This is a genomic window from Streptomyces sp. NPDC024555, assembly GCF_055559335.1.
On sequence record NZ_JBVHKV010000005.1, the window covers coordinates 1 to 57671 of the forward strand.

The following is a 57671-nucleotide window of genomic DNA, read 5'->3' on the forward strand; positions in this document are numbered from 1 at the left end:
CCCCCCCCCCCCCCCCCCTGACGCGCGGGATGGTGTCCGGGGTCGACCAGGAGGAACTGGCCGGTCTCTACCGGGATCTCCACCGGCACCCCGAACTGTCCATGGAGGAGCACTGGACCGCCGCGCTGCTGGCGGGGCGGCTCCGGGCGGCCGGGTTCGACGTGACCGAAGGAGTCGGGCGGACCGGCGTCGTCGGGGTGCTGCGCAACGGGGAGGGGCCCGTGGTCTGGCTGCGCGGGGACATGGACGCGCTGCCGGTGCGGGAGGAGACGGGGCTTCCGTACGCCTCCGGGGCGGAGGGCGTCATGCATGCCTGCGGGCACGACATGCACGTGACCTGGCTCGTCGGCGCCGCCGAGGCGCTGGCCTCGGCGCGGGACGCGTGGGCCGGGACCCTCGTGGTGATCGGGCAGCCCGCCGAGGAGGGCGGGTCGGGGGAGTCCGGGGCCGCGGCCATGGTCGCGGACGGGCTGCGGGAGAGGTTCCCCGTGCCGGACGCGCTGCTCGGGCAGCACGTCGCCCCGGGGCCCCCGGGGCTGGTGCTGCACACACCGGGTCTGACGATGGCGGCCATGGACGACATCGACATACGGATCCACGGGTGCGGTGGCCACGGATCGCGGCCCGAGGCCACGGTGGACCCCATCGTGACGGCCGCACACGTGGTGACGCGCCTGCAGGCGGTCGTCTCCCGGGAACTCGCCGCCACGGACGTCGCCGTGCTCACCGTGGGCCGGATCCACGCGGGCGCGAAGCGCAACATCATCCCGTCCGAGGCCGAACTCGCCCTCAACCTCCGGACGCGCACGCCCGAGGTCCGTGAGCGGGCGCTTGCGGCGATACGCCGCATCGTCGAGGGCGAGTGCGCGGCGGCCGGGTGCCCCCGGCCGCCCGAGATCGACGTCGTGTACAGCCTGCCGGCGATGGTCAACGACGCAGGCCTGGACGCCCGGGTGGCGGCCGCGCACCGCGAGGTCGTCGGGGACGGTGCCGTCCTGGACTTCGGCCCCGTGACCGGAAGCGAGGACATCTCCCTCCTTCCGCCCGCCGGAACGCCGTACGACTACTGGTACGTCACCTCCACGCCGCAGAGCGTGTGGGAGGCGGCCGAGGGGGAGTCGCTCGCCGAGAAGGCGGCCCGTGTCCCGTCGAACCACAGCGCGCTGTTCGCCCCCGACCCGTCGGTGATTCCGGTGGGGGTGAGCACCCTCGTGTCCGCCGCGCTGACCGTGTTCTCCGCCTGAGGGGAAACGCCGCTCCCGTACGGGCGCGGCGGGGCGTGCCGGCCGGTCGTGACCCTTTGGGTCACGGCCGGCTCCCGGCTGCCCCGGCGCGCCCGTACGGAGCGACCCGGGGTCCGATTCCCCTGGCCGGAATCCATTGACTACAAAAACCGAACACATTACGGTTTTCGTCATTCGAGGGTGCCCGTCCTGTCGGCGCCCTCCGTCCGACGTGCCGTCGGACTCCACCTGCTGCCGGTGACGCACGCCCCGGCCCTGCCGACGGAGATAAATAGACATGAGGATTTCCGCTCGTTCCACCGGCCTCACGGCCTCGGCGGTCGCCGCGTCGCTGGTCCTCGCGGGCTGTGCGGGAGGCGGCGGGGCGAAGGCCGGCGCGGCCACGCTCGACATCGCGACACTGACCGCCGCGCAGAGCCTGGACCCCAAGGACGCGCTCGGCGGTGCGCTGCCGTACTTCCAGGCCGTCTACGACACGCTGATCCTCAGAGCGCCGGACGGTTCGTACCGGCCGATGCTCGCCACCGCGTGGACCTACGACACGACCGGCACCCGGCTCTCGCTCACGCTGCGCAAGGGCGTGAAGTTCAGCGACGGGACCGTCTTCGACGCGAACGCGGTGAAGGCCAATCTGGAGCACTTCCAGAAGGGCGGCGGCGGTGCGGCGAAGACGCTCGCCTCCCTCAAGCAGGTCACCGTCGAGGACGCCTCCCACATCACGCTCACCTTGGCGGCCCCGGACCCCGCGATGCTGTTCCACCTCAGCGACGCGGCCGGTCTGATGGCCGCCCCGGCCAAGCTGGCCGGCGGCAGCCTCAAGACGACTCCGGTCGGCACCGGGCCGTACACCCTGGACAAGGCGAAGACGACCATCGGAAACAAGTACACGTTCCGGCGCAAGGCGGACTACTGGGGTGAGAAGCTTCCGTACGAGGGGCTGACCATCAGCGTCTTCGACAACGAGACCGCCATCGTCAACGGACTCAAGACCGAGCAGATCGACAGTGCCGTCCTCCAGGACGCGAACCAGCAGGTCGCGCTCGCCGGGGACACCCGGCTGAAGAAGACGGACCTCACCTTCGACTTCCAGGGCCTGCTGCTCTTCGACCGCGCGGGCGTGCGGACTCCGGCGCTGGCCGAGCCCCGGGTCCGCCAGGCGCTGAACCTCGCCATCGACCGCAAGACCATGCTGGACAAGCTCCGCCAGGGACGCGGCGAGACCACCGGTCAGGTGTACGGCAAGGAGGCCAAGGCGTACGACAAGGCCCTGGACACCTATTACGCGCACGACCCGGCCAAGGCGAAGCGACTGCTGGCCGAGGCGGGGTACGCGAACGGATTCACCCTCAAACTGCCGCGGATCTCGGCCATCGTCAACGACGCGCTGGCCTCCTCGATCTCCGCGGACCTCAAGGCCGTCGGCATCACGGTGGCCTGGGACCAGCTCGACGGGGCGACGGCCGTCCAGAAGGTGTACCGCGAGCGGGCCTACTCCGCCATGGTCATGAACATGGGACAGTCCCCGATCGACTGGGTGGCGACGCAGGAACTGGTCGCCCCCGGCACGTTCAACATGTTCGGCACCAGCGACGCCACCGTGAGCAAGCTGATGGGGACGGTCCGGACGGGGTCCGAGCGGGAGGCGGGGGCGGCGGCGCGTGCGCTGAACACGCACCTGGTCGAGCAGGGCTGGTTCGTTCCCTTCTACCGGATGACCTACCAGATCGTCTCCGCGGCCGATGTGAAGGTGACGCCCCAGTCGGGCATGGCGGTGCCCTCGATCTACGACTACGCGCCCGCCTCTTCCTGAGCGCGCGGCACCCCCGTGGGGCCCCGGAACCAGCAGGTTCCGGGGCCCCACGGCCGTTCTCACGACCAGGGAACGTCGGTGGCGGGGAAGTGGACCAGGTCCCGTGCCCGCCACAGGGCCGCGTGGCGGGCGAGGTCGTGACGGTGCGTCTCCCAGTCGTCGGGGCGGCCGCTCCAGGCGGTGCCCGCCAGCGAGGCGAGCCGGGGGAGCAGCAGTGTGGTGAGGTCGTCGAAGCTGCGCAGGGTCTCGCCGAAGAGGGTGGCCTCCACTCCGGCCACCTGCTCGTCGGGGATGCCGTGCGCGGCCGGGTCCCAGGCCGCGGTGTACCGGACGTCGCGCGGCCGGTACGCGGGGAAGCCGAGGCGGGCGGCGTCCGCGATGCGGGCGGCCGGGACGGTCTCGGGGGCGTACCGGCGGTCGAGGTAGAGGTGCGACTGCGGGGAGAGGATCAGGCGGCCGCCACCCTCCAGGACCCGCTCGACGTCGTGGGCGGAGGGGGCGAAGAACCGGCGGAGCGCGTCGAGGAGCGCGCCGTCGAACCCGGCGTCGAGCAGATCGGGGCGCAGGGCGAGTTCCTCCTCCGAGCCGGGCAGGTCCATCATCGGCGGATCCACCCAGAACTGGGCGATGTCCGAGGCCGTCACCCCCGCCCGTGCCGACTCCTGCCAGGCCACCGGACGCTTCCCGGACGCGCGCACCATGGCCCGCAGCGCGTCCACGGCGTCGGCGAAACTCTCGTCGGTGATGCCGACGGCCTCGTCGCCGCCGATGTGCACGAAAGGACCGGTCGTCAGGGCGCAGACGTCCGCGAGCACGGCACGGACGGTCTCGCGGGTCCGGGTGTCGGCGAGGTCGAGCGGCGGGACGTACGGGAAGCGGCCTTCGACACCGGGCGGGGCCGGGGCGGCGGGCAGCCCGGGGACGGCCGCCCTGAGCGCGGCGCAGTGGCCGGGCAGGTCGATCTCGGGAACCAGGGTGATGTGCCGGCGGGCCGCGTACTCCTGGAGCGCGGTGTACTCCTCGGCGCTGTAGAACGACCTCGCTCCCGGTTCCCCAGGTGCGGTGAGTGCGGGGACCGAGGGGGTCTCGATGCGCCAGCCCTCGTTGTCCGTGAGGTGCAGGTGCAGCACGTTGAGCTTGTACAGCGCGGCGAGGTCGATGAGGCGGCGCAGCCGGGCGGGCGGGACGAAGCTGCGGGCGGGGTCGAGCAGGAGGCCGCGCCAGGCGTAGCGGGGAGCGTCCGCGATCTCCTGCGCCTCCGGTGTGCCGCCGTCCGCCAGGGCGATGAGCTGGAGGGCGGTGGTGGCGGCGCGGAAGGCGCCCACGCGGGTCCGGGCGCGGCAGGTGATGCCGTCGGCGTCGACGACCACGCCGTACGCCTCGTCTACGGGGGCCGGTGCCCCGTCGGGGGCGATGCCGAGGGTGGTGCGGCCGGCCGGGGGCGGGTCACCGAGGGTGAGCCGCAGGACCGGGCCCGTGCCGTCCCCGTCGCCCGGCAGGAGCCGGTCGCCCAGGTGCGGGGCGAGAAGCTCGCGGATGGTCCGTTCCTCCTGGGCGAGCGCGGGGTCGGCGCGCAGGCGCCAGGGGCCGCGGGCCGCCGGGCCGGTGCCGCCGACAGAGGTGGCCGAGGTGGCGGGGGTGGGGACGACAGCGCGCATGGGTGCCTCCGCCGGCGGTGCCGGGGCCCAGGAGCCCGGGGTGCCGGTGTCAGGTTCGGCCTACGGGCTCCTGGGCGGCGTCTCCGGCCGGGTGCGGGGTGACTCCCCCACGGTGCCCCTTCTTCGCGAGCCGGAAGCACCTGTACGCTAACACGAAAACCGATCACTGAACGCTTTTCGTGGCGGCGGTCCCGAGGGCGCCCCACGAGCGAAAGGACACTCCATGGCCGACGCGTCCGAGCCCCGCCTGCCGCTGCCGGACGGCTTCCTGATGGGAGCCTCGACCTCCGCCCACCAGGTGGAGGGGAACAACGCCTCCAGCGACTGGTGGGCGCTGGAGAACCGGCCGGGGACCTTTCTGTCCGAGCCGAGCGGCGACGCGGCCGACAGCTACCACCGCTGGCCCGAGGACATGGACCTGCTCGCCGGCCTCGGCTTCGACGCCTACCGCTTCGGCATCGAGTGGGCCCGTATCGAGCCCGAGGAGGGTCGGGTCTCCCGGGCCGCGGTCGCGCACTACCGCGCGATGGTCCTCGGGGCCCGCGAGCGCGGTCTCACGCCGGTGGTGACGCTTCACCACTTCACCTCGCCCCGCTGGTTCAGCGCCCGGGGCGGCTGGCTCGCGGCCGACGCGACGGAACGGTTCACGGCGTACGTCCGCACCGCGATCGAGATCCTGGGCGACGAGGTGCGGTACGTCGCGACGATCAACGAGCCGAACATGGTCGCCCTGATGCACGCGCTGCGCCGGCTCGCGGAGGAGCACGGCCGGTTCCCCTCGCCGGACTCCCCGGACTCCCCGGACGGCGGGGAGACCGGCGGCGTCGCCTTCGACCCGTCGGCCGTCGAGCCCGACGCCGATGTCACCGCAGCGCTCGTCCGTGCCCATCACGCCGCTCGCGCGGTGCTGGAGGAGGCGGACCGGGGCTACCGGGTCGGCTGGACCGTGGCCAATCAGGTGTACCAGGCCGAGCCGGGGGCCGAGGAGACGGCCGCCGCGTACGCGCTGCCCCGCGAGGACGTGTTCCTCCGGGCCGCACGCGGCGACGACTGGATCGGCGTCCAGGCCTACACGCGCCACCGGATCGGGGCCTCCGGCCCGCTGCCCGTACCGGACGGGGCGGAAACCACCCTGACGGGCTGGGAGTTCTACCCGCGGGCGCTCGGTGAGGCCGTACGGCACACACGGGAGGTCGTGGGCGACGGCGTCCCGATCCTCGTCACCGAGAACGGCATCGCGACCGCCGACGACGCGCGCCGCATCGCCTACACCGAGGCCGCCCTCGCGAGTCTGGCCGCCGAGATGAGGAACGGCGCCGACGTCCGCGGATACTTCCACTGGAGCGCCCTCGACAACTACGAATGGGGCAGCTACCGGCCCACGTTCGGTCTGATCGCGGTCGACCGGCGGACCTTCGCCCGCACCCCCAAGCCGTCCGCGCGCTGGCTGGGCGCACTCGCCCTCGCACGTGGGCTGCCGTCCGGTGCGGACCGCGCCTCGTCGCCCGCACGCTAGTGTGATCGTCATGGCGAAAAGGGGCCCTTACGAGAAGGGCGAGGCGAAGCGCAGGGAGATCCTGGAGGCTGCTCTGAGGATCTTCGCCGAGGAGGGGTACCGCGGCACATCGCTGCGCAAGGTCGCGGCCCAGTGCAACCTCAGCCTGCCCGGTCTCATGCACTACTTCGACTCCAAGGAGGATCTGCTGACCCAGGTCCTGCGGGTGAGGGACGAGACCGCCCGGACGCGGCACTCGGGGCTGACGGGGCTGGACACCTACCGCGCGGTGGCCAAGGAGGGCGCGAGCACGCCCGGCCTCGTCGAGCTGTTCGTCTCGATGTCGGCCGCCGCCGGGGACCCCGAGCATCCCGCGCACGCCCACTTCGCCCAGCGCTACCCGGACATCCGCAGCGGGATCGTGGCGTATCTCCGCGCGCGCATGGAGGAGGGTTCCCTCCGGGCGGACATTCCGGCCGAGCGGCTCGCGGTTCTCCTCGTCGCCGTGGCCGACGGCGTTCAGCTGCAGTGGCTGACGGACCGGTCGCTGGACATGGGGCAGCCGATCGAGGACGTGATGACGCTCCTGTCCCTCGAACCGGGGCAGGACTGACGGATCGGAGAAGGGGCCCTCCCTCGGGAAGGCCCCTTCTCCGATCCGCGGGGAAGCCGGTCAGCTCCGGCCCGTCCCCGCCTCACGGGCCATGGCCGCGGCCCGCTCGCACAGTTCCGGGAGCCGGGACAGCGGGACCGAACTCTGCGGGAACTCGGCGATGACCTCCAGCGGCATGCCGGCCAGGAAACGCCGCAGCACCGGGTCGGCCGGCGCACCGCCCCGCGTCTCCCCGCCCGCTTCCGCGTTCCCCCCGTCCCGTTCCGCGCGGCCCCGTGCGAAGGCGTCCAGGAGCAGCGGGCCGCCGATCGGATGGGCCAGCCACTCGCCCAGCGTGTGGCGCGGGGAGAGCGGAATCCGCGACACATCGCCGTCGACCGCGAGCGGCGCCGCACAGCGGATGTCGCGCGAGGAGGCCCCCACCTCGACGCTTCGGGTCCCGCCCTCCACGAACCAGCCGCCCTCCCGCTCGCTGTAGTGCGCGAGATCGGCGCGGTCGAACGTCACACGGACCTCCCGGGACTCGCCGGGCGCCAGATCGACGGACGCGAACCCGCGGAGCTCCCGGACGGGGCGGTCGACCCGGGACCCCTCCGGACCCCCGGCATACACCTGGACGACCTCGCGTCCGGCCCGCGCACCGGTGTTGGTCACGGTGACACGCACCTCGAAGCGCCGGTCCTCCGCCACGGGCCGGACCGTCAGCCCGTCGTACGCGAACGCCGTGTACGACAGTCCGTGACCGAACGGGAAGGCGACCGCGTCACCGCGCCGGTCGTGCCCGCGATAGCCCACGAACACACCCTCCCCGTAGCGGACATGCCCGTCCGCGCCCGGGAAGGAGAGGTACGAGGGGCTGTCCTGGAGCCGCAGCGGGATGGTCTCGGCGAGCCGGCCGGACGGCGCGGCGTGCCCGTACAGGATCCGGGCCAGCGCGCTGCCGCCGCCCTGGCCGAGCAGCCAGCCCTCCAGGACCGCCGGTACCCGCTCGTGCCAGGGCGAGGTCCGCACCACACCGCCGTTGGACAGCACCACGACCACGCGCTCGTGGACCGCGACGATCCGGTCGAGCAGCGCGAGCTGGTCCTCGGGCAGGTCGATGTGGTCACGGTCGAACCCCTCGGACTCGTCCCGGGCGGGCAGGCCGAGGAAGAGCAGCACGGTGTCGGCGTCGGTCGCCAGCCGCTCGGCCTGCGCGGCGAGTTCCTCGCGCTCGGCGGCGTCCGCCTCGCCGGAGATCCCGTAGCCCTCCGCGAAGTCGACCCGCGCGCCGGACGCCGCCTCCCGCAGGCACGCCAGCGGCGTGTCCAGCCGGGTCGGGGTGACCTGGGAGCTGCCCGCGCCCTGGTAGCGGGGGATACGGGCGAGTGCGCCGATGACGGCGACGGTGCCGCCCGACGGGTCGAGCGGAAGGATGTCACCGTCGTTCTTCAGCAGGACGACGCATCGCTCGGCGGCCTCGCGGGCCAGCAGGTGGTGTTCGTCGTACGGCACCGGGGCGGGGGAGCCGGGTGCCGGGGCGGTGGCCCTGCGGGCGAGGAGCGCGAGACGGGCCACGGCCGAGTCCAGCTCCTCCTCGGGCAGTTCGCCGTTCTCGACGGCGGCCACGACCTCACGGTCGGTGCGCCCCGCGGTGCCCGGCATCTGGAGGTCGAGGCCGGCGCGCAGGGCGGCGACGCGGTCGCGCACGGCGCCCCAGTCGGACATGACGACACCGTCGAAACCCCATTCCGTCCGCAGGACGTCCGTGAGCAGGCGGCGGTTCTCGCTGAGCGGTACGCCGTTGAGCGCGTTGTAGGCGGCCATCACCGACCAGGGGCGGTCCCGGCGCACGATGCGTTCGAAGGCGCGCAGGTAGATCTCGCGGAGCGGCCGCTCGTCGATGTCCGCGCTGACCCGCATGCGGTCGGTCTCCTGGTTGTTGGCCGCGAAGTGCTTGAGGGCGGCGCCGACGCCGGAGTCCTGGAGGCCGCGGACCATCGCGCCGCCGAGTTCGGCGGTGAGCAGCGGGTCCTCGGAGAAGTACTCGAAGTTCCGTCCGCACAGCGGTGAACGCTTGATGTTGATCCCGGGGCCGAGGACCACATGCACCCCGTGGGCGCGCGCCTCGGCGGCGAGGGCGGCGGCGATCCGCTCGGCCAGAGCGGGGTCCCAGCTGCTGCCGAGGGCGACGGCCGGCGGGAAGCAGGTCGCGGGAGCCGCGCTGTGCAGGTCGAGCTGCCCGCCGTCGCCCGTCTCCTTGGGCAGCCGCAGCCCGTGGGGGCCGTCGGACAGCGACAGCGCCGGGATGTCGCCCACCGCTTCCGTGACGAAGTCACCGGCGCCACTGGTCAGCGAGGCCTTGAGGGCCGTCGTCACCACGGCCGGGGCGTCCGGCGCGGCAGGCTGGTGGGGAGTGTGCTGGGTCATGGGATCCGCCCGGGTCGTTCGGCATGACGGCACCCTGCCGTCACCTCAAAACCATATAGTGATCGGTTTTGGAAGTCGAGAGGCGCTTCACCCGGCGGCCCCGGTAGGCCGGCGTGCGCCCGGCCCCCGTTGTGCGCGATCCATTGACGGACAGAAACCGATCGTTCTACGGTTTTCGCGCCCGGTCGGCCTCCCTGGGCGGGAGCCGCGCCTTTCGGGTCATCCACTCACGAGAAGAGGTACAGCGATGACGCTGCGCCCCGGACACGGCAGCCCCGCGACTGCCGGGTCCTCACGCCTGAGCCGCACGGTACTGACCGCCCTGTGCGCCGGAACCCTGCTCGGCGCCGCCGCGCTCCCCGCGAGCGCGCACTCCTCGCACGGCCGCGGACCCTCGGCCCGCCCCTCGGCCGCCGTCGCCCCGGTCGGTCACTACGCGGCCCTCGGCGACTCCTTCAGCTCCGGCCTCGGCATCCCCGCGCAGACGGACGCCGTGTGCGGCCGGTCCGACCGGAACTACCCGACGCTGGTGGCCTCGGCCGTCGGCGCCGCTGCGTCGAGCGACGTCACGTGCGCGGGCGCCGAGACCCGGCATGTGACGGAGCCGCAGAACGGGGTGGCGCCGCAGATCGACGCGGTCCGGCCGGACACCTCGCTGGTCACGGTGGGAATCGGCGGCAACGACCTCGACCTGGCAGGCATCATCAAGCGCTGCGCGCTCCTCGCGTACCTCAATCCACTCGGTTCGCCCTGCAGGACCAGCTTCACACTGTTCGGCACCGACGAGATCGGCTCGCGCATCAACGCCACCGCCCCGAAGATCGCCGGCGTCCTGAGGGCGGTGCGGACCGAGGCCCCGAAGGCGCGGGTGTTCCTCGTCGGCTACCCGGCCATCGCGCCCGACGACGGCTCGGCCTGCCGCTCCGTACTCCCGCTCGCCGCCGGAGACTTCGCCTGGCTGCGGGACAAGACCAAGCAGCTCAACGCCATGCTGGCCCAGCAGGCGGCCGCGGGCGGGGCCGCCTTCGTCGACACCTACACCCCGTCGATCGGCCACGACGCCTGCCGGCCCGCCGGGGTGCGCTGGATCGAACCCGCCGATACGCCGGAAGGGGCCGGTTTCCACCCCAACGCCTCGGGCCACGCGAGCACCGCCGCCACGCTCACCCGGCTAATCGGCGGCTGAGCCGGATCCCTCCGAGGGGTCCGCGGCGGGCGAGAGCCCGTAGGCCCCCAGGAACTCCCACACCCGCTCCTCCATCGGCACCGCCTCCGGCTCCAGCAGCCACTGGGTCTGCAGGCCGTCCATCATCGCGAGCAGTTGCTGCGCGACGGCGGACGGTCGCACCGGCGACGGGGGCGGCGCTGCGTCGAACAACTCGGCGAGCAGGGCTCCGAGTTCACGGCGCAGCAGTTGGTACCGCCTGACGAAGTAGGCGCGCGCGGGGTGGTCCGGCTCGGACGCCTCCGCGGACAGCTTCGCGTACAGGGCCACCAGGCCCGGCGTCCGGCTGTTGCGCCCCACCACGCCGACGATGCGGGTCAGCCGCTCGGCGGGGGTGGGGGCGGAGCCGGTACGGGGGGCGTCGGAGCCGGCGAGGAGCCCCGGGAAGAGGGCGGCGGCGTCCTCCTGGTCGCGCCGGCCCAGTACGTCGAGGAGGAGTTGCTCCTTGCCGGGGAAGTGGTGCAGGAGGCCGGCATGGGTCATGCCGGCGTGGGCGGCGATCTCCCGAAGGGAGACCGGGTTGTACCCCGACCGGGCGAAGAGCTCGGTGGCCGCGTCGAGGATGCGGACGCGGGTGCGCTCGCCCTTCGTGCGGGGTGGCCTGTTCAAGGGGCGGTCTCCTCGGGTCGCCGCGCAGCGCACGGATCAAGGAAATCTACCAGGCGGTAGAAATAGGGAGAGGAAATCTACCAAGTGGTTAATTTTATGGGTATGGTGAGCCGCGTTCCCGCCCGCGACCACGCCCGGGACGTTCCTCCGCACCCGCACGGGGGCCCCTGTGAGGCCCCTCGTCGCACACGGATGCGGCTCACACCGGCCGATGCGGCCGCCGGTCACGGATACCGAGACTCATGCTGACGTTCATCGCACGCAGGATCGGGGCCGGAGCAGTGCTCCTCCTCGTCATCTCCCTGCTCTCCTATCTCCTGCTGTCGATCCCCGACACCGATGTCGGGCGGCAGCTCCTCGGGCCCACCGCGGCCCTGGCCGACATCGACGCCAAGAACGCCGAACTCGGCGTCGACCGCCCGGTCCTCGTCCAGTACGCCGACTGGCTCGCCCACGCGGTCCGGGGCGACTTCGGCACCTCCTGGTTCTCCGGCGAGGACGTGACCCTTGCGGTCGCCAACCGGATGCCCGTCACCCTGAGCCTCATGCTCGGCGCGACCCTGGTGACGGCGCTCCTGGCCTTCCTCCTGGGGGTGTGGGCGGGCGTCCGCCGGGGCGCCGCCGACCGCCTCGTCCAGATCCTTGGCGTCGCGGGATACGCGCTGCCCGGATTCCTCGTCACCCTCGTCCTCGTCCTGGTCTTCGCGGTCCGCCTGGACTGGTTCCCCGCCATCGGCTACACCCCCTTCACCGAATCCCCGTCCGGCTGGCTCGCCACCGTCACCCTCCCCATCGCCTCCCTCTCCGTCGCCTCCGTCGCGGGCGTCTCCCAGCAGGTCCGCGGCGCCGTCATCGACGTGATGCGCCAGGACTACGTCCGTACCCTGCGCTCCCGCGGCCTGTCCGAACGGCGGATCGTCCTCAAGCACGTCCTGCGCAACGCCTCCGCACCCGGGCTCTCCGTCCTCGGCATGCAGTTCGTCGGGCTCCTCGGCGGCGCCGTCCTGGTCGAGCAGATCTTCGGCCTTCCCGGTCTCGGAAGCATGACCGTCACCTACACCACCCGCGGCGACATCCCCGTGATCATGGCCCTGGTCATGCTGACCGTGATCGTCGTCGTCGTGATCAACCTCCTGGTCGACATCATGATCGGCTGGCTCAACCCGAAGGCGCGGATCGCATGAGCGACACCACCCCGGACCGGACCGGACCCGCGAAGCCCCGCCCGTCACACGGCACTTGGGGGCGGCTCCTGCGCAATCCGCTCGCCGCGGCCTCGCTCGCCGTGCTGGCCGTCCTCATCGCCGCAGCGCTCCTCGCCCCGCTCCTCGCGCCGCAGGGCCCGGCCGAATCCGTCCTCGCCGACGCCTTCGCGGGACCCGGCGCGCACTACCCCCTCGGCGCGGACTCCGCCGGACGCGACATCCTCTCCCGGCTCCTGTACGGCGGCCGCAACACACTCGGCGGAGCGGTCATCGCCCTCACGCTGGCCCTCGCCCTCGGCGTCCCGGCGGGCCTCTACGCCGGCTACCGAGGCGGCTGGTTCGACGCCGCCGCCAACTGGACCGTCAACCTCGTCATGGCCCTGCCCGCCATGGTCGTCCTGCTGGCATCCCGCGCGATCCTCGGCCCCAACGTCTGGGTGCTCATGATCGTCCTCGGAGTCCTCGCCGCCCCCGGCTTCTTCCGGCTCGTCCGTGGCATCGTCGCCGACGTGCGCGGCGAACTGTACGTGGACGCGGCCCGGGTCTCCGGCCTGTCCGACGCCCGCATCGTGGCCCGCCACATCCTCATCGTCGTACGGGGCCCGATCATCATCCAGACCGCCCTGGTGGCCGGCGTCGCCATCGCGCTCCAGGCCGGCCTGGAGTTCCTCGGAGTCGGCAGCGACTCCACCGCCACCTGGGGCGCCATGCTCAACGAGGCGTTCCAGAACATCCAGCGCGCCCCCGCCCTCCTGCTGTGGCCCGGTCTCGCGCTCGGCCTGACCAACGCCGCCCTCGTCCTCCTCGCCGCCGGGCTCAGGGACACCCTGGAGGACCGCGCCGACCACCGCGCCGCCCCGGCCCGGAGCGGCCGGACCCCGGTGCCGTCCGCCGGGGCCCCGGCAGCGGAAGAACGGGACGCCCTGCTCTCCGTACGAGGTCTCAAGGTCGCCTACGCGCAGTCCGACGCCACCGACAAGGAGGTCGTCCACGGCATCGACCTCGACGTCCGCCGCGGCGAGATCGTCGGCCTGGTCGGCGAGTCCGGCTCCGGCAAGACGCAGACCGCCTTCTCGGTCCTCGGCCTGCTCCCCGACGGGGGACGGATCACCGAAGGCAGCATCCTCCTCGACGGGCAGGAGGCCGTCGGCCTGCCGGGCCGACGCCACCGCGCCCTGCGCGGCACCACCGCCGCGTACATCCCGCAGGAGCCCATGAGCAATCTCGACCCGGCCTTCACCATCGGCAGCCAGCTCACCGAGCCCATGCGCCGGATCCTCCGGCTCTCCCGCGCCGAAGCCGAAGCCCGCGCCACGGAACTGCTCCGCACCGTCGAGATCCCCGCACCCGACCAGGTCATGCGCCGCTATCCGCACCAGATCTCGGGCGGCATGGCCCAACGGGTCCTCATCGCCGGCGCGATCTCCTGCGACCCCGACCTGCTCATCGCCGACGAACCCACCACCGCGCTGGACGTCCGCGTCCAGGCCGAGATCCTCGACCTGCTGCGCCGCCTCAGGGACGAACACGGCCTCGGCGTCCTGCTCGTCACCCACAACCTCGGGGTCGTCGCCGACCTCTGCGACAGGGTCGCCGTCATGAACCAGGGCCGCATCGTCGAAACCGGCACCACCACCCAGGTCCTCCACGACCCCCAGGACCCCTACACCCGCCGACTCCTCGGCGCCGTACTCGACGACACCGCCGCACGCACCCCCTGGCAGCCCCGCCCCACAAGGAGCGTCCCCGCATGATCCACCGGACCGAACCCCTGCTCTCCGTACGGGAACTGCGCGTCTCCTTCCCCGGCAAGGGCCTGCGGGCCCCTCGCACCGACGTTCTCAAGGGCGTCGACCTCGACATCCGCCCGGCCGAGACCCTGGGTCTCGTCGGCGAGTCAGGCTCCGGCAAGACCACCATCGGCCGCGCCGTCCTCGGGCTCGTCCCCGTCGCCTCCGGCCGCATCGTCTTCGACGGACGACGCGTCGACACCGCCGGACGGGCCGAACGCCGAGCCCTCAGCCGCGACATCCAGGTCGTCTTCCAGGATCCCTACACCTCCCTGAATCCCTCCCGCACCATCGGCGACACCCTCTCCGAACCCCTGCACGCCCAGGGCACCCCCGCCACCGACGCCCGCGACCGGGTCGCCGCTCTCCTGGAACAGGTCCGCCTTCCCGCCGACGCCGCGGCCCGCCTGCCGCGCGAGTTCTCCGGCGGCCAGCGCCAAAGGGTCGCCATCGCCCGCGCCCTCGCCCTGCGTCCCCGGCTCGTCATCTGCGACGAACCCGTCTCCGCCCTCGACCTCACCACCCAGGCCACCGTCCTCGACCTGCTCCTCGACATCCAGGAAGAGACCGGGGTCGCCTACCTCTTCGTCTCCCACGACCTCTCGGTCGTCCGCCGCATGAGCCACCGCGTCGCCGTCATCCACCACGGCGAACTCGTCGAAACCGGCGACGCCTACACCGTCACCCGCACCCCCCGGCACCCCTACACCCGCTCCCTCCTCCTCTCGGCCCCCGTCGCCGACGTCGAAGAACAGAAGCGGCGCAGAATCCAACGAACCCGCCTCACCGCGGACGCCACTGCCATCGGGTAACCAACCGCCGTACGACACCCTCATCACGGGACGACACGACCGGTCCAAACACCGGCGATACGGGGGCTCCTGGCTATCAGGCCCCCGAGCAGGGCTTGCCGGCCGGCCCGCCGCGCCCACCCTGCCGCAAGAACGAGCAAGGCTCATGACCTGTGGATCGGCCTCGGGTTGGACGCGAACGGCGTGCCTTCCCGACCGATCGACTTCTGGTCACGGAGCAGGCCGACCTCGCACCGCCGGTTGGGAAATCACGCCCGTGCCGGGCGTAGCCGGCGCAGCCGGGGAAACAGCGGCGGCTCCGCAAGCAAGTCCTCCGCGGACAGCGGCGTGCCGTACGGCTTCCGGACGCCGCCGCCCGGTGGCGGAGGCGACCACGGGGCAGGTTCGAGCTGGTCGGCCGGCAGCATTCCGCCCGCCGGCTTGCTGGACGGGATACCGGCCCAAGAACTCCGACTCGACCTCGAAACGAGTGACGAAGCCCGCGCCGTCGTGCTTCACGTTCCAGTCCCGGGCGATCCTGATCGCGTAGTCCTCGTTCAGGACCGGGTAGAAGATCGGCTGCTCGGGCAGCCGAGGCGGCCACGCACGCCAGTCCAGCTCCCGAACCAGATCCAGCTCTTTGGGGCCGGTGGGGCGCCACAGGGTCGTCGTTGCTTGCCGGCTGGTCATGTGCATCGCTCTCTGAGCATTGGCCGCTGGTACGGCGGGTCGGCTTTCGGTGAGGGCGCCCGCGTCAGGGGCGGTGATCGTGTCTGCCCTCGAAGGGGAGGCGAGCCACTGCGAGCGTTCCTGATGGCACATCAGGACGGTCGGCAAGTGGTCGGCGTCAGTCCTGAAAAACCTGACTGCAGCTACCCGGACCTGCGCTTCGTTGTAAACTGCGGGAACAGCACTTGGGGGCTGACTTCGACGGTTGGATCACTGAGCGATCGGCAGCAGAGCTGACCGAACCGTTCACCTTCGTAGTCGGCACGGACGGTGTGCTTCGGCTGGCACTGCGGCGAAGCGAGCACGTGGCCTGCGCTGGTGGGGACAGTACCCCCGAACCTCACCAACACACGGAGCCGCGCCCCACTCCGGTCAGGCTGGCGTAACCCCGGCGGGCCCGCCCTCAGGGGTGTGCGGGCGGCACCGCGGCGGCGGAGCCGTGCCGAGCGGCCACGCCGCGATGTCGCGGTAGTGGAGCTGTCCCGGGCGGCTCCCCGCGTTGGTGCCCACCAGGTGCAGGCGCTCGGCGGGCCACGTGCGCCCAGGAACTCCGTGAGCAGCGCGGCGATCTCCCCGGCCGACGTGTGGTCGCCTCGGCGCACCCGGGCGAGGGTCGGATGGGGGCGCAGCGGCCGGTCCTCCAGGGCGATCCCGTGGTCCCGGACCACAGCCCGTACGCCGTCGGCGAGCCGGTGCAGTGCGTCGAGGTCGCCGTCGACCCCGCTCCACGCCACCCGCCCGTCGAACGTGCCGCTGCCGTGCAGAGCCAGGCGCGGAGCGGGCTGGGACGTGGCGAGAGCGGCGAGCGGCGGACACGGCAGCGGAACGCTGTTCACCTGGAGTGCGCCCAGGAACGCCAGGGTGATGTGCCAGTCCTCCATCCGGTTCCACCGCACCTGGGGATGCGTCGCGTAGGCGGGCCGCAGTTCCTGGGCCAGTTCGTCCTTCGCCGGGGCGGGCGGAGCGAGGGCGATGAACACGCGCACGGTCGCGGGCGGGGTCTCTTCGGTCACCCGGCAGTCGTATTGCATGCGGGGCCGGCCGCCCCCGGCGGGTGGCCGTCGGCGCCGAACCCCGGAGAATTACACGGAGTGAGGGGAATGGCCATTGATTTCGAATGGGGCGCGCACCCGGCGCACGGGAGCGCGGCGTGTTCGGCGCGTGCCCGCGCAGGAGGGGGTGTACGCCGGCGGTTATCCGAATATGCGCGGGTCGTATTTAGTGAAATGTACATAATCGGGACATCGGGTGACTGAAAGTTTCCGGAGGAGTGGGCTTGGCATATGTCTCCGGCCGGCCTTCCCGCACGCCACCGTCGTACGGGCTGATAAGTAATGAACCGAATTCGTCTCTGGTGCTGTCGGTGGTCCTCTATGGTGACTGGCGTGAACGGGCGAAGCCGGACGACCGGCCGGCCATCGGCGTCACACCGGCATCCCGAGGCGTAACGTATCTCCGCCCATGCGGCCGTACTTGCGCGACAGGGGGCGGGCGGTCCGGTGGCGGGGGAGCGGGGAATCCGCGCGGCGGGCCCGGGTATATCTGAAGAACATGCGGTGGCATGTGGGAAAACAAGTGGGGGGACGGTCGTGACCAATCCTTTCGATGACGAGTCGGGTCGGTTCGTGACGCTGGTGAACGGCGAGGGCCAGTATTCGCTGTGGCCGGCGCACATCGAGGTTCCGGGGGGCTGGAGCGTCGGCGGTCCCGAGGGTTCGCGACAGGAGTGTCTCGACGCGATCGAGGCCGCGTGGACGGACATGCGGCCCGCGGGCCTGGTGCGGGCGATGGAGGCCGACGCCGGGTAGGGCGGCGCGCGGGCCTGTGGGCCGCCCTGGTTCGCAGGCCCGCGCGTCTCATTCGATCAATGTCGTTCCCGTACGGGCACATTCGATCAGCCCGGGATGACGATCGATCACGTTTCGGCGAGAAATATTCATTCCGCTGTCACGCGGCTTTATTTCCTCATCGATGTACTGCATTGATGGGCTGTGTGCCGCGTTGAAGGACCGGGCGTCGACCTGTCCTCGATAAGCCAGCTCGCGCCCGGTTTCCGCAACGGGAAGCCGGTCCCGTGGTGCCCGATGCCGGGGGCCGGTGACGTACTCCTCGTATTTACCCGACCGTTGTCGGTCATGAGTGCCGCACCGGCACGGCCGGCTTCGTCCTGCCCTCTTCGTCCCCCGCAAGCTTTCCCGGAAGGTGTGTCCCGGCATGCGCGAAAACGGCTATGTATCCCCGGAATCCACTCCCGAAGAGTTCTTCGGGACGACCGCAGCACAGCAGGGCGTCTGGTACGGGCAACTCGTCGACCCCGACAGCCCGAAATACAACATCGGTGAATGCTTCGAGATCCGGGGCGACTTGGACGAGGTGCTATTCGCCGCCGCCGTCGACCGGGCCTGCGAGCTGTGCGACAGCATAAACCTGGAGTTCGTCACGGAGGGCGACACCCTCCTGCAGCGCGTCGTCCGCGAGCCGGGCGCCCGCCGGCTCCGGATCGTGGACGTGTCCGGGGCCGCCGACCCCGCCGCCGAGGTCGAGCGCTACCTGGCGACGGACATGGCCACGCCGGACACCCCGCACCGCCCCCGCCACCACCTGGCCCTGCTCCGCGCCGGTGCCGGGCTGTCCTACTGGTACGTCCGCTTCCACCACATAGCCGTCGACGGCCTCGGTGGCGCCGTCTTCACCCGCGTCGTGGCCGACCTCTACGGACGCGCGGTGCGGGGCGAGGACCTCGCCGGGATCACGCTGCCCGCAGCGCCCCTGCGCGAACTCGTCGCCGACGAGACGGCCTACCGCGAATCCGGCCGCCACGAGGCCGACCGCGCCTACTGGACCGCCAGGTTCGCGGAGCAGGCCCCCGACACCACCGGGGACGACGGCACGCACAGCGGCCGGACCCTCATCCGCCGCCGCACCGACCTCCCCGCACCGGCGGACCAGGCACCGGCCACCTCCGGCATACGGCTCCACACCGGCGAGTCCCTGTCCGCCGAGGTCTTCGAGGGCCTGCGCCGGCTCGCCGCCGCCCACCGCACCACGTGGAGCGCCGTCCTGGTCGCCGCGGTCGCCGCGTACACCGCCCGGGTCACCGGCACCCGCGAGGTCACCGTGGGCCTCGCCTCCAACGGCCGGCACGGCGGGCTGCGGCACATCGTCGGCATGACCGCCAACATCCTGCCGCTGCGCCTGACGCCCACCGACGCCATGTCCGTCGGCGACCTCGTCCGCGAGGCCGCGGCCGAGATGCGCGGGGCCCTGCGCCATCGGCGCTTCTCCCGCGAACAACTCGCCCGCGAACTGAACCCGGGCGACGACGCTGCCCGCCTCACCGGCATCGTCGTCAACATCATGGGCTACGACTACGACCGGGACTTCGCCGGAATCCCCGCGCCCTCCCGGGTGCTGTCGGTCGGCCCGGTGGACGACGTGTCGCTCTTCGTCTCCGAACGGGCCGAAGGCAAGGGGCCGTTGATCGGGTTCGACGCCCGCCCCGACCTCTACCACCCCGAGGACGTGCGGCTGCACGAGCAGGCCGTCGTGTCCTTCGTCTCCGCCCTGGCGGCCGCCGACCCCGGCCTGCCCCTGGGCGACCTGCCGCTCGTGGACGAAGCCACCGGCACCGCCCTGCGCGCCCAGGGACTCGGCACCGCCCTGCCCGAGCCGGCCGTCGCGCGAACCCTGCCGGAGGCGTTCCGGGACCAGGTGCGCCGGACCCCGGACGCCCCCGCCGTCGAGGACGGGGCGCACACCCTCTCCTACCGGCAACTCGACCGGGTGACCGCTGACCTGGCGGGCGCGCTGACCGGCTGGGGCATCGGTGCCGAGGACGGCGTCGGGGTGCTCCTGGGGCGCTCGGCCGCGGTCCCGGCCGCCACCCTCGCGACCGTCGCCGCAGGCGCCGCCTACGTCCCGATGGACGCGGCCTGGCCCGCCGAACGGCTCGGCCGGGTCGCCGGGTCGGCCCGCGTGCGCGCCCTGATCGCCGACGAGTGGACCGCCCGCGAACCCTGGGTCCGGGAGGCCGCTGCCCGTCTGCCGCTCCTCGTCGTGGACCGCTGCGGCCGGGTGCTCGACGGAGCGCCGGAACGGCCCGGAGCGCTGCCCCGGATCAGCAGACCCGACCGGCTCGCGTACGTCATGTTCACCTCCGGCTCCACCGGACTGCCCAAAGGCGTCGGCGTCACCCACGCCGACGTGCTGGCCCTCGCCGCCGACAGCGCCTGGACCGACGGGGTGTCCGGCGCGGTCCTCATGCACTCCGCGTACGTCTTCGACGCCTCCACCTTCGAGCTCTGGGTGCCGCTCCTGAACGGCGGCCGGGTGGTCGTCGCCCCCGGCGGCGTCCTGGAGGGGCGCACCGTCCGGGAGGCGGTCGAACGGCACGGCGTCACCGCGCTGTTCCTCACGACCGCCCTGTTCAACGTGATGGCCGAGGCGGACCCCGCGGTCTTCGCGGGACTGCGCCTGGTCGCCGCCGGGGGCGAGGCCGCGACCCCCGGCCTCATGCAGCGCGTGGCCGCCGCCTCACCGCGCACGAGCGTCCTGCACGTGTACGGCCCCACCGAGGCCACCTCCTTCGCCACCCGGCACCCCGTCACCGCCGGAACGCCCGGTGCGCCGCCCATCGGCCGCCCGCTGGACGGGATGGGCCTGTACGTCCTCGACGGCGCCCTGAACCTGGTGCCGCCCGGCGTGGTGGGGGAGCTCTACGTGAGCGGGCACGGCGTCGCCCGCGGCTACCAGGGCCGCGCCGCGCTCACCGCCACCCGCTTCGTCGCCGACCCGTACGGCCCGCCCGGCAGCCGGATGTACCGCACCGGCGACCTCGCGCGCTGGACCGGCGCGGGCGACATCGAGTACGTCGGGCGCGCCGACGGCCAGGTCAAGCTGCGCGGCTTCCGCATCGAACCGGCCGAGACCGAGCACGCCCTGCTCACCGACCCGGACGTGCGTGGCGCCTGCGTCGTCGTCCGCGAGGACACGCCCGGCGACCCCAGGCTCGTCGCCTACGTGGTGCCCGCGCCCGGAGCCCGAGCGGACACCGCCGCGCTGGCCCGCCGGGTCGGGCGCACGCTGCCCGCGTACATGGTGCCGTCCGCCTTCGTCGTCCTCGACGCCCTGCCCCTCAACCCCAACGGCAAGGTCGACCGCCGCGCCCTGCCCGCGCCCCGGACCGCCACCGGCACCGGACGGGCGCCGCGCACCGCGTACGAGGAGGTACTCGCCGGGCTGTTCGCGGACGTGCTGGGCGTCCGCGCGGTCGGGGTGGACGACAGCTTCTTCGCCCTGGGCGGCCACTCGCTGCTCGCCACCCGCCTCACCGGCCGGGTCAGGGCCGCCCTCGGCGTCGAACTCGCCCTCGCCACCCTCTTCGACCACCCCACGGTCGCCTCCCTGGCCGCCGCCCTGGACACCGCGGGCGCCGCCCGGCCCGTCCTCGTACCGCAGCCCCGGCCCGAGGTGCTGCCGCTGTCCTTCGCGCAGCAGCGCCTCTGGTTCCTCAACCGGTCCGAGGCGCCCGGCGACACCTACAACGTCCCGCTCGTCCTGGAGCTCGACGGCCCCCTGGACGCCGAGGCGCTGCGCCGCGCCCTGGCCGATGTCGCCGTCCGGCACGAGAGCCTGCGCACCGTGTTCGCCGAGCACGACGGCGTCGCCCGCCAGCGGATCACCGACGCGGAGGCCGCCGCTTCGCTCGTCCCCCTCCACGTCGCACACCCCCCGGCGGACGGGGACGCCGACGCCTGGGAGGCGGAAACGGTACGCCGCCTGAGCACCGCCCCGTTCGACCTGAGCAGGGACCCCGCCGTCCGTGCCCACCTGCTCCGGCGCGGGCCCGCCCGGCACGTCCTGGTCCTCGTGCTGCACCACATCGTCGCCGACGGCTGGTCCCTCGCCCCGCTCTGCCGCGACCTCTCCGCCGCCTACCTGGCCAGGTCCCGGGGCGCGGGCGCCCCCGACTGGGCGCCGCTGCGCGTGCAGTACGCCGACTACACCCTCTGGCAGCGCCGACTGCTCGGCGACGACGGCGATCCGGACAGCCTCGCCGCCCGGCAGACCGCCTTCTGGCAGGAGGCGCTGCGCGGCGCCCCCGGCCTGCTCGACCTGCCCCTCGACCGGCCCCGCCCCGCCGTGCCCAGCCACCGGGGCGCGTCCGTCCCCTTCGACCTGCCCGCCCCGGCGCACACCGCGCTCGTCCGGCTCGCCCGTACCGCCGGGTGCACGCCGTTCATGGTGCTCCAGGCGGCCCTCGCCGTGACGCTCGGCGCCCACGGTGCGGGCAGCGACATCCCGCTGGGCACCGCGGTGGCCGGGCGCACCGACGAGGTGCTGGACGAACTGGTCGGCTTCTTCGTCAACACCGTCGTCCTGCGCACCGACCTCTCCGGCGAGCCGACGTTCCGTGAACTCCTCGACCGGGTCAAGCAGTCCGACATAGCAGCCTTCGGCCACAGCGACCTGCCCTTCGAACGGGTCGTGGAGGCCGTCAACCCGGAGCGGTCCGGCGACCACCACCCCCTCTTCCAGACGATGCTGGTCCTCCAGAACCAGGACCGGGCCGAGCCGAAGCTGCCCGGCATCACCGTCCGCGACCGGTCCCGGCACCACGGCGGCAGCAAGTTCGACCTCACCTTCTCGCTGACCGAGACCACCGGCGAGCCGGAGGCCGGGGAGGCCGCCGGGGGCATCGGCGGCTACCTGGAGTACGCCACCGACCTCTTCGACGCCGCCACCGCCCGCGCCCTCTGCGCCCGCTTCGCCCACGTCCTCACCCAGGCCGTCACCGAACCGGGCCGCCCCATCGGCGAACTGGACCCCCTGACCCCGGCCGAGCGGAACGACCTCCTCGCGCGGGGTCTCGGCGCACCCCGCCCCCTGCCGGTGCTCACCGCCCCCGCAGCGGTCCGGGAACAGGCCCTGCGTACGCCGGAAGCCGTCGCCGTGCGCGACGAGCGCACCCACCTCACCTACGCCGAGCTCGACGCCCGGGCCGACGCCCTCGCCCACGTGCTGCACGAGCGCGGTGCGGGCCGGGAGACCACGGTCGCCATCGCCGCGCCGCCCTCCGCGCACACCGTCGTAGCGATGCTGGCCGTGCTGCGGTCGGGCGCCGCGTACCTGCCGGTCGACCCCGCCTACCCGCACGCCCGCATCCGCCACATGCTGGACGACGCGCGCCCCGCCCTGGTCCTTACCGAGGGCGACGACGTGCCCACCGGCGACATCCCGCGACTCGCCCTCGACGCACCGCTCCAGCCGCCCGCGCACCCCGCCACGCAGCTCCCGTACACACCCCGCCCGGCGGATCCCGCGTACGTCATCTACACCTCCGGGTCCACCGGCCGCCCCAAGGGAGTGGTCGTCACCCACGGTGCCCTGGCGAACCACATGGCCTGGCTGGCGGGACACCTGACGGTCACGCCGCGGGACCGGGTGCTCGCGAGGACGTCCACCAGTTTCGACGCCTCCGTGTGGGAGGTCTGGATGCCCCTCATGCACGGCGCCGAGGTGTGCGTGCTGCCGTCCGGAGCCAACACGGAGCCGGACACGCTGGTCTCCTGGATGAGCCGGTTCGGTGTCACCGTCGCCCAGTTCGTGCCCTCGCATCTCGCCCTCGTCCTCTCCGAGGCGGCCGACGCCGCGCCCCTGCCGGGCCTGCGCGCCGTCCTGTGCGGCGGAGAGCCCCTGCCGCGCGCCCTCGCCGAGGAGACGGCCGCGCTGTGGCGTACGGAGGTGCACAACCTCTACGGGCCCACCGAGGCCACCATCGACGCGACCGTCCACCGCGTCCCCGACACCCCGGACACGCCGTACGAGACAGTGCCGATCGGCAGGCCCGTCGACACCATGCGCGCCTACGTCCTGGACCACCGGCTGCGGCCCGTGCCGCCCGGCGTCACCGGTGAGCTCTACCTGTCGGGCCCCAACCTCGCCCGCGGCTACCTGAACCGGCCCGGGCCGACCGCCACCCGCTTCGTCGCCGACCCCTTCGACCCGGACGGCGCCCGCATGTACCGCACCGGCGACCTGGTCCGGTGGAACGCGGCCGGGCTCCTCGACTACGTGTCCCGCGCCGACGACCAGGTCAAGCTGCGCGGCTTCCGCATCGAACCCGGCGAGATCGAGGCCGCTCTGCTCACCCACCCCGGTGTCACCGCCGCATGCGCGGTGATCCGGGAGGACGTGCCGGGGGAGCGCAGGCTCGTCGCCTACGCCGTCACCACGGACCGGGGGCCGCGCCCGGCCGTCCTGCGCGACGCCCTCGCGCAGGCGCTGCCGCACTACATGGTGCCCGCCGCGGTCGTCGTCCTGGACGACCTGCCGCTCCTGCCCAACGGCAAGACGGACCGGCGCGCCCTGCCCCGGCCCGAGGAGGAGGCCGCGCCCACCGCCGAGGGCTCCGGCGCGCCGAACCCCCGCGAGGACCTGCTCGCCGGGATCTTCGCCGATGTGCTGGGCCGCCCCGGTGTCGGCCCGCACGACAGCTTCTTCGACCTCGGCGGGCACTCGCTCCTCGCGATGCGCGTCGTCAGCCGGGTCCGCACGGTCCTCGGCGCCGACCTCGCCGTGCGCACCCTGTTCGAGCACCCGACCGCCGCCGGACTCGCCCGGGCCCTGGACACCCGGGGGCGGTCCCGCCCGCCGGTCCGCCCCGTGGCAGAGCGGCCGGACCCGCTGCCCCTGTCGTACGCGCAGCAGCGGCTCTGGTTCCTGAACCGGCTCGACGGGCTCAACTCCTCGTACCACATCCCGCTGGTGCTCGACATCGACGGACCGCTGGAGACCGACGCCCTGCGCGGCGCCCTGCTGGACCTCGTGGAGCGGCACGAGGCGCTGCGCACCGTCTTCCCCGAACGCGACGGCGTGCCGCACCAGTTGGTGATGCCCGCCGAGGTCGTCGCGCCCCGGCTGCCCGTCGAGAGCACGGCACCGGCCTGGCTGGAGGCGGCCGTCACCGACGCCGTGGGCGCGCCGTTCGACGTGGCCGCCGAGCCGCCGCTGCGGGCCAGGCTGCTGCGCACCGCGCCCGGCCACCACGTCCTCGTGCTGGTCCTGCACCACATCGCGGGCGACGGCTGGTCGCTCGCCCCGCTCGCCCGCCACCTGGGCGACGCCTACCGGGCCCGCCTCGCCGGGCGGCGACCCGAGGCCGGCGACGGGATCCAGTACGCCGACTACACCCTGTGGCAGCAGGCCGTCCTGGGCGACCCGGACGCCCCGGGAAGCGTGCTGCGCCAGCAGCTGGACCACTGGCACACCGCGCTCGCCGGACTGCCCGGGCTCATCGACCTGCCGCTCGACCGCCCGCGCCCGGTCATCACCGACCCCTCGGGCGACGTCCACACCTTCGACGTACCACCCGGGCTGCACGCCGGACTCCTGCGCGTGGCCAGGGAGTCCGGCACCACGCTGTTCATGGTGCTCCAGGCGGCCGTCGCCACGCTGCTGCACCGGCACGGCGCGGGCGACGACATCCCGCTCGGCACGCCCGTCGCGGGCCGCACGGACGAGGCCCTGGAGGACCTGGTCGGGTTCTTCGTCAACACCCTCGTCCTGCGCACCGATCTGTCCGGCGCCCCCACCTTCGGTGAACTCCTGCGGAGGGTGAGGGAGTTCGACCTGGCCGCATACGCCCACCAGGACGTGCCGTTCGAGCGGCTGGTCGAGAGCCTCAACCCGGTCCGGGCCCGCAACCACCACCCCCTGTTCCAGACCATGCTGGTCCTGCAGAACCAGGACGCCGTACGTCCCGAGCTGCCGGGGCTCGATGTCGAGGGCCGGCTCGTCCACAACGGCCTGAGCAAATTCGACCTCACCTTCGCCTTCGGTGAGGAGCGGGGCGGGGGCGGACTCACCGCCGGGATCGAGTACGCGACCGCCCTCTTCGACCACGTCACCGTCGAGGCCCTGGCGGCGCGCCTGCTCCGGCTGCTGGAACAGGTGGTGGCCGACCCCGCCCGGCCCCTCGCGGACTACGACCTGCTGACACCGGACGAGCGCGCCCGCACCACCGGATGGGGCACCGGCCGCGAACTGCCCGCCCCCGCACCGGACACCACTCTGCCCGCGCTCTTCGCCGCACAGGCGGGCCGCACCCCGGACGCCGTGGCCGTGACCGGCGACGGCACCACGCTCACGTACACCGCACTCGACACCGTCTCCGCCGAACTGGCCCGTGCCCTCGCCGCTCTCGGAGCGGGCCCCGAGACCGGCGTCGGCGTGCTGCTGTCCCGGTCACCGGCCGTCGTCTCCGCGTCCCTCGGCGCGGTGCGGGCCGCCGCCGCGTACGTGCCGATGGACGCGCGCTGGCCCAGGGAACGGCTCGACCAGGTCGCCGAGGTGGCGGGCGTGCGGGTCCTCGTCGTGGACGAGCCCGCCGCCGCGTCCGCCTGGGTGATCGAGACCGCCCGCCGCATCCCGGTCCTCGTCGTGGACCGGAACGGCCGCGTCCTGCGCGGCGCGCCCCCGGCACCCGGCAGGACCGTCCCCGTACCGGGCCCGGACTCGCTCGCGTACGTCATGTTCACCTCCGGCTCGACCGGGCTGCCCAAGGGCGTCGCGGTCAGCCACGCCGACGTGGCGGCGCTCGCCGACGACTCCGCCTGGCACGACGGCGCGACCGACGCGGTCCTCATGCACTCGGCGTACGTCTTCGACGCGTCCACCTTCGAGATGTGGGCGCCACTCCTGCGCGGCGGCACGGTCGTCGTCGCACCGGAAGGCGTCCTGGAGGCCGGGACACTGCGCCGAGCCGTCCGCGAACAGGGCGTGACCGCTGTCTTCCTGACGACCGCCCTGCTCAACGTCCTCGCGGACACCGACCCCGGCGCCTTCGCCGGACTCCGCCTCGTCTGCGCGGGCGGCGAACTCGCCTCGCCCGACGCCATGCAGCGCGTCGCGGGCGCCGCGCCCGATGTCCGCGTCCTGCACGTGTACGGCCCCACCGAGACCACCACCTTCGCCACCCGCTACGACGTGGCCGCCGACCTGCCGGCGGGCCCGCCGCCCATCGGCCGGCCCCTGGACGGCATGCGGCTGTACGTGCTCGACGGCTCATTGGGCCCGGTCCCGGCGGGAGTCACGGGCGAGCTGTACCTCGCCGGGCGTGGCGTCGCCCGGGGCTACACCGGCCTGCCCGCCCTGACCGCCACCCGGTTCGTCGCCGACCCCTTCGACCCGGACGGCGGGCGCATGTACCGCACGGGCGACCTCGTGAAGTGGACCCCGGACGGGCAGATCGCCTACGTCTCCCGCGCCGACAGCCAGGTCAAGCTGCGCGGCTACCGCATCGAACCCGGCGAGATCGAGTCCGTGCTCGCCTGCTGCGACGGGGTCGCCGACGCCTTCACCTTCGTACGCGAGGACGTCCCGGGCGACCGGAGGCTCGTCGCGTACGTGGTGCCCGCCGGGGCTCTCCGGCCCGATCCGGCCGACCTCACCGAAGCCGTCGGCCGGTCCCTGCCCGCCTACATGGTGCCCTCCGCGTTCGTCCTGGTGAATGCGCTGCCGCTGACCGTCAACGGCAAGGTGGACCGGCGCGCCCTGCCCGCGCCCGAACAGCACGCCGCGGCCCGCGGGCGCGCCGCCCGCACCGCGCGCGAGGAGATCGTCTGCGGTCTCGTCGCCGATGTCCTCGGCCTCCCGGCCGTGGGCGCCGACGACGACTTCTTCGCGCTGGGCGGCCACTCCCTGCTCGCCACCCGGCTCGTCGCCCGCATCCGGGCCGCGCTCGCCGTCGAGGTCCAGGTCAAGGCGGTCTTCGAGCACCCCACACCCGCCGCGCTCGCCGCCGCCCTCGACGAAGCCGGAGCCGCCGCCCCGCCGCTGGTGCGCAGGCCGCACCGGCCGGACCCGCTGCCGCTGTCCTTCGCGCAGCAGCGCCTGTGGTTCCTCAACCGGTTCGAGGGCCCCAGCCCCACCTACAACGTGCCGCTGGTGCTGCGTCTGGAAGGACCGCTCGACGCCCCGGCCCTGGAACGCGCCCTCATGGACGTCGTGGAGCGGCACGAGAGCCTGCGCACCGTCTTCCCCGAGACCGGCGGGGTCCCGCGCCAGCTCGTCCTCGCCGCCGACCACGCCGACCTGGACCTGGCCCCCCGGGAGATCCGCCCGGACGGCCTGGACGAGGCGCTGGCCGCCGAGGTGGCGCACGCCTTCGACGTCACCGCCGACCTCCCCGTACGGGCCCGGCTGCTCAGCCTCGGCGCCGAGACCCATGTGCTCGTCCTCCTCGTCCACCACAGCGCGGGCGACGGCTGGTCGCTGGCCCCACTCGCCCGTGACCTCGGCGACGCCTACCGCCGCCGCAGCCGGGGCGAGGAGCCCGGCCGCCGCGAACTCCCCGTCCAGTACGCCGACTACACCCTCTGGCAGCGCTCCCTCCTCGGCGACGAGAACGACGCGGACAGCAGGGCCGCCCGCCAGCTGGACTTCTGGCGCACCGCGCTGGACGGCAGCCCCGGACTGCTCGCCCTGCCCCTGGACCGGCCGCGCCCCGCCGTCCTCACCTACCGGGGCGACGCCTTCACGTTCCCCGTGGACGCGGACACGCACCGGGCGCTCGTCGAGCTGGCCCGCGCCCAGGGATGCAGCCTGTTCATGGTGCTGCAGGCGGCCCTGTCCGTCCTGCTCTCGCGGCACGGCGCCGGGGAGGACATCCCCCTCGGCACCGCCGTCGCCGGACGCACCGACGAAGCCCTGGACGATCTGGTGGGCTTCTTCGTCAACACCCTCGTCCTGCGCACCGACCTGACCGGCGACCCCACCTTCACCGAAGTCCTGGAGCGGGTCCGGGCGTTCGACCTGGCCGCCTACGCCCACCAGGACCTGCCGTTCGAACGGCTGGTGGACGTCCTCGCCCCGGCCCGGGCGCAGGACCATCACCCGCTCTTCCAGACCATGATCGTCCTCCAGAACCAGGCGGACACCGCGCTCGTCCTGGACGGCCTCGCCGTGACCGAGCAGCCCGTGCGGACCGGGATCAGCAAGTTCGACCTCACCTTCACCTTCACGGAGACCCGCGACCCCGCGGGCCGGCCCACCGGGCTCGACGGCAACCTGGAGTTCTCCACCGACCTCTTCGACCCCGCCACCGCGCGCGCCCTTGCCGCGCGACTGACCCGGCTGCTCGCCTCGCTCGCCGCCGACCCCGGCGGGCGTGTCCGCACCGCCGCGTTCCTGGACGCGGCCGAACGCGCCGAGCTGGACCGGGCCGCCCCGGGTCCGGTCCGCCCGGTCCGCGCCCGTACCGCCCCCGAGGCGTTCCGTGCCCAGGCCGCCCGGACCCCCGGGCGGATCGCGGTCCGGGCCGGTGCCCAGCAGCTCACCTTCGCCGAGCTGGACGCCCGCTCCGACGACCTGGCCCACCACCTCCACGACCGGGGCGTCGGCCGCGGTGACCTCGTCGCCCTCGCTGCCGAAGGCACCGCCGACCGGGTCGTCGCGATGCTCGCCGTCGCCAAGGCCGGAGCAGCCTGCCTGCCCGTCGACCTGGACTACCCCGAGGCCCGCGTCACGCACATGCTCGACGACGCCCGACCGGCCCTGTTCCTGGTCCACGACCCGGCGCGGGCCGCCCGGTACGCCTCCGTGCCCCGCCTCGCGCTCGGCGACCGGCCCGCCCGGCCGGGCGGACGCGGGGCGCCGCCCGCTGCCGCCGCGCCGGGCGCCGACGACGCCGCGTACGTCATCTACACCTCCGGCTCCACCGGCCGGCCCAAGGGCGTCGTCGTCACCCATGGCGCGCTCACCAACCACATGGCCTGGATGGCAGGCCACTTCGGCCTCACCGACGACGACCGCGTCCTCGCCCGCACCTCGCCCAGCTTCGACGCCTCGGTGTGGGAGACCTGGCTGCCCCTGCTGCACGGCGGCGCCACCTGCCCCGTACCGGCCGCGCTCAACCACGATCCGGCCGGGCTGCTGGCCCGGATGCATGACGAGGGCGTCACCCTCGCCCAGTTCGTCCCCTCCCACCTCGCACTCCTGCTCACCGAGACCGGGACCGAGGCGGCGCCCCCGGCGCTGCGGGCCGTCGCCTGCGGCGGCGAGCCCCTGACCCGCGCCCTGGCGGCCCGGGCAGCCAGGGCCTGGGGCACCGAGGTGCACAACCTCTACGGCCCGACCGAGACCACCATCGACGCCACCGCCCACCACGTCACCGCCCACGGAGAAGAAGGGGGCGTTCCGCTCGGCCGCCCGATCGACAACACCCGCGCCCACGTCCTGGACACCGCGCTCCAGCCCGTACCGACGGGTGTCACCGGCGAGCTGTACCTCGCCGGTGACGGCCTCGCCCGCGGCTACCTCGGCCGCCCCGGGCTCACCGCCGGCCGCTTCGTCGCCGACCCCTCCGGCCCGGCCGGCAGCCGCATGTACCGCACGGGCGACCTGGTCCGGCGCGACGCCGACGGACTCCTCCACTACGTCTCCCGCGCCGACGACCAGGTCAAGCTCAACGGCTTCCGCGTCGAACTCGGCGAGATCGAGGCCGCCCTCACCGCCGTTGACGGGATCACCGCCGCCTGCGCCCTCGTCCGCGAGGACCGGCCCGGCGAACGGCGCCTGGTCGCGTACACCGTGGGCGCCCGCCTCACCGACGGAGCACTGCGCACCCGGCTCACCGAGGCGCTGCCGCCGTACATGGTGCCCGCGGCCTTCGTGGCCCTGGACGCCCTGCCGCTCCTGCCGAACGGCAAGACAGACCGGGCCGCGCTTCCGGCGCCGGAGCGCCCGGACGGCTCCCGGCCGGGCCGGGAGCCGCGCACCTCGTCCGAACGCGTCCTGTGCGAGGCGTTCGCCTCCGTCCTGCGCGCACCCGAAGTCCGCACCGACGACGACTTCTTCGCGCTCGGCGGCGACAGCATCCTGTCCATCCAGCTCGTCAGCCGCGTCCGGGAAGCCGGGCTCGCCGTCACCCCCCGCGACGTCTTCGTCCACCGCACCCCCGAGGCCATCGCGGCCGTTGCCGCACCGCTGGACGGCGCCACGGGCGAACCGGACGGCCACGGCACCGGCACCATGGAACCGACCCCCATCGCCGCCTGGTTCCTGGAACGCCCCGGCACCACCGACGGCTACAACCAGTCCGGCGTGCTGAGCACCCCCGCCGGTGCCCGCGAGGACACCCTCGTCGCCGCGCTCCAGCTCCTCGCCGACCACCACGACATGCTCCGCCTGCGCGTCACCCGCACCGCCGGGGGCGACCCCGTACTCGAAGCGCTGCCGCCCGGCGCCGTCACCGCCCGGCGCCGCTTCACCCGTATCGACATCGCCGGGCTAGACGCCGAGGCGGCCCGGGCCGCGCTCACCGAAGCGGGCGAACGGGCCCGCGGACGCCTGCGGCCCTCCGCCGGTGCCGTCTTCGAGGCCGTCTGGGGCGACGCCGGACCCGGGGCGCGCGGCCGGCTGCTCCTCGTCGTGCACCACCTGTCCGTCGACGCCGTCTCCTGGCGCATCCTGGCCGACGACCTCGCCCACGCCTGGCAGGTGGCCACCGGCACCGCATCCGCGCTGCCCGCCCCCACCACCTCGTACCGGCGCTGGTCCCAGCTCCTCGCCGAACAGGCCCGCACACCCGACCGCACCGGCGAACTGCCCCTGTGGGAGGAAGCGCTGAGGACCGCGGACCCCCAGCTCGGCCACCGGCCGCTCGACCCCTTCCTGGACACCGCCGACGGCACCCGCACCCTCACCACCGACCTGCCCGCCACCTGGGCGAAGCCCCTCCTCACCAGCGTCCCCGGCGCCTTCCACGCCGGAGTCGACGACATCCTGCTCACCGCGCTCGCCCTCGCCGTCAACACCTGGCGGTCCCGCCAGGACACCGCGGTCCTGCTCGACCTGGAGAGCCACGGCCGGGAACAGATCGCCGACCACATCGACCTGTCCCGCACGCTCGGCTGGTTCACCAGCCTCTACCCCGTCCGGGTCGACCCCGGCCCCCTGGACGCCCGCGACCCGGCACGCTTCGGGCCCTCGCTCCTTGAGCGTGCAGTGAAGCGCGTCAAGGAACAGCTGCGCGCCGTCCCCGACCACGGCGTCGGCCACGGCATGCTGCGCCACCTCAACCCGGCCACCGGCCCCCGCCTGGCCGCGCCCGCACCCCAGATCGGCTTCAACTATCTGGGACGGTACGCGGCCCCGGGCCAGGCGGCGGACGGCGACTGGGAGGTCCTGCTCGACGCCGGAGGACCCCGCAGCCAGGACCCCGGCATGCCCGTGCACCACGTCCTCGACATCAACGCGCACACCGAGGACCTCCCCGAAGGACCCCGTCTGGTGGCCCGCTGGACCTGGCCCAGTGACCTGCTGAAGGAGGAGGACGTGGGCGCACTCGCCGAGGCGTTCAACCGCGCCCTGCGCGCCGTCGCGGAACACGCCGAACAGCCCGGAGCAGGCGGCTACACGCCGTCCGACCTTCCCCTGGTCTCGCTCAACCAGGCCCAGATCGACCGACTGCAGAACAAGTGGGGTGGACGCAAATGAACGGGTTCCAACTGGAGGACGTACTCCCCCTGACGCCGCTGCAGGCCGGGATGTACTTCCACGCCCTGTACGACTCGCACGCCGTGGACGTCTACACCGCGCAGTTCGTCTTCGACCTCGAAGGGCCCGTCGACGTCCCCACCCTGCGCGCCGCCGTCGCCGGCCTGCTCCGCCGCCACGCCAACCTGCGCGTCGGCTTCCTCCACGAGGACCTGGACGAACCCGTGCAGGCGGTCGCGGCCGAGGTCCCCGTACCCCTGGAGGAACTGGACCTGACCGGTGCCGACGAGGTGCCGGACCGGCTCACCGCCTTCCTCGCCGCCGACCGCACCCGCCGCTTCGACCTGGCCACCCCGCCGCTGCTGCGGTTCACTCTGGTGCGGACCGCGCCGGAGCGCCACCGTCTCGTCATGACCAGCCATCACATCCTGTTCGACGGCTGGTCGCTGCCCCTGCTCGTACGGGAGCTCTTCGAGCTGTACGCGGCCGGCGGCGACGACAGCGCCCTGCCGCGGGTCACCCCGTACCGCGCCTACCTCGTCTGGCTCTCCCAGCAGGATCGTGCCGCCGCCCTCGACACCTGGTCCGCCGCGCTCGCCGGCATCGAGGCGCCGACCCTTCTCGCGGAGAGGGAAGGCCCCGACGGCGCGGCCGAACTGCCCGAGACGCTCGTCCTCGACCTGGACGCCGCCGTGACGACCCGGCTGCGCGAGACGGCCCGCGCCCACCGCCTCACCCTCAACACCCTGGTCCAGGGCGCCTGGGGCCTGCTGCTCGGCCACCTCACCGGGCGGTCCGACGTGGTGTTCGGCACCACCGTGTCCGGGCGCCCGCCGGAGCTGCCCGGCGTCGAGTCCATGGTCGGCCTGTTCATCAACACCGTGCCCGTGCGCACCGAGCCCGCGCCCGGGGAGATCCTGGCGGAGTACCTGACCCGGCTCCAGGGCGAGCAGGGCCGGCTTCTCGGCAGCCAGCACGTGGGCCTCAGCGACATCCGGGGCGTCACCGGCCTGGACGAACTCTTCGACACCCTCGTCGTGTTCGAGAACTACCCGATGGACGCCGAGGCCCTGCGCACCGCCCAGCGCGGACTGCCCGGCCTCGCCGTCACCGGTTTCAGCGGCACCGACGCCGCCCACTACCCGCTCACCCTCACCGTCGCTCCCGGCGACACCCTGAGGATCACCTTCGGCTACCGGGCCGCCGTGCTCGACCGCCAGGAGGTGGCCGAGACCGTCTCGCGCATGCGGCAACTGCTGACCGCCATGGCCCAGGACCTCGGCCGCCGCGCCGACACCGCGCCCTTCCTCCTCGACGGCGAACGCGAGGAGCTGATCGCCCGGGGGACCGGAGCCGCCCTGCCCGACGGCACCACGGCCCTGAGCGTCCCGGAGGCCGTCGCCGAGCGGGCGGCCCGCCACCCGGACGCGGTGGCCGTCTCCGGCGCAGGCGAACAGCTGACGTACGCACAGCTCACCGGGGCCGCGGACCGGCTCGCCGCCGCCCTGACCGGGCTCGGGACCGGAGCCGAGGACGGCGTCGGCATCCTCCTCGCCCGCTCGGCCGCCACCGTCACCGCCTCCCTGGCCACCCTGCGCGCGGGCGGGGCCTATGTGCCGCTCGACCCCCGCTGGCCGACCGAACGGCTCAACCGGGTCACCGACGTCGTCCCCCTGCGCGTCCTCGTCGTGGACGAGACGACCGCCACGCTGCCCTGGGTCCGCCGGCTCGGCCCGGACACCGCCCTGCTGACCGTCGACGGCGCCGGCCGCGTCCTCACCGGCGGCCCCGCCACGCCCGGCCCCCTCCCCGCCGCACCGGGCGGCGACCGGCTCGCGTACGTCATGTTCACCTCCGGGTCCACCGGACTGCCCAAGGGCGTCGGCGTCAGCCATGGCGACATCGCCGCGCTGGCCGCCCACCACGGCTGGGACGACGCCGCCGACGCCGTCCTGCTGCACTCCGCGTACGTCTTCGACGCCTCGACCTTCGAGCTCTGGGTCCCGCTCCTGCGCGGCGGACGCGTCGTCGTCGCCCCGGACGGCCCGCTCCAGCCCGACATCCTGCGGGACCTGGTGACCCGGCACGGCGTCACGGCCGCCTTCCTGACGACGGCCCTCTTCAACGTGCTGGCCGAGACCGACCCCGGCTCCCTCGGACGACTGCGCCTGGTCGCCGCCGGCGGCGAGGCCGCCGCGCCCGGGGCCATGCAGCGCGTCGCCGCCGCCCACCCCGGCACGACCGTCCTGCACGTGTACGGACCCACCGAGACCACCACCTTCGCCACCGCCCACCACGTCGGCCCCGACCACACCCCCGGCGGCGCCCCGCCCATCGGCCACCCGCTCGACGGCATGCGCGCCTACGTCCTGGACGCCGCCCTGAGCCCCGTGCCGCCCGGCGCCGAGGGCGAGCTGTACCTCGCGGGACCCGGCGTCGCGCGCGGCTACCTCGGCCGGGCCGCCCTCACCGCGACCCGCTTCGTCGCAGACCCCTTCGCGGGAGACGGGGCCCGCATGTACCGCACCGGCGACCTGGTGCGCCAGGACGCCGACGGCACCGTGCGCTATGTGGCCCGGGCCGACCGGCAGATCAAGCTGCGCGGCCACCGCATCGAACCCGCCGAGATCGAAACGGTCCTGCGCGACCACCCCGCGGTACGCGCCGCCTGCGTCCTGGTACGGGAGGACCTGCCCGGCGACCGCACCCTCACCGGTTACGTCGTCCTCGCCCCCGGCGAGACACCCGACTCCGGACTGCTCGCCGCCCACGTCGGCCGGCTGCTGCCCGCGTACATGGTCCCGGCCGTCATCCAGCCGCTGGACGCCCTGCCCCTGACCCCCAACGGCAAGATCGACCGGGCCGCCCTGCCCGCGCCCACCGTGCCGCGCACGGCGGCGGGGCGGGCGCCGCGCAGCGCCATGGAGGAGATCCTGGCCGGGCTGTTCGCCGATGTGCTCGGCGTGGACCGGGTCGGCACCGACGACAGCTTCTTCGCGCTGGGCGGCCACTCCCTGCTCGCCACCCGTCTCGTCGGCCGCATCCGCACCGCCCTGCACACCGAGACCGACATCCGCACGCTGTTCGAGCACCCCACCGTCGCCGCGCTCGCCACCGCTGTGGAAGGCGCGGAGGGCGGCACCCGCCCCGCGCTGGTCCCGCAGCCGCGCCCGGCCGAACTCCCGCTCTCGTACGCCCAGCAGCGGCTTTGGTTCCTGCACCGGCTCGACGGACCCTCCGCCACGTACAACATCCCGCTCGCCGTACGCATCGACGGTCCGCTCGACCCCGACGCGCTGTGCACCGCCGTCGCCGACGTCATCGCACGGCACGCCGCCCTGCGCACCGTCTTCCCCGAGGGCGAGGACGGGCCCTGCCAGCACATCACCCCACCCGGCGACGTCGTCATCCCGTTCGCCATGGAGAGCGTCGACGAGGCGAAGCTGCGCCATCGCGTCGCGGCCGCCACCGCGGAGGTCATCGACATCGAACGCAGCCTGCCCCTGCGCGCGACCCTCCTCCGCCTGGCGCCCGACGCCCACGTCCTGGTGCTCGTCGTCCACCACATAGCCGCCGACGGCACCTCCCTGCCGCCCCTCGCCCACGACCTGGGCCTCGCCTACCGCGCCCGCGCACGGGGCGAGGCGCCCAACTGGGCCCCGCTGCCCGTCGACTACGCGGACCACACCCTCTGGCAGCGCGACCTGCTCGGCGACGAGAAGGACCCCGACAGCCTCGTCCGCCGCCAGCTCTCCCACTGGCGGCACGCGCTGGAGGGGCTGCCCGAGGCGATCGAGCTGCCCTGGGACCGGCCGCGCCCCGCCACGTCCCGGCACACCGGCGCCACGCTCGGCTTCTCGGTGGACCGGGCCACCACCCGCCACATCACGGAGCTCGCCCGCAGCTGCGGTTCCAGCGCCTTCATGGTGCTCCAGGCCGCCCTGGCGACCGTCCTGTCCCGGCACGGCGGCGGCGAGGACATCCCCCTGGGCACGGCCGTCGCGGGTCGCACCGACGAGGCGGCGAACGGCCTCGTCGGCTTCTTCGTCAACACGCTCGTCCTGCGCACCGACCTCTCGGGCGACCCCACGTTCCGCGAACTCCTCGCCCGCGTACGCGCATTCGACCTCGCCGCCTACGCCCACCAGGACGTGCCCTTCGAGCGGCTGGTCGAACTCCTCAACCCCGCACGCGCCCAGAGCCACCACCCGCTCTTCCAGACCATGCTGGTCCTCCAGAACCAGGCGGCCGCCGCCATCGACCTGCCCGGCCTCACCGTCACCGCAGTGCCCGCCGAGGCGGAAGTGAGCAAGTTCGACCTGTCGTTCGCGCTCACCGAGACCTACGACGACACCGGCGCCCTGGACGGGATGCGGGGCACCGTCGACTACGCCACCGAACTCTTCGACGCGCCCACCGTCCAGGGCCTCACCGACCGGCTCGTCCGGCTCCTCGGCGCCGTCACCGCGGACCCGGACCGCCCCCTGCACGCGTACGACCTGCTCACCCCCGCCGAGCACAGCCGCCTCACCGCTCTCGGCACCGGGCCGGCCGACGACCTGCCCGCCACGACGGTTCCCGCGCTCTTCGACGCGTGGGTCCGGCGCGATCCCGCCGCCCCGGCCGTCCGCGACGCGCACACCACCCTCACCTACGGCGAACTCGACTCCCGGGCAAACGCGTTGGCCCGGCACCTCACCGAGCGCGGCGTGGGCCCCGAGGACCGGGTGGCTGTCGCGCTGCCCCGGACGTCCGAGCTCGTCGTGGCCCTGCTCGCCGTCCTCAAGGCAGGCGCCACCTACGTGCCGCTGGACCCGGACTACCCGGCCCGGCGCCTGGCGTACATGCTCGACGACGCACGCCCCCGCCTGCTCCTCACCACCCCGGAACTCCACCGCCGCCTTCCCGAGCACCCGGTGCCGCACCTCTTCACCGACGACCTCGGCGAGAGCGGCGCGACCCCCGGGCCCGTCCGCATCGACCCGGCCAACCCGGCGTACGTCATCTACACCTCCGGCTCCACCGGCCGCCCCAAGGGCGTCGTCGTCACGCACCGGGGGGTGCGCGCCATGGCCAGGACCCAGAGCGAGCGGCTGCGCGTCGGCCCCGGCAGCCGGGTGCTGCACATGGCGTCCGTCAGCTTCGACGCCGCGTTCTGGGAGCTGTGCATGGGGCTGCTCAACGGCGCCTGCCTGGAGATCGACACCCGCGATGCCCTGCTGCCGGGCCCGGCCCTCGCCGGCCTGGTCCGCGACCGGGGCGTCACCCACCTCACCATCCCGCCCGCCGCCCTCGCCGTGATGCCCCCGGACTCCTTGCCCACCGGCCTCACCATGGTCCTCGCCGGAGAGGCGTGCCCGCCCGCTCTCGTGCACGCCTGGGCCCGCGACCGCTTCCTCGTCAACGCCTACGGTCCGACGGAGACCACCGTCTGCGCCACCATGAGCGCCTTCCAGCACGCGGAGGGGCCCCTCGCCCCCGACCGCACCGTTCCCATCGGCGCCCCCGTCGACGGCACCCGCGTCCATGTCCTGGACGACCGGCTGACCCCCGTGCCGCCCGGAGTCACCGGCGAACTGTACGTCGCGGGCGAGGGCGTCGCACGCGGCTACCACGGCCGCGCCGCCCTCACCGCCACCCGCTTCGTCGCCGACCCCTTCGACAGCGCCGGCGGCCGGATGTACCGCACCGGGGACCTGGTCCGATGGACGCCCGACGGCCGCCTCCTCTACGTCTCCCGCGTGGACGACCAGGTCAAGCTGCGCGGCTTCCGCATCGAACTCGGCGAGATCGAGGCGGCGCTCGCCTCGCACCCCGGGATCGCCGCGGCCTGTGTCACCGTCCGCGAGGACCGCCCCGGCGACCGGCGCCTCGTCGCCTACACCGTGCCCGCCGCCACCGGCGAGCCCGGCACCGGCTGGGCCGAACTGCGCGCCCACCTCGCCGCCACCCTGCCCGAACACATGGTGCCCGCCGCCCACGTCCGGCTCGACGCCTTCCCCGTGACGCCCAACGGCAAGACCGACCGGCGCGCGCTGCCCGCCCCGGAGAGCGCGGCCCCGGCCGGCGGGCGGGCTCCGCGCACCGCCCGTGAACGCGCCCTGTGCGAGGTGTTCGCACAGACCCTCGGCCTGCCCGAGGTCGGGGTCACCGACGACTTCTTCGCGCTGGGCGGCCACTCCCTGCTCGCCGTCACCCTGGCCCGCCGGATCGGGGAGAGCTGCGGGGTGCGGCCCTCCCTGCGCGCCCTGTTCGCGACGCCCACCGTCGAGGGCGTCGACCGGCTGCTCGGCGGGGCTCCGGGGGAGGAGGAGCGTGAGGAGGCGGCGGCCCCGGACTTCGCCGCCGAGGTGCGGCTCGCGCCGGACATCACCGGTGAGCGCCGGGCCCGCCGGCCCGTCCACCCCTCCGCGCGCCCCCTGCTCACCGGGGCCTCCGGTTTCCTCGGCGCGTTCCTGCTGCGCGACCTCATCGAGGCCACGGACGGCCCGGTCGACTGCCTCGTCCGGGCCGCGAGCCCCGACAGCGCGGCCCAGCGGCTCCGCGCCAACCTGGAGCACTACGGCCTGTGGCAGTCCCGGTACGCCGACTTGATCCACCCCGTCCCCTGCGATCTCGCGGCCCCCGGCCTCGGCCTCGACCCCGGGGTTCGGGACGCCCTCGCCCGGCGGCTGGGCCCCGTCCTGCACAACGGGGCACGCGTCAACTTCGCCGCTCCGTACGGTGATCTGCGCGCGCCCAACGTGGGCGGCACGGAGGAACTGCTGCGCCTCCTCGCGGACTCCGGCTCGCCCGGCCTGCACTACGTCTCCACCACCGGTGTGTACGCCCCGTCGCGCGGGACGGACCCCGCACCGCTCACCGAGTCGTCCCCGACCGGCCCGGCGGCCGGTCTGCCCGACGGGTACGCGCAGAGCAAATGGGTCGCCGAGCAGTTGGTCGGGCTCGCCCGCGAGCGCGGCCTCCCGGTGACCGTCCACCGCCCGGGCCGCATCAGCGGCGACACCGCCACCGGCGCCTGCCAGGACCGCGATCTGCTCTGGCAGCTCATCAAGGGCTGCCTCCAGGCCGGAGCGGTGCCCGACCTCGCGCACGGCACGACCGACTGGGTGCCGGTGGACTACGTCAGCGCCGCCGTGGTGGCCCTCAGCACCGCCGAAGGGCCCGGGGCACCGGCGTACCACTACACCAACCCGGACGCGCCGGGCCTGGACCGCGTTTTTGAGGTGGCGGCCCGCCTCGGGTACGAGCTGCGCCCCGTGACGCCCGAGGAGTGGCGGGCCTGTGTGGCGGAACACCCGGACAACGCGGCGCAGTTGTTCCTCGGCGACGACGGGGCCGGTGAGGACGAGGCGGACCACCGTCGCTTCGACTCCGGCCGCACCGCCCGGGCGGCCGAGGGGGCGGGCGTGCGCCAACAGCCCCTCACCAAGGAGGTTCTGACGAGATATCTGACGTACTTCCAGGTCACGGGCTTCCTGCCGGCCCCCGGAGCGCGTCCGGGAGCGTAAACGATCACCAATCGTCAGGTCTCCGGTCATTCGCGTACAACCAGCCGTGCCCCCCGGATGTCCCAACAAGTGGGAGCAAAAGACTCCTGGAACTCCAAGGGGGAAATATGCGAAACATCCGTACTCTCGCCGCCGCCGGGGCCCTGACCACCCTCATGGTGGGCGCGGCGGCCGCCCTCGGCCCGACCGCGTCCGCCGCGCCCAACACCACCCCGCAGAAGGTCTGCGGGAGCTCGTACAAGACCGTCAACTCGGCAGCCATCGGTTCCCTCGGCACGGTCTACCTGACGTACAACGCGACGAACGGCAAGAACTGTGTCGTGACGATCCGGTCCACCCCCGGCGTCGCGAAGGACATGTCGGCGTACCTCTACGTCCCCGACACCGACGCGTCGGCGAGCGACTACGGGAGCTACACGTCGTACGCCGGTCCGGCCTACGTCTACGGCAAGGGCCACTGCGTCAGCTGGGGCGGCCACATCGCCAATGTGTACGTGTCCGTGGAGAACTCCAACTGCGCCTCGTTCAAGGAACAGCGGACCCTCGAAGTCCGCTGATCCGCGCCGCTCACCGGCCCGCCCCCGGCTCCCACCGGGGGCGGGCCGCTCCTCACCAGAACGTGACGGTCACCGGAGCGTGGGCGTCGCGCTTCGGCAGGGTGACGGTCAGCGTCTTCGATCCCGCGCCCCACGTGTACGCCTGAGCGGACAGGTGCGTCCCGCTCGCGGGGACCCGCTGCGGCGCGTGGTTGGCCTTGACCGACAAGGTCCACGCGCGGTCCTTCGCCTGGCCCCGGAATGACCCCTTCGCCGGGACGACGGACACCGTGTGGCGTCCGCCGGACTCCTTGAAACGATCGGCGTCCGCACCGCACGCTGGGCCACCTCATGCGCCTGCTCAGCGGCTGCATCGTCTCGGTGAGCGACTACGGGTGAGGTACCGAAAACGATGAGGAACGGTACAAGCGACGCAACACCGTCGAACGGGTCGTGAACAGGCTCAAGAACTTCCGCGCAGTGGCTACGCGGTATGGCAAGCGCGGCTATGCGTTCCTCGGTACCGTCTCAGCTGCGGCTTTCATCGTGTGGCTCCGCTCATGACCGGCCACTGTGCTCAAGTCGAGTGCGGAAGCTCTGCCGACCGCGGCAAACAGGATGAGTGGCAGCTCCTTATCGCATCTCACCAGGGTTCTTGCCAGGGCATTGAGGTGCTCCTGGTGAAAGGTCCTGGTGGTGTGTGCGGCGCAGGATGAGCGTCGCTGCGGTGGCCGAGAGGACCGCGGACGCGGGGAAGCTGAGCCAGAGCCATGGTGTTCCCAGCAGGCTGAGGGTGAGCAGGAGCGGGACGTGGATGGCGAGGACCGAGCCGATGGAGATCGCGAATGAGGGGCGGGCCGGTCCGCGTGCCTGGAAGGAGGTGGCGATCAGTGCTGTCACCCCGGCGAGGGGGTGGCTGAGGGCTATGAGGCGGAGCACCCGGGCGGTCGTCTCCGCCGCGTTCTGGTCGTCGGTGAAGGCAGTGGCGAGCGGGTCGGCCGCCGCGAGAAGGACGAGGCAGGCGGCTGTCCCGTAGAGGGCGGTTGCGCGCAGCGCGAGGACCCGGGTGCGTTCGGTGCGGGCGATCAGGCCACGGCCTGCGTTGTAGCCGATGAGCGGTTGCATGCCCTGGGCGATGCCGGTCTGGGGCGTGAGGGCGAACGTGGTGACGCGGACGGAGGTGGCGTACGCGCTGAGGGCGGCCGGGTCGCCGATGGCCGCAAGGCGGTTGTTGGTGATGAACATGATGAGGGTGTTGCCGAGGCCGGCGAGGAAGGACGGGGCACCGACCGCGACCAGTTCGCGCAGGGTCGGGCCGTGCGGCCGCAGGTCGGCGAGAGTGATGCGGTAGGGGCGGTCGCGTTGGAGGGAGAAGAACCACAGGCTCATCGCCATGGAGACGCCCTGGCCGCCGACCGTTGCCGCGGCTGCGCCGCGCACTCCCCAGTCGAGGCCGAAGATCAGCAGTGGGTCGAGTGCCAGCTGGCACAGGACCGGGACAATCCACAGCGGGGCGGAGAAGCGCAGGCGTCCCTCGGCCCGGACCAGGCTGGAGAATCCGGTGGCGGTGATGGCCCCGGACAGCATGATCAGCGCATAGTCGTGGGCATGGCCGCGGACCTCACCCCGGGCTCCGAGCAGGGTGAGGAGCGGGTCGAGCAGGAGCAGGCCGAGGATGGTGATGGCGATCGACGATGCCCAGTAGACGAGGAAGGTGTTGGCGGCGGCCCGCGCCGCCTGCCGCGGGTTTCCGGCGCCGAGGCTGCGCGAGACCATGGACGCGCCGCCGGCGCCGACCGTGGTGGAGACGGCGCCGAGGATCAGCAGCACGGGCGCCACGACGTTCACGGCCACCAGCGCGTCGGGGCCTACCCCTCGGGAGACGAACCAGGCGTTGGTCAGGGCATAGATGCCGTAGGTGGCCACCGACATGGTGGTGTGGGCGCTGGTGCTCCACAGCAGTCGGCCGACCGGCCGGCTGCCGAGCGCCGCCGTGTGGTCGAGGCGCCCGGCACGCTCCTCCTCGTCGACCGCTCTGTGCGGGGCGGCCTCTTCGTCCGCTCCCGTCAACGGGGCAGGGGGCTGTGGCCGAACTGGTACATCAGCAGGTCGAGTTGTTCGCGGCCGAAGTCGTACGTCGCGGTGTCCTGATGGCCGCGGTACCGGGTCTCGATGATCATGCTGACGACCATGCACAGGGAGTACAGCCGCCGGCGTACGCGCTGTGAGGCGGACAGCTCCCCGATCCCGTATCCGTGCATGAAGTCTGTCGGGTCCCCGAAGGCCGGCAGGTCGATGCCCGAGAATCCGGCCTCCATCAGCGGATCCCCGTAGATGGCCCGCTCGTGGTCGAGGACCGCGACGATCCGCCCGTTCCTGATCATCGAGTTCTTGGTCCAGAGGTCGATTTCGACGAACCGCGGTTCGGTCACCTCGTCCAGGACGGTCGCGTTCTTGCCGAGAACGGCGCGGATCTCGTCGTAGTCCCGGCCGAGGTCGACGCCGACGCGCGCACCGTCCGAAAGAGTGACCTCCATCAGCCTGCTGAACGCCTCACGCCAGGTCGCCGAGCCGGGACCCCGCAGTGGCCCGAAGTGGGGCCCCACCATCGTGTTGAGCTCCCGGTTGAGCGCGCCCAGCTCCCGGCCGCCCGCGACGACGACCTCGTCCGGGAGCTTTCCCTGGGAGCCGGCGATGCCGAAGTTGTCCGCGTCGACGTACTCCATGAAGAAGTAGTCGGCATCAACCAGTTCCCGGGAGAGGTCGGCGTGGTCGACCCGGGGTATCGGCACCTGGGTGTGGTCACGGACCAGTGACATGGCGGCGAGCTCGTTGCGCATCATCTCGTGCTCGCGGGTGAGCACCGCCACGTCGGCGGGTGGCGCGATCTTCAGCACCGCCTGCTGTCCGTCGCGGAGCCGGATCCGGTAGGCCACGTTGAACCAGCCGTGCGTGATCTCCTCGGCGAAGTCGTCGCCCTCCGGTACCTGGGCGGTTCCGTACGATCGCTCGATCATCGCCCGCAGCGTCTGGAGCGGCTGCCGGTTCTTGGTGATGCTCTCGGTCACAGCTTTCACGAACGTTTCCTTCGGGCGCGGCGCTACGGACCAGTCCGGGGTGACCTGGCATCTCAAGGGGCGACCGGACACGTCGAACCGTACTATGGGAGCGCTCCCATCCGATCGTCGGCCACTTCCTTGCACGGGACGAGCACCGAGATCGGTACCTGCCCCCTCGCCCGCAGGCGAGCGCGAGCCGAGGCGCCCGCGCAGGCCGGATGACCACCGCCGCTACCAGAACCGGCGGTCTGCGGTCCTCAAGGGCGGCCTTCAGCCGAGCGGTCGGGACCACGGCGATGCCGTTATTTCTGCTCAGCATTTCCTGATCCCACTCATCGGCAACCGCCTCCCGAACGCGTCGGCACACGCCGCCCCTGGAAGCCAACGAAGCCACATGGGTGACCGACACTCAGCAAGTCCTTGACGCGGATCCGCACCGGCCCCGGGCGGGTGCCCGGTAGCGCGTCCGTGCGGCGTCGGTCGACCGGTCGTCGACGCCCGCGTCGCTCGCAGGTGCGAGCCCGAGTGCCGGCCGAGCTGGTCCGGATCGTGGTCCGGGAACACGGCCGTGCGCTCGAAGGAGTCCAGGCGTGACACGGTCGTTTTGCGACATCGGAATCCGGACGCGTCATCAGGGGCGAAAGGGGCGAACAGCCTACTCTTCGACGAGCGCCCGCCGGTCCGGCGGGCGGGGACGGTGCCGCGCCCCTGCGCGAACGCGCCTGGTGCCGGGCTCCTGTCCGAACCCCGCTCGGACCGGCGCGGCGGGCCTGTTGCCGACCGCTATCTGCGAGGAGATCTCGTGCATCACCCCGTCATCGCCGGAATCGACGGCACGCCGGACAGTCTGCTCGCGGCCGGCTGGGCTGCCGGTGAGGCCCGCCGCCGGGGCGCGCCGCTTCTGCTGCTGCACGGGCACGATCCGTCCTTCCTCGCCGACGCCGACACTGAACGCCGGGCCGGCGAGCAGGCTCTGGCGGGTGCCCTGGCCTGGGTGCGCGAGCACTTCGACGACGTCGAGGTCGGTTCCGAACTGGCCGACCTGCCGGCGGCCGATCTGCTGGCGGAGCGGGGCGACGGGGCCCGGATGATCGTTGTCGGGTCCCGCAGACCGGGACCGGTGACCGGATTCCTCCTCGGGTCGGTCGGCCTGCGCGTAGCGAGCCGGGCCTCCTGCCCCGTGGTGCTGATCCGCGGCGGCGAGGCTGCCGGGCGTTCACGGAAGGGGGAGGTCGTGGCAGGCGTCCCCGAGGCGGCTCACGAGGCGGAGGCGGTCCTGGACTTCGCCTTCCGGACGGCGGACGCGCACGGTGTCCCGCTGCGGGCGGCGCGGGCATGGGACCTGCCCGCCATGTTCAGGAACCGGACCGGTGCCCTGGGACTGTCGGACAGGCCTGCCGAGCTGGAGGAGGAGCACCGCCGGGCACTGCTCGCCCTCCTGAAGCCGTGGAGCCGGCGCTATCCCTCCGTCACCGTGACCGAGCACACGCAAGTGGGGTTCGCCGCCGAGATGCTGGTCTCTCTGGCTGCCGGCGCCCAGCTCCTGGTGGTCGGGCGCAGCAGCGGTGGCAGCCGGTACCTGGGGCACGTCGTCCACTCGGTACTCCATTTCGCCAACGCCCCCGTCGCTGTCGTCCCCGTCGCTGTCGTCCCCACGAAGACACAGGCCGACTGAGGCCACAGCGGGGCAGGACGTCTCCTGGCCCCTTTTGCGCTGCCGGTGGTCAGCAGCCGGTGGCCGGAGCGGGCGCCGACCCGCGGCCCGGCGGCTCCCGTGGTGTGTCCGGGAGGTCCCGCGGGCCGTGCCGCACACAGGCGTCGGCGAGGGCAGGCAGGACGGCGGGAACGGCGAGCACCACCAGTCCCGCACCGAGGACGAGCAGGGCGCGGGGCCGTACCGGGGACTGCCCGCGCACCGTACGGGTACGGCCGTGGCCGGGGTCGTCGTCACGTCGACGCGTCCGAGGCGTGCCGTCCCCGGGCCACGAAGGAACTCGGACTGCAGACTGCGGCACGACGCGCCACCAGCGCGGTGTGCTGGTGAGCGCGGTTGGCCGCCGAGCCGACCGATGCCTCGACTCCTTGTGCCGATGGGGCCGAGGCAGTAGCTGTCACAGAACCATGACGTGCGGGGTCACAACCAGCGGCTGGGACGGCCTGTCGAACTGTGTGGGGCGGCAGGCTGATCCACCCGCCGTCCGCGGGACGCGGCATCCGGCCGCGCCGCTCACACACCCCTTTTGTAGAGAACCTTGGAGTTCCTTCCACGACCGAGTTTGTAGCCCTTCAAGCCCAGTTCGGCACCTCCCTGTAGACCCAGCTCTTCGACATGCTGAGCATCGAGGCGACCTCGGAGGTTTCCATGAGTACGGGTTCGGTTGGTTGACGCTCGAGTGATCGGCTGTCACCGGTGGAGTTCGCGCGCGATTCCATGGGTGGCTCCCTGAGGTTTGGTGCGGTGGTGATTGTGTTCTCGGTCTCCGCAGTTGGAAGCCTTTGTAGGCTTGCCAGCGTCGCGCCCTGGGTGGGCGAGTTCGCGCCCATAGTTATGCGTGTCGTCGGCTTTGAGAGGCCGGGATTCTCTGCTATGTGGTCACTTTGCGTCGTCGATTTTTTGCGGAGGTGGCCGCATCAGGGGACCGATGATCGCGTCTGGCCTCGAAGGCGCTGCGCCTATTCGTGGGGTGGTTGTCAGCTTGAGGTGGAGGAGTTGGGCCCAGCAGCCACTCCTGATGACATGTCAGAAAAGTCGGCAAGTGGTCAGCATCAGTCCTGAAAAACCTGACTGCAGCTACCCGGACCTACGCTTCGTTGTAAACTGCGGGAACAGCACTTGACCTGCAAAAACGCAGGCAGGGAGCCTAGGCCCAGGAGTACCTCAATGATACGAACGATATTCAAGTCCAAGATTCACCGCGCTACCGTCACCCAGGCCGACCTGCACTACGTGGGATCCGTCACGGTCGACGCGGAGCTGATGGAAGCCGCCGATCTGCTGCCCGGCGAGCTGGTCCACATCGTCGACATCGACAACGGGGCCCGGCTGGAGACGTACGTGATCGAGGGGGAGCGCGGTTCCGGGGTGATCGGGATCAACGGTGCCGCCGCGCATCTGGTGCACCCCGGTGATCTGGTCATCCTGATCAGCTACGCGCAGGTGGAGGATGCCGAGGCGCGGGCGTTCGTTCCGCGTATCGTCCATGTCGACGCGGGGAACCGGATCGTCGAGCTGGGGACCGACGCCTCCGCTCCCGTGCCGGGATCCGACACCGAGCGCAGTCCGCACGCCGTGCCCGCGGCGCGCTGAGGCGCTCCATTCAGCGAGGGAGCATCCGCCATGGCAGAGCAGACCGGACCGATCACGCCGGAGATCCGGGACGACCGGGCGGCGGGCAAACTGCTCGCGTACGTGGACGGTGAGGCCGCCGGGGTCATCGTCTACTTCGTGATGGACGGGACGCCCGCGGGGCTGGTCGCGGTGCACACCATCGTGGAGCCGGGGCACGAGGGCAAGGGCATCGGGGGCGCCCTGGTGAGGGAGTTCTACGCGATGGCCGGGCGCGAGGGCGTGCCCGTGGTGCCGCTCTGCCCGTACGCCGCGAAGTGGGCCTCGCGCCACCCCGAGGAGTCGCCCGTGGCACCGGCGGAGCTGGTCGAGCGGGCCAAGGCGCAGCTCGCCGAGCGTCCCGAGCTGTACTGACGCGTACACCTTCGCGTCCGGCGCCCCGGGGAACGTGTTCCGGGGGCGCCGGTAGCGTGTGCGGATGAGCCTTGTTCTGTTGCACACCTCGCCGGTGCACATTCCGGTCTTCGACGCCCTGCGCGACGCCCGCCATCCCGGGCTCGACCTGCGTCACCGCGTGTACGAGGACCTGCTCGGCCGGGCGGGCGCGCTCGGGCCGGACGCGGTGGCGGACGAGGTCGGGGCCGTGATCGAGGAGGCCTTCGCCACCGGGGCCGACGCCGTGCTCTGCACCTGTTCCACGCTCGGCGGCATCGCCGAGGCGGCCGGGGCCCGGCTGGGCCGCCCCGTGCTGCGCGTCGACCGGCCCATGGCGGCCGAGGCCGTACGGGCCCGCCGGATCACCGTGCTCGTCGCGCACCCCGCGACGGTGGAGCCGACCGGTGCCCTGCTCGCCGAGGAGGCGCACCGGGCCGGGGCCGAGGGCGCCGAGGTGCGCACCCTGGTGGTCGAGGGGGCCTGGGACCGTTTCGAGGCCGGTGACCGCGACGGTTATCTGGACCGGGTGGCCGCGGCGGCCGACACGGTGACCGACGCCGATGTGATCGTGCTGGCCCAGGTCTCGATGGCGGGCGCGGCGGACCGGACCTCCACCCGCATCCCCGTGCTGACCAGCCCCCGCGCCGGTCTCGACGCCGCGGCCGCAGTCGGGCACTGAGCCGGCCGGGGGAGGGGCGGACCACCCCACGTGTGGACTCGGCGGGCGAGGGCAGCCGCTCCGGGAGACGGTGGAAGAGAGCCACCGATGTCGACCGGAGGTCCGTGATGACCCACCCGTACCCCGACCCCGTCCCGCCGGCGCCGACCCCGGGACCGATGCCGGGCCCGCCCCAGCCGTTTCCGGAACCCACGCCGGTCCCGCCGGGCCCCGCCCCGACGCCGCCCTCGCCCACCCCGCCCGGACCGGCACCCGACCCGATTCCCCAGCCGCCCTCGCCCGACCCCGAGCCGGTGCCGCCGCCCGAACCGGAACCCTCACCGGTCGGCTGACCCGGCCCACCGCCCGCGACGACCCCCGAAACCGGGCCGAGCGCCCGCGTACGCCGAGCCGCGAGCCCCCTTACACCGGGCCGCTCTCCTCACCGGCCGAGAGGAGCCGACGGCCGGGCCGCACCCGCCCGGGACGCAGGGGGGCGGGGATCGTCCGGCTCGGCTCCTGCGCCGCGGGAGACGTCACCGGCGCGGCCGGTCACACGTTGCACGGCACCGCGCACCCCCGCCACGCGGCACCGGACGGTCTGCCGGACGGCGCCCGGTCGGCGCGCCCCCGAGCAGGGGGACGACGCCCGGACCGGGCCCCTGGCCGGGACGCCTGAGCCCGGTCGGCGTGCCCGATCCGCGCCGTCACGCGATGATCGGGACGACCGCCTCCGGGGTCAGCATCCGGAACGTGAACGACTGGTGGAAGTACAGCCGGATCTCCGTCGCGTCGTGGTCCTCGTAGCCGATGGCCAGGTCCTCGCCCAGGCAGAGTTCGAAGTCGCCGCCCCGGGTGGAGAGCAGGACGCCGCCCTTCACGGCGGGGGCCCACAGGATCGGGTCCTCCAGGAGCCGGGCGAGGTGGGTGAAGACGGGGTATCCGTGGTCGGAGGTCTCGGTCGCCTCGGTGTAGGCGTCCGCGCCGAGGAGGAGCCGGTACGGGCCGTCGACACCGGCGAGACGCAGCTGGGTCAGCGCCTGGCTGACGGTGGCCGGGTAGTCGCGGGCGTCGGCGGGCAGGGGGAGGGCCGTGTGCGAGGAGCCGTCGCGCAGACCGGTGATGCCGGCCGCCGCGTATCCGTCGATGATCGCCATGTCCTCGGCGAACGCGCAGGTACGGGCCGCGTCCTTGACCGGCTGCCAGTCGCTGTCGTCCGAGCCGCGCACCACGTCGTCCACGGCGGCCCGGGTCACGGTGAAGGGCACCCGCCACTCGACGACCGGCATCGACGTCCGGGCGTGGGCCAGGACGTCCGGCGTGGGCGGATCGATGTCCCGCAGATGACCGTCGCCCACCGCGGCCAGTGCCGGGCCTCCCGGATCACTGACGTCGACGACCCGGCGGCCGGCGAGATGACGGCTGAAGGTGCGCCGGGCCTCCTCTTCGATCTGGTCCCAGGCGGCCTGGGTGACGGGGGCGAGTTCGCGGTGGAGGTTGTTCATCACTGGGCGCTTTCTTGCAGGCTGCCGATGCGCAGCGAACCGTCCCGGACCACCGGCGCGGCCACCGGCCGCCCGCCCGCCGGGGCGGACGCCGGTTCCGGCCGGGGGAGGGCTTCCGCGGCACCGGGCAACGGCGGCGGGGCGCCGAGGAAGTCGGCGTCCGGGGTGTGGAAGAGCGTGCCGGTGACCGCGGTCGAGAAATCGAGGATGCGGTCGTGGGTCCCGGGAGGATCGCCCAGGAACATATTGCGGAGCATCCGCTCCGTGACGTCCGGGTCGGCGGCGAACCCGATGAAGTACGTGCCGAACTCGCCCTGCCCGAAGTGGCCGAACGGCATGTTGGCGCGCAGGATGTCCCGCTCGGTGCCGTCCGGGTCGGTGATCGTGTTGAGCGCGACGTGCGAGTCGGCGGGTTTCACGTCGTCGTCCAGTTCGACGTCGGTGAACTTGGTCCGGCCGATCACGCGTTCCTGCTCCTCCGTCGACAGCGCGTTCCACGCGGTCAGATCGTGCAGGTACTTCTGCACGATGACGTAGCTGCCGCCGGCGAACGCAGGGTCCTCGTCGCCCACCAGCGCCGCCGCACGCGCGTCGTCGCCCACCGGGTTCTCGGTGCCGTCGACGAAGCCGAGCAGATCGCGGTGGTCGAGGTAGCGGAACCCGTGCGTCTCGTCGACGATCTTCACCGCGTCACCGAGTCGGTCCGTGAGCCGCGAGGCCCACTCCCAGCACACGTCCATCCGCTCGGCCCGGATGTGGAACAGCAGATCGCCCGGGGTGGCCGGGGCGTGATGGCGGGCGCCGTGCAGTTCGCGGAAGGGGTGCAGCGCGGCCGGTCGGGGGCCGGAGAACAGCCGGTCCCAGGCGTCGGAGCCGAAACCGGTCACACAGACGAGCCCGGCCGACGGATAGCGGAAGTCGATCGAGCGGGCGAACGCCGCCAGGTCCGGCAGTGCCTCGTGCACCACCTGCTCCCCGCCCGGCTCGATCGTGGCGACCAGAATCAGGGCCGCACTGGTCAGGGGCGAGACGACCGGCTGTGCCGCCGGCGTTTCCCCGGGAGTCTCGGACATGCGGCGGCTCCATGCGCTGGCTCGGCGACGACGGCGTGCGCCCGCGACCTCGTCGCGGACGTCGGGACCCGCTGCCACTTACCCACGTCCGGGACGCCACCGCATCCCCGGCTCACCCGTTCGGGCGACCCCGGAACCCGTCCCTGCCTCCTCACCTTCATCCCGCCCCTCAGCCTCGGCCACATCCCGGCCGCCCCGGCAGCTGTCACCCCACGCCCCCGTCGATCCGCTCGCGCAGCAGGTCGGCGTGGCCGTTGTGGCGGGCGTACTCCTCGATCATGTGGACCAGCACCCACCGCAGCTCCTTCGACGCACCCTCGTCGAGCGCGCGGGTGTCAGGCCCCGGCGCCCCGGCCACGAACCGCTCGGCGAACGCCACCTCGGCGCGCCAGGACGCCCAGGCCTCCGCGACGACCCCGGGATCGGCCACCGCCCCGGTGAAGGCGGCGTCGCGGTCGGCCTCGGTCCGGTAGGGGCGCTGTTCGTCCCGGCCCGCCATCACCCGACGGAACCAGTGCGCCTCCACCCCCGCCAGATGGCGCACCAGACCCAGCAGGGACAGGGGCGACGGCTCAACGGCACGCCTCGCCATGGCCTCCGCGTCGAGGCCGGAGCACGTCAGCTCCAGGGTGCGGCGCTGGTCGCGCAGACAGTCGGCCAGGGTGTCGTACTCACCCCGGAGCCCGCCGATGGCCCGCGGCTCGCCCTCCGGGTGCGCGACCCCGCCGTGCCGAGGGAATTGCCGGGCGGGGCAGCTCCCCGGCACGGTACCGGCGGGGTGTGTCGCGGTGGGTGCGTCGGTGTCGGGCATGGGCCCGATCATGACCGCCCGCCGCCAGGAGCACCACGGAGATACGGACCCGCCGGCTGTACGGGGGAGGTGTGTCCCGGACCTGCCACGTCCCCGGCCACGGGCGCCCAGCGCGTACGGCCCGCCCCTGGCCACGTACGCCTCCACCCCCCTTGTGTCTCCCCCGGGGGGAGACGGCACTGTGGGGCCCATGAACGGCGACGCGCATCTCTCGATCGGCGAGCTGGCCCGGCGGACCGGGCTCACGGTCAAGGCCGTGCGCTCGTACTCGGACCGGGGCATCGTGCCGCCCGCCGGGCGCACTCCGGCGGGTTACCGGCGTTACGGCGCCGAGGCCGTGGCCCGGTTGCGGTGGGTGCGGACGCTGCGGGCGCTCGGGGTCGGTCTGGCGACGATCCGGGAGGCACTGGACCGGGGCACCCCGCCCGGCGAGATCGCGGCGGCGCATGCGGCGGAGCTCGCCGGGCGGATCCGGGAGCTGGGTGCGCGGCGGGCCGTTCTGATGACCGCCGCGGAACGCGACGCGACCCCCGAGGAGTGGGAACTGATGCATCGACTGGCCGCACTGACCGAGGACGAACGGCAGGCGCTGACCGGGGCGTTCCTGGACGAGGTGTTCGGCGACCTGGGCAGGGCCCCCGGTCTGCCGGGCGTCGCCCGGTCGATGACGCCGCAGATGGCCGAGGACCCGGCCGAGGCGGAGGTGGCGGCCTGGATCGAGCTGGCCGAACTCTCCGGCGACGCCGCGTTCCGGGAGCTCATGGGCCGGATCGTCGACCATCACGTCGGTGACCGGGCCGTGCACGCCGACGGCGTGCCGAGGCCGGGTCCGGAGACGGTGGTGTGCGCGCTCGCCGCTCCGGCGCACCGGGCGGGCGTCGCTCCCGGATCCGCGCGGGCGCGGTCCGTCGTGGACGCGGTGACGGCCTCGTACGCGACCCACTGCGGCCGCCCCGACGACGCCGCGCTCCGGCAGCGGCTGCTGGACCGGCTGGAGACCGTGCGCGATCCCCGGCGCGAGCGGTACGCCGAGCTGCTCGCCGTGGTCAACCGATGGCCCGCACCGGAGCCGCTCGGGCCCGAACTCGGTTGGTTCCAGGAGGCGTTGCGCGTCCGCGCGACCGGCTGAGTGCGGGGGCCGGGGGGCTTCCAGCCGCGCCCCGCGCGCAGCAGCTGCTCCCTCGGGAGTCCGGCGGGCTGCCAGTCACGCCCCCCGCGCAGCAGTTGCTCGCTCGGGAGTCCGGCGGGCTACCAGTCACGCCCCGCGCGCAGCAGGTGCTCGCTCACCCGCTCGACGTGCGGGTTGGCGGACGCACCGGGTCTGCGCACCAGATAGCCCGTGTTGATCGGCGGATCCTCGGGGTCGGCGAGCAGCACCAGGGCCCCCGAGGCCAGCTCGTCGGCGCAGAGGTAGCGGGGGAGCACCGTGAAGCCGGTCCCCGCGCGGACCACGGCCAGCACCCCGCGCAGATCGGGTACGGTCACGGCCGCCGTCCGGCCGAGGCGCCTGCCGAACACATGGCGCCAGTAGCGGCGGGCGATCGGCAGGTCCTCCGCGTACGTCACCAGCGGCAGCGCGTCGAGGGCGGCCGGGCCGTCGGCGGTGACGGCCGGTGCGCCCCCGGCGCGGGCGGCGGTGTCCGGCGCCGCCACCAGGACGAACTCCTCGTCCATCAGCGGAGCCGCGCTCAGCGCGCGTCCGCGCGGCCGGGTCGTGGCGATCACCAGATCGTGGTGGCCGGCGCGCAGCTCGTCGAGGAGCGGATCCGTGAGGCCCGGTGTCACCCGCAGGCGTACGCCGTCGGCCACCAGGGGTGCGAGTGCCGGAAGCGCGCGTACGCAGAGCAGTTCGGCCGGTCCGGCGAGCTGGACGGGGCCGGGCTCCGTCAGGGTGTCGGAGGCGTCGTCGCCCGTGACCGCGGCGAGGGCGTCGAGCGGGGCGCCGACCCGGGAGGCGAGGGTGTCCGCGTACGGCACCGGGACCACGCCCCGGGCACGTCGTTCGAACAGCTCACGGCCCAACTGCCTTTCCAGGGAGCGGATCTGGGCGGTGACGGTGGGCTGCGACAGTCCGAGCAGACGGGCTGCCCCGGTGAACGATCCCGCACGGTGGACCGCCAGAAAGGTCCGCAGCAGGGGGAGGTCCGGTGGGCCGGAGGCAGCCGTCTGCCGCATTCCCGTCATCCCATCGGATTCCCTATCGCTCATGCGGACGATCCTATTGGAGGAGCAGAGGTCTCGGGCCGTACGGTCGACGGCGTCGGCGCGCGGGCGGTCCACCGGCGGACCGCCCGGCGCACACCACCTCGGGGCGTCGCGCGCCCCGGCCACCGAGAGGCATGACATGGCAGAGATCCTTTTCGTGATGACCGGTTCCGACCACTGGACCCTGGCCGACGGCACGGTCCACCCGACCGGTTTCTGGGCGGAGGAGGCCGTCGCCCCCTACGAGCGGTTCACGGCGGCCGGTCACCGGATCACCGTCGCGACACCCGGGGGCGTGGTGCCCCAGGCGGACGCGGGCAGCCTGGCCGCCGAGGCCAACGGAGGCCAGGAGAACGCCGACCGGGTGGCCGCGACCCTGGCCGCGATGACCGAACTGCGGGCCCCGTTGAAGCTGGAGGAGGTCGACCCGGCGGAGTACGCGGCCGTGTTCTACCCGGGTGGCCACGGCCCGATGGAGGATCTGGCGGTCGACGCGGACTCCGGCCGGCTGCTGGTGCGGGCCCTGGACTCGGGGATGCCGCTCGGCGTCGTCTGCCACGCCCCCGCCGCCCTGCTCGCCGCGGTGCGGGGCGACGGCACCAACGCCTTCGCCGGGTACCGGCTCACCGGATTCACCAACGCGGAGGAGCGCCAGGCCGGATTCGCGGACCGGGCCAAGTGGCTGCTCCAGGACCGTCTGGTGGAGGCGGGCGCCGATTTCCGGGAGGGCGAGCCGTGGGCCCCGCACGTCGTCGCCGACCGCAACCTGGTCACCGGCCAGAACCCGGCGTCCTCGGCCCCGCTCGCCGACGAACTCCTCAAGCGGATCGCCTGACGACGGACGCGGGAGGCCGGCGGCCGGAACGGGGGCGCCCGGATCGGTCCGTACCGGGCGCGGGAAGGCGTCCCCCGCCCGGTCCGGGGCCGCAATCTTCAAGACTGAGCAATGGTCTAGGCCAACGCATTGACGTGAATGCGTCACGATTCGATTCTGGCGGAACCTTCTTCCGACAGGAGCCCCTATGAAGCGTCTTCGCGCTCTGCTCAGTGGTGCGGTCACGGCCGCGCTGGCCACCGCGGGCCTCGCCGCCTTCGCCGCTCAGCAGGCTTCGGGAGCCTCCGCAGCCGACACCGCGCTCAGCACCCGCTGGTACGCCGCCGCGCCCTATCTGATGCCCCACGACAACAACCCGCCCGACGCGGGCGCCATCATGGACGCCTCCGGGCTGAAGGCGTTCCAGCTGGCGTTCGTCCTCGCGCCCAACGGCGGAGGGTGCAGCCCGACCTGGGACGGGACCTCACCCGTCTCGACCGACACCGCCGTGGCCTCCGTCGTCGCCGCCATCCGGGCCAAGGGCGGGGACGTCTCGGTCTCCGCCGGCGGATACGGGGGCACCAAACTGGGCCAGACCTGCTCCGACGCCGCGTCCACCGCGGCCGCGTACCAGCAGGTCATCACCAAGTACCAGCTGAAGGCGATCGACTTCGACCTGGAGGAGCCGGAGTACGAGAACACGGCGGCCATCGCCCGCGAGATCGGCGCCGCCAAGATCCTCCAGCAGAACAACCCCGGCCTCTACGTCTCCGTCACCACCGCCGCCACCGCGGACGGCACCGGATGGTTCGGCAAGCAGATGCTCAACGAGGCCAAGGCGCAGGGCTTCACGCCCAACAACTTCTCCATCATGCCCTTTGACGGCGGCTTCAACGGCGCGGCCGCCCAGACCGCCGCCCTCACCAACTTCAACGCGATCCTGCGGTCCACCTTCGGCTGGGACGAGGCGACCGCGTACGCCCACGAGGGCTTCTCCGGCATGAACGGCCGCAGCGACACCGGTGAGTACTTCACCCAGGCCGACTTCCAGACCGTGCTGGACTTCGCCACCACGCACCACATGGACCGCTTCACCTTCTGGTCCCTCAACCGCGACCGCCAGTGCACCCCGCCGGACAACAACGGCAAGACCTCCGGCACCTGCAGCAGCGTGGCCCAGTCCGACTGGGACTTCGTGAAGTACGCCGTGCGGTTCGCCGGCGTCACCCCGCCCACCACCACGCCGCCCACCACACCCCCGCCCACCGGCACCTGCACCGCCGCCGCGTGGAACAGCGGGTCCGTCTACACCGGAGGCGCCACCGTCTCGTACGCGGGCCACACCTGGAAGGCCAAGTGGTGGACCCAGAACGAGACCCCCGGCTCCACCGGCGAATGGGGGGTCTGGCAGGACCTCGGGAGCTGCTGACCCCCTCCCGCCCGGCCCGGAGGAGCGAACGGTGCCGCTCCTCCGGGCCGTCGCGAGGCCCGTCTACAGTGGGCCGCATGAGCAACCGCTGGACGGAACTGACCGGAGACACCTCGGGAGAGGACTACGCCGCCCGCTTCGCGGCCCTGGCCCGCAGCGGCAAGGACGTCCACGGCGAGGCGAGCCTCTGCGCCGCCCTCGTGCCCGCAGGGGCCCGTGTGCTGGACGCCGGCTGCGGCACCGGCCGGGTCGCGATCCGGCTCACGGAACTGGGATACGACTGCGCCGGCGTGGACGTCGACGCCTCGATGCTGGCCGTCGCGCGCAAGCAGGCCCCCGCACTGCCCTGGTTCCACGCCGACCTCGCCACCCTCGACCCGGCCGCCCTCGGAATCGCCCCCGGCTTCGACCTCGTCGTCGCCGCGGGCAATGTGATGGCCCTCCTGGCCCCCGGCACCGAATCCGCCGTCGTCCACCGGCTCTCCGCGGCCCTGCGCCCCGGCGGTCTCCTCGTCGCCGGCTTCGGCCTGGACGCCGCCCACCTGCCCGTCCCGCCCGCCCTCACCCTCGCCGACTACGACGCCGCCTGCGCCACCGCCGGACTCACCCCCGTGGACCGCTTCGCCACCTGGGACGCCGCGCCGTACGACGGCGGCGGCTACGCGGTGAGCGTGCACCGCCGCCGGGACAGCACGGGCTGAGCCGGCGCCCCCCGGCGGCCGTCAGCGCTCGACCTCGCTCCGGTCGCCGCCCCACAGCGTGTGGAACGTGCCCTCCCGGTCCGTGCGGTGGTACGTGTGCGCGCCGAAGTAGTCGCGCTGGCCCTGGGTCAGGGCGGCGGGCAGCCGGTCGGCGCGCAGCGAGTCGTAGTACGCGAGGGCGGCGGCGAAGGCGGGAGTGGGGACGCCCTGGACGGCGGCGGTGGCGACGACCGCGCGCCAGTCGTCCTGGGCGGCGGCGATCTCCTCGGCGAAGCCCCGGTCGGAGAGCAGGCTCGGCAGGTCCGGCCGCTCCTCGTACGCACGGGTGATCCGGTCGAGGAACGCCGCCCGGATGATGCAGCCGCCGCGCCAGATCGCGGCCACCTTGCCGAGGTCGATGTCCCACGCGTACTGCTCGCTGCCCGCGGCGATCTCGTGGAAGCCCTGCGTATAGGCGACGATCTTGGAGGCGTACAGCGCCTGCTCGACCCGGTCGGCGAAGACGGCCGCGTCGTCCTCGCCCAGCGGGCGGGGCGACGGTCCCGCGAGATGGCGGGAGGCCGCGCGCAGCGCGGCGTGACCGGAGACCGAGCGGGCGAAGACCGCCTCCGCGATGCCCGACACCGGAACACCCAGATCCAGGGCGATCTGTACGGTCCAGCGGCCCGTGCCCTTCTGCTCCGCCCGGTCGAGCACCACGTCCACGAAGGGCCGGCCGGTCGCCGCGTCGACGTGCGCCAGGACGTCGGCGGTGATCTCGATCAGATAGGAGTCCAGGCGTCCGGTGTTCCACGTGCGGAAGATCTCCGCGATCCGCGCCGGCTCGTATCCGGCGACATCGCGGAGCAGCTGGTACGCCTCGCCGATGAGCTGCATGTCCGCGTACTCGATGCCGTTGTGCGTCATCTTCACGAAGTGCCCGGCGCCGTCCGGACCGATGTGCGTGACGCACGGGGCGCCGTCGTCGGCCTTCGCGGAAATCCTCTCCAGCATCGGCCCCAGCGCCGCGTACGACTCCTCGCTGCCGCCCGGCATGATGCTCGGTCCGTTCAGCGCGCCCTCCTCGCCGCCCGAGATGCCCGCGCCGACGAAGTGGATCCCGCGCCCGCGCAACTCCTGCTCCCGGCGCCGGGTGTCCTCGAAATGGGCGTTGCCACCGTCGATGAGGATGTCGCCCTCGTCCAGCAGCGGGGCGAACTCCTGGATGACCGCGTCCGTCGCCTCGCCCGCCTTGACCATCATCACCAGCCGGCGCGGGCGCTCCAGCGCCGCGACGAACTCCTCGGGCGTGTGCGCCGGGACGAACGCGCCCTCCTCGCCGAACTCCGCGACCAGCGCGTCCGTCTTCGCCGCCGTCCGGTTGTGCACGGCGACCGTGTAGCCGTTGCGGGCGAAGTTGCGGGCCAGGTTCCTGCCCATCACCGCGAGCCCGGTGACGCCGATCTGCGCAGTGCCGCTCATGGGTCCACACCTGCATTCCGTCGGGGGAGGCGGTGGTGCCGCCGGGGGAGGGGCGCGAGGGCGCCGCGCTGTCCAGTATGGATTCGGGGAACCGGGACGGCCTGTTCGCAGG

General features: G+C 73.3%; 31 protein-coding genes and 4 pseudogenes. 22 read left to right on the top strand and 13 right to left on the bottom strand.

The features are described 5' to 3' along the window. Positions 1–29 precede the first annotated feature (29 nt). Complete coding sequence (locus tag ACZ4FH_RS09700) at positions 30–1244, top strand: amidohydrolase (protein ID WP_467303565.1); 1215 nt, start codon at positions 30–32, stop codon at positions 1242–1244. Between the two features lie 277 nt (positions 1245–1521). Continuing rightward, the gene (locus ACZ4FH_RS09705; RefSeq protein ID WP_467303566.1) at positions 1522–3054 is read left to right on the top strand and encodes an ABC transporter substrate-binding protein; all 1533 of its coding nucleotides are present in this window, start codon (positions 1522–1524) and stop codon (positions 3052–3054) included. Positions 3055–3113: 59 nt separating this feature from the next. Here ACZ4FH_RS09705 and ACZ4FH_RS09710 read toward each other — a convergent pair whose 3' ends face one another. Then, entirely contained in the window at positions 3114–4712 is a 1599-nt protein-coding gene (locus ACZ4FH_RS09710) for a family 20 glycosylhydrolase (protein ID WP_467303568.1), read from the bottom strand. Between the two features lie 223 nt (positions 4713–4935). On the opposite strand from ACZ4FH_RS09710, the gene ACZ4FH_RS09715 reads away from it, so the two are divergent. Together ACZ4FH_RS09715 and ACZ4FH_RS09720 are read left to right on the top strand one after the other, a co-directional pair. Beyond that, entirely contained in the window at positions 4936–6228 is a 1293-nt protein-coding gene (locus ACZ4FH_RS09715; RefSeq protein ID WP_467303569.1) for a glycoside hydrolase family 1 protein, read from the top strand. A 10-nt stretch (positions 6229–6238) separates the two neighbouring features. Next, a complete protein-coding gene (locus ACZ4FH_RS09720) occupies positions 6239–6820 on the top strand; it encodes a TetR/AcrR family transcriptional regulator (protein WP_467303570.1) in 582 nt (193 codons plus the stop codon). 60 nt (positions 6821–6880) lie between these two features. Here ACZ4FH_RS09720 and ACZ4FH_RS09725 read toward each other — a convergent pair whose 3' ends face one another. After that, positions 6881–9229, bottom strand: a complete 2349-nt coding sequence (locus ACZ4FH_RS09725; protein WP_467303571.1) for a glycoside hydrolase family 3 C-terminal domain-containing protein — start codon at positions 9227–9229, stop codon at positions 6881–6883. 247 nt (positions 9230–9476) lie between these two features. On the opposite strand from ACZ4FH_RS09725, the gene ACZ4FH_RS09730 reads away from it, so the two are divergent. Then, positions 9477–10415 (top strand): SGNH/GDSL hydrolase family protein, encoded by a 939-nt coding sequence (locus ACZ4FH_RS09730; protein WP_467303572.1) that lies wholly within the window; start codon positions 9477–9479, stop codon positions 10413–10415. Here the strand turns inward: ACZ4FH_RS09730 and ACZ4FH_RS09735 are convergent. Then, positions 10401–11063 carry a TetR/AcrR family transcriptional regulator gene (locus ACZ4FH_RS09735; RefSeq protein ID WP_467303574.1) on the bottom strand — a complete coding sequence of 221 codons (663 nt, stop codon included), beginning with the start codon at positions 11061–11063 and terminating at the stop codon, positions 10401–10403. The genes ACZ4FH_RS09730 and ACZ4FH_RS09735 overlap by 15 nt on opposite strands. 242 nt (positions 11064–11305) lie before the next feature. Here ACZ4FH_RS09735 and ACZ4FH_RS09740 point away from each other — a divergent pair, with 242 nt between their 5' ends. The 3 genes from ACZ4FH_RS09740 to ACZ4FH_RS09750 are packed head-to-tail and all read left to right on the top strand — an operon-like array spanning position 11306 to position 14870. Beyond that, a complete protein-coding gene (locus ACZ4FH_RS09740) occupies positions 11306–12247 on the top strand; it encodes an ABC transporter permease (protein WP_467303575.1) in 942 nt (313 codons plus the stop codon). Beyond that, complete coding sequence (locus ACZ4FH_RS09745) at positions 12244–14022, top strand: dipeptide/oligopeptide/nickel ABC transporter permease/ATP-binding protein (RefSeq protein WP_467303576.1); 1779 nt, start codon at positions 12244–12246, stop codon at positions 14020–14022. Before ACZ4FH_RS09740 ends, ACZ4FH_RS09745 begins: the two co-directional genes overlap by 4 nt. Continuing rightward, positions 14019–14870 (top strand): ATP-binding cassette domain-containing protein, encoded by an 852-nt coding sequence (locus ACZ4FH_RS09750; RefSeq protein ID WP_467303578.1) that lies wholly within the window; start codon positions 14019–14021, stop codon positions 14868–14870. Before ACZ4FH_RS09745 ends, ACZ4FH_RS09750 begins: the two co-directional genes overlap by 4 nt. Positions 14871–15278: 408 nt before the next feature. Here the strand turns inward: ACZ4FH_RS09750 and ACZ4FH_RS09755 are convergent. Next, positions 15279–15545: pseudogene (locus tag ACZ4FH_RS09755) on the bottom strand (hypothetical protein); the annotation flags it as partial. 170 nt (positions 15546–15715) lie between these two features. Here ACZ4FH_RS09755 and ACZ4FH_RS09760 point away from each other — a divergent pair. Then, positions 15716–15904, top strand: a pseudogene (locus tag ACZ4FH_RS09760) (hypothetical protein); the annotation flags it as partial. 46 nt (positions 15905–15950) lie between these two features. On the opposite strand, the pseudogene thpR reads toward ACZ4FH_RS09760, so the two are convergent. Next, a pseudogene (gene thpR, locus ACZ4FH_RS09765) lies at positions 15951–16609 on the bottom strand (RNA 2',3'-cyclic phosphodiesterase). Positions 16610–17167: 558 nt separating this feature from the next. On the opposite strand from thpR, the gene ACZ4FH_RS09770 reads away from it, so the two are divergent. The 4 genes from ACZ4FH_RS09770 to ACZ4FH_RS09785 all read left to right on the top strand — a co-directional run bounded on the left by ACZ4FH_RS09770 (position 17168) and on the right by ACZ4FH_RS09785 (position 40143). Beyond that, positions 17168–17386 (top strand): MbtH family protein, encoded by a 219-nt coding sequence (locus ACZ4FH_RS09770; RefSeq protein ID WP_073969135.1) that lies wholly within the window; start codon positions 17168–17170, stop codon positions 17384–17386. 406 nt (positions 17387–17792) lie between these two features. Then, positions 17793–32075 (top strand): amino acid adenylation domain-containing protein, encoded by a 14283-nt coding sequence (locus ACZ4FH_RS09775; protein WP_467303580.1) that lies wholly within the window; start codon positions 17793–17795, stop codon positions 32073–32075. Beyond that, complete coding sequence (locus tag ACZ4FH_RS09780; RefSeq protein ID WP_467303581.1) at positions 32072–39586, top strand: amino acid adenylation domain-containing protein; 7515 nt, start codon at positions 32072–32074, stop codon at positions 39584–39586. The genes ACZ4FH_RS09775 and ACZ4FH_RS09780 overlap by 4 nt, the downstream gene beginning before the upstream one ends. Before the next feature lie 107 nt (positions 39587–39693). After that, entirely contained in the window at positions 39694–40143 is a 450-nt protein-coding gene (locus tag ACZ4FH_RS09785) for a spore-associated protein (protein WP_467303583.1), read from the top strand. A 52-nt stretch (positions 40144–40195) separates the two neighbouring features. Here ACZ4FH_RS09785 and ACZ4FH_RS09790 read toward each other — a convergent pair whose 3' ends face one another. After that, the gene (locus ACZ4FH_RS09790; protein WP_467303584.1) at positions 40196–40351 is read right to left on the bottom strand and encodes a hypothetical protein; all 156 of its coding nucleotides are present in this window, start codon (positions 40349–40351) and stop codon (positions 40196–40198) included. 182 nt (positions 40352–40533) lie between these two features. Here ACZ4FH_RS09790 and ACZ4FH_RS09795 point away from each other — a divergent pair. Next, a pseudogene (locus tag ACZ4FH_RS09795) lies at positions 40534–40686 on the top strand (IS5/IS1182 family transposase); the annotation flags it as partial. 69 nt (positions 40687–40755) lie between these two features. Here the strand turns inward: ACZ4FH_RS09795 and ACZ4FH_RS09800 are convergent. After that, positions 40756–42192 (bottom strand): MATE family efflux transporter, encoded by a 1437-nt coding sequence (locus tag ACZ4FH_RS09800; protein ID WP_467303585.1) that lies wholly within the window; start codon positions 42190–42192, stop codon positions 40756–40758. Beyond that, positions 42189–43199: a phosphotransferase family protein gene (locus tag ACZ4FH_RS09805; RefSeq protein WP_467303586.1), complete on the bottom strand. Its 1011-nt coding sequence runs from the start codon at positions 43197–43199 to the stop codon at positions 42189–42191. The genes ACZ4FH_RS09800 and ACZ4FH_RS09805 overlap by 4 nt, the downstream gene beginning before the upstream one ends. Before the next feature lie 784 nt (positions 43200–43983). Between ACZ4FH_RS09805 and ACZ4FH_RS09810 the strand changes: the two genes are divergently transcribed. The 4 genes from ACZ4FH_RS09810 (at position 43984) to ACZ4FH_RS09825 (ending at position 47581) form a co-directional block, all read left to right on the top strand. After that, positions 43984–44856, top strand: coding sequence for a universal stress protein (locus tag ACZ4FH_RS09810; protein ID WP_467303587.1), 873 nt, complete (start codon positions 43984–43986; stop codon positions 44854–44856). Between the two features lie 1206 nt (positions 44857–46062). Beyond that, positions 46063–46488, top strand: a complete 426-nt coding sequence (panD, locus tag ACZ4FH_RS09815) for an aspartate 1-decarboxylase (protein WP_467303588.1) — start codon at positions 46063–46065, stop codon at positions 46486–46488. A 30-nt stretch (positions 46489–46518) separates the two neighbouring features. Continuing rightward, a complete protein-coding gene (locus ACZ4FH_RS09820; protein WP_467303589.1) occupies positions 46519–46881 on the top strand; it encodes a GNAT family N-acetyltransferase in 363 nt (120 codons plus the stop codon). A 64-nt stretch (positions 46882–46945) separates the two neighbouring features. Next, on the top strand, positions 46946–47581 hold the full coding sequence (locus ACZ4FH_RS09825) for an arylsulfatase (RefSeq protein ID WP_467303590.1): 636 nt from the start codon (positions 46946–46948) through the stop codon (positions 47579–47581). A gap of 686 nt (positions 47582–48267) precedes the next feature. Here ACZ4FH_RS09825 and ACZ4FH_RS09830 read toward each other — a convergent pair. The 3 genes from ACZ4FH_RS09830 to ACZ4FH_RS09840 all read right to left on the bottom strand — a co-directional run bounded on the left by ACZ4FH_RS09830 (position 48268) and on the right by ACZ4FH_RS09840 (position 50949). Then, on the bottom strand, positions 48268–49065 hold the full coding sequence (locus ACZ4FH_RS09830) for a family 1 encapsulin nanocompartment shell protein (RefSeq protein ID WP_467303591.1): 798 nt from the start codon (positions 49063–49065) through the stop codon (positions 48268–48270). After that, the gene (locus ACZ4FH_RS09835; RefSeq protein WP_467303592.1) at positions 49065–50138 is read right to left on the bottom strand and encodes a Dyp-type peroxidase; all 1074 of its coding nucleotides are present in this window, start codon (positions 50136–50138) and stop codon (positions 49065–49067) included. The genes ACZ4FH_RS09830 and ACZ4FH_RS09835 overlap by 1 nt, the downstream gene beginning before the upstream one ends. Positions 50139–50343: 205 nt before the next feature. Further along, positions 50344–50949 carry a DinB family protein gene (locus tag ACZ4FH_RS09840; protein ID WP_467303593.1) on the bottom strand — a complete coding sequence of 202 codons (606 nt, stop codon included), beginning with the start codon at positions 50947–50949 and terminating at the stop codon, positions 50344–50346. A gap of 190 nt (positions 50950–51139) precedes the next feature. Between ACZ4FH_RS09840 and ACZ4FH_RS09845 the strand changes: the two genes are divergently transcribed. Beyond that, positions 51140–52078: a MerR family transcriptional regulator gene (locus ACZ4FH_RS09845; RefSeq protein WP_467303594.1), complete on the top strand. Its 939-nt coding sequence runs from the start codon at positions 51140–51142 to the stop codon at positions 52076–52078. Positions 52079–52197: 119 nt separating this feature from the next. Here the strand turns inward: ACZ4FH_RS09845 and ACZ4FH_RS09850 are convergent, their stop codons facing one another. After that, positions 52198–53157, bottom strand: coding sequence for a LysR family transcriptional regulator (locus tag ACZ4FH_RS09850; RefSeq protein WP_467303597.1), 960 nt, complete (start codon positions 53155–53157; stop codon positions 52198–52200). Between the two features lie 136 nt (positions 53158–53293). Between ACZ4FH_RS09850 and ACZ4FH_RS09855 the strand changes: the two genes are divergently transcribed. The 3 genes from ACZ4FH_RS09855 to ACZ4FH_RS09865 all read left to right on the top strand — a co-directional run bounded on the left by ACZ4FH_RS09855 (position 53294) and on the right by ACZ4FH_RS09865 (position 56098). Continuing rightward, positions 53294–53989 carry a type 1 glutamine amidotransferase domain-containing protein gene (locus ACZ4FH_RS09855; protein ID WP_467303598.1) on the top strand — a complete coding sequence of 232 codons (696 nt, stop codon included), beginning with the start codon at positions 53294–53296 and terminating at the stop codon, positions 53987–53989. Positions 53990–54176: 187 nt separating this feature from the next. After that, positions 54177–55397, top strand: coding sequence for a chitinase (locus ACZ4FH_RS09860; protein WP_467303600.1), 1221 nt, complete (start codon positions 54177–54179; stop codon positions 55395–55397). 77 nt (positions 55398–55474) lie between these two features. Beyond that, complete coding sequence (locus tag ACZ4FH_RS09865) at positions 55475–56098, top strand: class I SAM-dependent methyltransferase (protein WP_467303602.1); 624 nt, start codon at positions 55475–55477, stop codon at positions 56096–56098. Between the two features lie 21 nt (positions 56099–56119). Here ACZ4FH_RS09865 and gndA read toward each other — a convergent pair whose 3' ends face one another. Continuing rightward, entirely contained in the window at positions 56120–57559 is a 1440-nt protein-coding gene (gene gndA / locus ACZ4FH_RS09870; RefSeq protein ID WP_467303603.1) for an NADP-dependent phosphogluconate dehydrogenase, read from the bottom strand. Positions 57560–57671 lie beyond the last annotated feature (112 nt).

Bases quoted from the DNA above. Each gene is read 5' to 3' on its own strand.
- ACZ4FH_RS09835 (WP_467303592.1), bottom strand. From the start codon at position 50,138: ATGTCCGAGACTCCCGGGGAAACGCCGGCGGCACAGCCGGTCGTCTCG.
- ACZ4FH_RS09740 (WP_467303575.1), top strand. From the start codon at position 11,306: ATGCTGACGTTCATCGCACGCAGGATCGGGGCCGGAGCAGTGCTCCTC.
- ACZ4FH_RS09705 (WP_467303566.1), top strand. From the start codon at position 1,522: ATGAGGATTTCCGCTCGTTCCACCGGCCTCACGGCCTCGGCGGTCGCC.
- ACZ4FH_RS09845 (WP_467303594.1), top strand. From the start codon at position 51,140: ATGAACGGCGACGCGCATCTCTCGATCGGCGAGCTGGCCCGGCGGACC.
- ACZ4FH_RS09840 (WP_467303593.1), bottom strand. From the start codon at position 50,949: ATGCCCGACACCGACGCACCCACCGCGACACACCCCGCCGGTACCGTG.
- ACZ4FH_RS09720 (WP_467303570.1), top strand. From the start codon at position 6,239: ATGGCGAAAAGGGGCCCTTACGAGAAGGGCGAGGCGAAGCGCAGGGAG.
- ACZ4FH_RS09855 (WP_467303598.1), top strand. From the start codon at position 53,294: ATGGCAGAGATCCTTTTCGTGATGACCGGTTCCGACCACTGGACCCTG.
- ACZ4FH_RS09745 (WP_467303576.1), top strand. From the start codon at position 12,244: ATGAGCGACACCACCCCGGACCGGACCGGACCCGCGAAGCCCCGCCCG.
- ACZ4FH_RS09825 (WP_467303590.1), top strand. From the start codon at position 46,946: ATGAGCCTTGTTCTGTTGCACACCTCGCCGGTGCACATTCCGGTCTTC.
- ACZ4FH_RS09850 (WP_467303597.1), bottom strand. From the start codon at position 53,157: ATGAGCGATAGGGAATCCGATGGGATGACGGGAATGCGGCAGACGGCT.
- ACZ4FH_RS09830 (WP_467303591.1), bottom strand. From the start codon at position 49,065: ATGAACAACCTCCACCGCGAACTCGCCCCCGTCACCCAGGCCGCCTGG.
- ACZ4FH_RS09750 (WP_467303578.1), top strand. From the start codon at position 14,019: ATGATCCACCGGACCGAACCCCTGCTCTCCGTACGGGAACTGCGCGTC.
- ACZ4FH_RS09780 (WP_467303581.1), top strand. From the start codon at position 32,072: ATGAACGGGTTCCAACTGGAGGACGTACTCCCCCTGACGCCGCTGCAG.
- panD (WP_467303588.1), top strand. From the start codon at position 46,063: ATGATACGAACGATATTCAAGTCCAAGATTCACCGCGCTACCGTCACC.
- ACZ4FH_RS09725 (WP_467303571.1), bottom strand. From the start codon at position 9,229: ATGACCCAGCACACTCCCCACCAGCCTGCCGCGCCGGACGCCCCGGCC.
- ACZ4FH_RS09820 (WP_467303589.1), top strand. From the start codon at position 46,519: ATGGCAGAGCAGACCGGACCGATCACGCCGGAGATCCGGGACGACCGG.
- gndA (WP_467303603.1), bottom strand. From the start codon at position 57,559: ATGAGCGGCACTGCGCAGATCGGCGTCACCGGGCTCGCGGTGATGGGC.
- ACZ4FH_RS09865 (WP_467303602.1), top strand. From the start codon at position 55,475: ATGAGCAACCGCTGGACGGAACTGACCGGAGACACCTCGGGAGAGGAC.
- ACZ4FH_RS09785 (WP_467303583.1), top strand. From the start codon at position 39,694: ATGCGAAACATCCGTACTCTCGCCGCCGCCGGGGCCCTGACCACCCTC.
- ACZ4FH_RS09775 (WP_467303580.1), top strand. From the start codon at position 17,793: ATGCGCGAAAACGGCTATGTATCCCCGGAATCCACTCCCGAAGAGTTC.
- ACZ4FH_RS09860 (WP_467303600.1), top strand. From the start codon at position 54,177: ATGAAGCGTCTTCGCGCTCTGCTCAGTGGTGCGGTCACGGCCGCGCTG.
- ACZ4FH_RS09700 (WP_467303565.1), top strand. From the start codon at position 30: ATGGTGTCCGGGGTCGACCAGGAGGAACTGGCCGGTCTCTACCGGGAT.
- ACZ4FH_RS09730 (WP_467303572.1), top strand. From the start codon at position 9,477: ATGACGCTGCGCCCCGGACACGGCAGCCCCGCGACTGCCGGGTCCTCA.
- ACZ4FH_RS09715 (WP_467303569.1), top strand. From the start codon at position 4,936: ATGGCCGACGCGTCCGAGCCCCGCCTGCCGCTGCCGGACGGCTTCCTG.
- ACZ4FH_RS09710 (WP_467303568.1), bottom strand. From the start codon at position 4,712: ATGCGCGCTGTCGTCCCCACCCCCGCCACCTCGGCCACCTCTGTCGGC.